At 44.3% G+C, this 57,671-nt stretch carries 47 protein-coding genes (1 of these 47 running past the window's edge); 25 read left to right on the top strand and 22 right to left on the bottom strand.

What is annotated here, in order from left to right; genetic code table 11:
- Positions 1-70: 70 nt before the first annotated feature.
- Both R7070_RS01900 and R7070_RS01895 read right to left on the bottom strand, forming a co-directional pair.
- Positions 71-1,018: a formyltransferase family protein gene (locus tag R7070_RS01900; RefSeq protein ID WP_224721233.1), complete on the bottom strand. Its 948-nt coding sequence runs from the start codon at positions 1,016-1,018 to the stop codon at positions 71-73.
- Between the two features lie 7 nt (positions 1,019-1,025).
- Positions 1,026-2,324 (bottom strand): hypothetical protein, encoded by a 1,299-nt coding sequence (locus R7070_RS01895; protein ID WP_318141078.1) that lies wholly within the window; start codon positions 2,322-2,324, stop codon positions 1,026-1,028.
- Between the two features lie 868 nt (positions 2,325-3,192).
- On the opposite strand from R7070_RS01895, the gene R7070_RS01890 reads away from it, so the two are divergent.
- Entirely contained in the window at positions 3,193-6,366 is a 3,174-nt protein-coding gene (locus tag R7070_RS01890) for an AAA family ATPase (RefSeq protein ID WP_017819913.1), read from the top strand.
- 134 nt (positions 6,367-6,500) lie between these two features.
- Here R7070_RS01890 and R7070_RS01885 read toward each other — a convergent pair whose 3' ends face one another.
- Positions 6,501-6,974 carry a DUF1842 domain-containing protein gene (locus R7070_RS01885; RefSeq protein WP_005373450.1) on the bottom strand — a complete coding sequence of 158 codons (474 nt, stop codon included), beginning with the start codon at positions 6,972-6,974 and terminating at the stop codon, positions 6,501-6,503.
- A 283-nt stretch (positions 6,975-7,257) separates the two neighbouring features.
- Between R7070_RS01885 and R7070_RS01880 the strand changes: the two genes are divergently transcribed.
- The 3 genes from R7070_RS01880 (at position 7,258) to R7070_RS01870 (ending at position 11,124) form a co-directional block, all read left to right on the top strand.
- The gene (locus tag R7070_RS01880) at positions 7,258-8,949 is read left to right on the top strand and encodes an FAD-binding oxidoreductase (RefSeq protein WP_005373452.1); all 1,692 of its coding nucleotides are present in this window, start codon (positions 7,258-7,260) and stop codon (positions 8,947-8,949) included.
- Positions 8,950-9,036: 87 nt separating this feature from the next.
- Entirely contained in the window at positions 9,037-9,363 is a 327-nt protein-coding gene (locus R7070_RS01875; protein ID WP_005373454.1) for a hypothetical protein, read from the top strand.
- A gap of 471 nt (positions 9,364-9,834) precedes the next feature.
- Complete coding sequence (locus tag R7070_RS01870) at positions 9,835-11,124, top strand: linear amide C-N hydrolase (protein ID WP_222712066.1); 1,290 nt, start codon at positions 9,835-9,837, stop codon at positions 11,122-11,124.
- 146 nt (positions 11,125-11,270) lie between these two features.
- Here the strand turns inward: R7070_RS01870 and R7070_RS01865 are convergent, their stop codons facing one another.
- The 5 genes from R7070_RS01865 to R7070_RS01845 form a co-directional block, all read right to left on the bottom strand.
- Positions 11,271-12,314 (bottom strand): GMP reductase, encoded by a 1,044-nt coding sequence (locus R7070_RS01865; RefSeq protein WP_005373458.1) that lies wholly within the window; start codon positions 12,312-12,314, stop codon positions 11,271-11,273.
- A 436-nt stretch (positions 12,315-12,750) separates the two neighbouring features.
- The gene (locus R7070_RS01860) at positions 12,751-14,292 is read right to left on the bottom strand and encodes a bifunctional ADP-dependent NAD(P)H-hydrate dehydratase/NAD(P)H-hydrate epimerase (RefSeq protein ID WP_017635213.1); all 1,542 of its coding nucleotides are present in this window, start codon (positions 14,290-14,292) and stop codon (positions 12,751-12,753) included.
- Between the two features lie 86 nt (positions 14,293-14,378).
- On the bottom strand, positions 14,379-14,816 hold the full coding sequence (locus tag R7070_RS01855) for a PAS domain-containing protein (protein ID WP_005373463.1): 438 nt from the start codon (positions 14,814-14,816) through the stop codon (positions 14,379-14,381).
- The gene (locus R7070_RS01850; RefSeq protein WP_005373466.1) at positions 14,816-15,820 is read right to left on the bottom strand and encodes a response regulator; all 1,005 of its coding nucleotides are present in this window, start codon (positions 15,818-15,820) and stop codon (positions 14,816-14,818) included. The genes R7070_RS01855 and R7070_RS01850 overlap by 1 nt, the downstream gene beginning before the upstream one ends.
- A 367-nt stretch (positions 15,821-16,187) precedes the next feature.
- Positions 16,188-17,096 carry an aldo/keto reductase family oxidoreductase gene (locus tag R7070_RS01845; RefSeq protein WP_151515713.1) on the bottom strand — a complete coding sequence of 303 codons (909 nt, stop codon included), beginning with the start codon at positions 17,094-17,096 and terminating at the stop codon, positions 16,188-16,190.
- A 95-nt stretch (positions 17,097-17,191) separates the two neighbouring features.
- Between R7070_RS01845 and R7070_RS01840 the strand changes: the two genes are divergently transcribed.
- Positions 17,192-17,605: a helix-turn-helix domain-containing protein gene (locus R7070_RS01840; protein ID WP_005387686.1), complete on the top strand. Its 414-nt coding sequence runs from the start codon at positions 17,192-17,194 to the stop codon at positions 17,603-17,605.
- Here R7070_RS01840 and R7070_RS01835 read toward each other — a convergent pair.
- On the bottom strand, positions 17,586-18,200 hold the full coding sequence (locus tag R7070_RS01835; protein ID WP_081886419.1) for a hypothetical protein: 615 nt from the start codon (positions 18,198-18,200) through the stop codon (positions 17,586-17,588). The genes R7070_RS01840 and R7070_RS01835 overlap by 20 nt on opposite strands.
- A 470-nt stretch (positions 18,201-18,670) precedes the next feature.
- Between R7070_RS01835 and clcA the strand changes: the two genes are divergently transcribed.
- Complete coding sequence (gene clcA / locus R7070_RS01830) at positions 18,671-20,074, top strand: H(+)/Cl(-) exchange transporter ClcA (RefSeq protein ID WP_005373473.1); 1,404 nt, start codon at positions 18,671-18,673, stop codon at positions 20,072-20,074.
- A 261-nt stretch (positions 20,075-20,335) separates the two neighbouring features.
- A complete protein-coding gene (locus R7070_RS01825; RefSeq protein ID WP_017819907.1) occupies positions 20,336-21,283 on the top strand; it encodes a TDT family transporter in 948 nt (315 codons plus the stop codon).
- Positions 21,284-21,328: 45 nt separating this feature from the next.
- Here the strand turns inward: R7070_RS01825 and folE are convergent, their stop codons facing one another.
- Positions 21,329-21,982 carry a GTP cyclohydrolase I FolE gene (folE, locus tag R7070_RS01820; RefSeq protein WP_005373478.1) on the bottom strand — a complete coding sequence of 218 codons (654 nt, stop codon included), beginning with the start codon at positions 21,980-21,982 and terminating at the stop codon, positions 21,329-21,331.
- Positions 21,983-22,269: 287 nt separating this feature from the next.
- On the opposite strand from folE, the gene moeA reads away from it, so the two are divergent.
- The 5 genes from moeA (at position 22,270) to R7070_RS01795 (ending at position 28,024) form a co-directional block, all read left to right on the top strand.
- Complete coding sequence (gene moeA / locus R7070_RS01815) at positions 22,270-23,505, top strand: molybdopterin molybdotransferase MoeA (RefSeq protein WP_005373480.1); 1,236 nt, start codon at positions 22,270-22,272, stop codon at positions 23,503-23,505.
- A gap of 9 nt (positions 23,506-23,514) precedes the next feature.
- The gene (moeB, locus tag R7070_RS01810) at positions 23,515-24,264 is read left to right on the top strand and encodes a molybdopterin-synthase adenylyltransferase MoeB (RefSeq protein ID WP_042522662.1); all 750 of its coding nucleotides are present in this window, start codon (positions 23,515-23,517) and stop codon (positions 24,262-24,264) included.
- A gap of 176 nt (positions 24,265-24,440) precedes the next feature.
- Positions 24,441-26,546, top strand: a complete 2,106-nt coding sequence (locus R7070_RS01805) for an LruC domain-containing protein (RefSeq protein WP_225491551.1) — start codon at positions 24,441-24,443, stop codon at positions 26,544-26,546.
- A gap of 12 nt (positions 26,547-26,558) precedes the next feature.
- Entirely contained in the window at positions 26,559-27,053 is a 495-nt protein-coding gene (locus R7070_RS01800) for a hypothetical protein (protein ID WP_256900105.1), read from the top strand.
- Positions 27,054-27,193: 140 nt separating this feature from the next.
- Positions 27,194-28,024: a sulfurtransferase gene (locus tag R7070_RS01795; RefSeq protein ID WP_206953445.1), complete on the top strand. Its 831-nt coding sequence runs from the start codon at positions 27,194-27,196 to the stop codon at positions 28,022-28,024.
- 165 nt (positions 28,025-28,189) lie between these two features.
- Here R7070_RS01795 and R7070_RS01790 read toward each other — a convergent pair whose 3' ends face one another.
- Positions 28,190-29,191, bottom strand: coding sequence for a sugar-binding transcriptional regulator (locus tag R7070_RS01790; protein ID WP_005387670.1), 1,002 nt, complete (start codon positions 29,189-29,191; stop codon positions 28,190-28,192).
- A gap of 466 nt (positions 29,192-29,657) precedes the next feature.
- Here R7070_RS01790 and tal point away from each other — a divergent pair, with 466 nt between their 5' ends.
- Both tal and tkt read left to right on the top strand, forming a co-directional pair.
- The gene (tal, locus tag R7070_RS01785) at positions 29,658-30,608 is read left to right on the top strand and encodes a transaldolase (RefSeq protein WP_256900106.1); all 951 of its coding nucleotides are present in this window, start codon (positions 29,658-29,660) and stop codon (positions 30,606-30,608) included.
- 125 nt (positions 30,609-30,733) lie between these two features.
- Positions 30,734-32,725, top strand: coding sequence for a transketolase (tkt, locus tag R7070_RS01780; RefSeq protein ID WP_318141077.1), 1,992 nt, complete (start codon positions 30,734-30,736; stop codon positions 32,723-32,725).
- Between the two features lie 141 nt (positions 32,726-32,866).
- Here tkt and R7070_RS01775 read toward each other — a convergent pair whose 3' ends face one another.
- The 3 genes from R7070_RS01775 to aroG all read right to left on the bottom strand — a co-directional run bounded on the left by R7070_RS01775 (position 32,867) and on the right by aroG (position 37,017).
- On the bottom strand, positions 32,867-34,429 hold the full coding sequence (locus R7070_RS01775; RefSeq protein WP_017819900.1) for a methyl-accepting chemotaxis protein: 1,563 nt from the start codon (positions 34,427-34,429) through the stop codon (positions 32,867-32,869).
- Positions 34,430-34,638: 209 nt separating this feature from the next.
- Complete coding sequence (locus R7070_RS01770) at positions 34,639-35,811, bottom strand: MFS transporter (RefSeq protein ID WP_025767923.1); 1,173 nt, start codon at positions 35,809-35,811, stop codon at positions 34,639-34,641.
- Between the two features lie 153 nt (positions 35,812-35,964).
- Positions 35,965-37,017 (bottom strand): 3-deoxy-7-phosphoheptulonate synthase AroG, encoded by a 1,053-nt coding sequence (aroG, locus tag R7070_RS01765; protein ID WP_256900108.1) that lies wholly within the window; start codon positions 37,015-37,017, stop codon positions 35,965-35,967.
- A gap of 459 nt (positions 37,018-37,476) precedes the next feature.
- Here aroG and R7070_RS01760 point away from each other — a divergent pair, with 459 nt between their 5' ends.
- Positions 37,477-38,469: an OmpA family protein gene (locus R7070_RS01760; RefSeq protein WP_017819897.1), complete on the top strand. Its 993-nt coding sequence runs from the start codon at positions 37,477-37,479 to the stop codon at positions 38,467-38,469.
- An 88-nt stretch (positions 38,470-38,557) separates the two neighbouring features.
- Here R7070_RS01760 and R7070_RS01755 read toward each other — a convergent pair whose 3' ends face one another.
- Entirely contained in the window at positions 38,558-39,160 is a 603-nt protein-coding gene (locus tag R7070_RS01755) for a beta-phosphoglucomutase family hydrolase (RefSeq protein WP_054574702.1), read from the bottom strand.
- Positions 39,161-39,236: 76 nt separating this feature from the next.
- Between R7070_RS01755 and arfB the strand changes: the two genes are divergently transcribed.
- Complete coding sequence (gene arfB, locus R7070_RS01750) at positions 39,237-39,650, top strand: alternative ribosome rescue aminoacyl-tRNA hydrolase ArfB (protein ID WP_017635196.1); 414 nt, start codon at positions 39,237-39,239, stop codon at positions 39,648-39,650.
- Between the two features lie 100 nt (positions 39,651-39,750).
- Positions 39,751-41,520, top strand: a complete 1,770-nt coding sequence (locus R7070_RS01745; RefSeq protein WP_318141076.1) for a methyl-accepting chemotaxis protein — start codon at positions 39,751-39,753, stop codon at positions 41,518-41,520.
- 89 nt (positions 41,521-41,609) lie between these two features.
- Here the strand turns inward: R7070_RS01745 and vmeZ are convergent, their stop codons facing one another.
- A complete protein-coding gene (vmeZ, locus tag R7070_RS01740; RefSeq protein ID WP_213869142.1) occupies positions 41,610-44,762 on the bottom strand; it encodes a multidrug efflux RND transporter permease subunit VmeZ in 3,153 nt (1,050 codons plus the stop codon).
- 8 nt (positions 44,763-44,770) lie between these two features.
- Complete coding sequence (gene vmeY, locus R7070_RS01735) at positions 44,771-45,898, bottom strand: multidrug efflux RND transporter periplasmic adaptor subunit VmeY (protein ID WP_054576115.1); 1,128 nt, start codon at positions 45,896-45,898, stop codon at positions 44,771-44,773.
- Positions 45,899-46,317: 419 nt separating this feature from the next.
- Here vmeY and R7070_RS01730 point away from each other — a divergent pair, with 419 nt between their 5' ends.
- Positions 46,318-46,782: a dCMP deaminase family protein gene (locus tag R7070_RS01730; protein ID WP_005373515.1), complete on the top strand. Its 465-nt coding sequence runs from the start codon at positions 46,318-46,320 to the stop codon at positions 46,780-46,782.
- An 82-nt stretch (positions 46,783-46,864) separates the two neighbouring features.
- Here R7070_RS01730 and pepT read toward each other — a convergent pair whose 3' ends face one another.
- Both pepT and R7070_RS01720 read right to left on the bottom strand, forming a co-directional pair.
- Entirely contained in the window at positions 46,865-48,094 is a 1,230-nt protein-coding gene (gene pepT, locus R7070_RS01725) for a peptidase T (RefSeq protein ID WP_256900109.1), read from the bottom strand.
- A gap of 170 nt (positions 48,095-48,264) precedes the next feature.
- A complete protein-coding gene (locus tag R7070_RS01720) occupies positions 48,265-49,128 on the bottom strand; it encodes a DUF6279 family lipoprotein (RefSeq protein ID WP_064354854.1) in 864 nt (287 codons plus the stop codon).
- A 261-nt stretch (positions 49,129-49,389) separates the two neighbouring features.
- Between R7070_RS01720 and R7070_RS01715 the strand changes: the two genes are divergently transcribed.
- Complete coding sequence (locus tag R7070_RS01715; RefSeq protein WP_005373524.1) at positions 49,390-49,563, top strand: hypothetical protein; 174 nt, start codon at positions 49,390-49,392, stop codon at positions 49,561-49,563.
- Positions 49,564-49,653: 90 nt separating this feature from the next.
- Here R7070_RS01715 and R7070_RS01710 read toward each other — a convergent pair whose 3' ends face one another.
- Together R7070_RS01710 and narQ are read right to left on the bottom strand one after the other, a co-directional pair.
- Positions 49,654-50,268 (bottom strand): response regulator, encoded by a 615-nt coding sequence (locus R7070_RS01710; protein ID WP_031777156.1) that lies wholly within the window; start codon positions 50,266-50,268, stop codon positions 49,654-49,656.
- 4 nt (positions 50,269-50,272) lie between these two features.
- Positions 50,273-52,009, bottom strand: a complete 1,737-nt coding sequence (gene narQ, locus R7070_RS01705; protein ID WP_025767926.1) for a nitrate/nitrite two-component system sensor histidine kinase NarQ — start codon at positions 52,007-52,009, stop codon at positions 50,273-50,275.
- 247 nt (positions 52,010-52,256) lie between these two features.
- On the opposite strand from narQ, the gene napF reads away from it, so the two are divergent.
- The 6 genes from napF (at position 52,257) to R7070_RS01675 (ending at position 56,871) form a co-directional block, all read left to right on the top strand.
- Positions 52,257-52,742, top strand: coding sequence for a ferredoxin-type protein NapF (napF, locus tag R7070_RS01700; RefSeq protein ID WP_082240183.1), 486 nt, complete (start codon positions 52,257-52,259; stop codon positions 52,740-52,742).
- A 47-nt stretch (positions 52,743-52,789) separates the two neighbouring features.
- Positions 52,790-53,098, top strand: a complete 309-nt coding sequence (locus R7070_RS01695; RefSeq protein ID WP_005373535.1) for a chaperone NapD — start codon at positions 52,790-52,792, stop codon at positions 53,096-53,098.
- Positions 53,095-55,584, top strand: a complete 2,490-nt coding sequence (gene napA / locus R7070_RS01690; RefSeq protein ID WP_005389060.1) for a periplasmic nitrate reductase subunit alpha — start codon at positions 53,095-53,097, stop codon at positions 55,582-55,584. The genes R7070_RS01695 and napA overlap by 4 nt, the downstream gene beginning before the upstream one ends.
- Before the next feature lie 78 nt (positions 55,585-55,662).
- Positions 55,663-56,118 carry a nitrate reductase cytochrome c-type subunit gene (locus R7070_RS01685; protein WP_005389061.1) on the top strand — a complete coding sequence of 152 codons (456 nt, stop codon included), beginning with the start codon at positions 55,663-55,665 and terminating at the stop codon, positions 56,116-56,118.
- Positions 56,119-56,146: 28 nt separating this feature from the next.
- Entirely contained in the window at positions 56,147-56,725 is a 579-nt protein-coding gene (locus tag R7070_RS01680; RefSeq protein ID WP_005373542.1) for a NapC/NirT family cytochrome c, read from the top strand.
- 11 nt (positions 56,726-56,736) lie between these two features.
- Positions 56,737-56,871: a TIGR02808 family protein gene (locus tag R7070_RS01675; protein WP_005373546.1), complete on the top strand. Its 135-nt coding sequence runs from the start codon at positions 56,737-56,739 to the stop codon at positions 56,869-56,871.
- A 170-nt stretch (positions 56,872-57,041) separates the two neighbouring features.
- On the opposite strand, the gene phaC is transcribed toward R7070_RS01675, so the two are convergent.
- Positions 57,042-57,671, bottom strand: the end of a protein-coding gene (gene phaC, locus R7070_RS01670) for a class I poly(R)-hydroxyalkanoic acid synthase (protein WP_205461078.1). 1,146 nt of this gene lie beyond the right edge of the window; only the last 630 of its 1,776 coding nucleotides appear in the window; the start codon falls outside the window, past its right edge; its stop codon occupies positions 57,042-57,044.

The following is a 57,671-nucleotide window of genomic DNA, read 5'->3' as shown; positions in this document are numbered from 1 at the left end:
CCAATCTCGCATTACTAAATACCGTTACGGGCTTCATCACTGCCGCAAAGAGCCGTATTGAGATATTTATTTACTCACAAGCAGAAGCGTGCTGGAGCAATGACATCCCAGCATCTAGCCCAGCCATTTGCGCATAGCGATAACCCGAAAACACGCCTTGCGGTGTAGCAATAACATCTATTGATATGGCGCTATCTAACGTTTTCACTTGTAACCCATGTTGTGGGCTGATCTCGAGAATTCTCCCCGCCTCTACACCGACTAAAGAAGTCTCCATTGCGCTTGCTTGCAAAACATTGGCGACACCACTTGGCAAGCTCAACATCGCACCACCGAAGTCATGATTGCCTGCTCGCACTAAGTTGACGATTTCGCGACTCGTTTGCACGTTCCAACGAAGGTGCAGATCATGTTGGTTTACTGCTCGTGCCACTTCGTTGGGGTTTGATACTTGTTCACGCCAAACCAGCCCTTGCTTTTGTTGCGCGATGAGGAAGTCATACATCAGCTTAGCCGTCATTTGTGACGCTTTTTGCTGAGCACTGGTTAAGGTCTCAAACGGGTGAAATGGTACCTCTAACTCCATTCCTATAGCGCCGGAATCAGCCGATGCCTCAAGACGATGCAGGGTGAGGCTAAAGGTGTCTAAACCCTCTCTTAATTGCCAATAGAGAGGCATCGGGCCTCGATACTCGGGCAGCTTTCCCGGATGAATGTTGTACAAGTTTCCGTTGAAAAACTGACACAGCGAGGAATGAACTATGTGCCTGAACAAATAGATAACGCCATCCGTGACTCGCCAAACATCGAGTTGCGCTATCAAAGCACTGCTGTCATTGGCGGTATACTGAGCAATATGAATCGATTGAGCGCTCAGATAGCTCTGTAGCTGCTGTAAGTCAGGATTTAGTTCTCCTTCCGGTACTACCACGCCCGCCAATTTATGCTGTTGTGCCAACAACTGAATGATGGGCAAGGCGTAACAACTTCCTGTAAAAACGACGTATTTTTGCTGCATATCGAAATCATCCATGGGTGGCGACAAAACCTGGCAATCCGGTTAACTGATAATAGAAACTGACCTTATCCCCTCCCTTCGCTTCAAAGTAATGGTGTTCAACAGCTTTGGGCTTGGCATCCACATAAAAAGTCATGTCGGGTTTAGGATGGGTAATACCAGAGTCGTATTGTCCGACCATCGCATCTCCGTAAGTATCGATATGGCTGTAAATGGCGAGGATACGTTTTGCCATATCTGGCACATCTTTCGGCAGCTCAATGGTGTTGCCTTGCAGCATTTTTATTCCACCATCTAGCTCAAAAATCTCGCTTCTGAGCAACATGGCTTTATTGACGTTAAGAATTTCTCCCAGATCAATTCGATCATCGATCGCTTCCGGCTGGCAATGGTTGGAATGTGCATACTCTGCTTTTTCCCATTGTTGATTAAATTCCGTCTCCCCGATGACCATCATGGCGCGCACAGATACCTGATTGGGGATCATTTCGCCTTGAATATGTAAATATTGAACCAAATGTTTCGCGATGCTGAGGAACCCTTCCCGACTAAAGCCATGCTGCATCGCTTCAAGTATCAGGAGATCAAACGTTTGAGTTGGCGAAAATTGGGTAGCATCTTCTTCCACTAAGGCTTCAATGTAGTCTGCGATATCGAGATCCGCGATCAATTGATTGAGTGCTTTAATGGCTCCGGGGTGAATATCTACTAGTGTCACCTGAAGCTGCTCTGCGCTAATTCGATCACTTTGTTTGTAGTGAGCAAGTAAAGGCAGCAGCAATGGTGCAAAGGGGCCGCAAGCTGGATAAAGCACTTTAACCTGTGACTTGTTGGCAAGCATATGTTGGATAGCTTTGTTTATACCACACGCAAAGCCTTTAATTCGGTACACATCTTTGATGGTGTGTTTACAGTTAAGTGGGGACATCACCAGCCCAGACGTGGAAATGTACTGTCGGGTCAGTTCCTCTTGAGTGAGTTTAGCCAGAGAAAAAGATTGGCAAGCGTTGCCATACATGCTCTGAAAGGCTTGCACCAGTGTTCGGTGCTCAACTTTCGTCTCCTTCAATACGAGCTCAACTGCCGCAGCGAAACTCTCTTTCAGTTGCCGTTGGCGTTCAGCCGTGCTGAGTTGGTTTGGGAGCATAGCCTCAAGTTGAGTCCGTAATGAGTACTTAAGCAGCTCATCCATTTCGGGTTCAGCAAAACCAAACTGTTGAGTTTGTTGCTGCACTTCTTCAACACCGACCGTCTCACGAGATTGAGGACGTTGCTGGTAGAATTCTATAGAGGAGCCTTTTTGCATAATTCATGAACCTCACTTGCCGCTGTAGCAGTAGTTAATGATGTAACACACCTGTACTTGAGAAAAACATATGCCAGAGGTCCGCGTTACAATATCTCAGCTCCCGGCTCTAACTTCATAAACCGTACTGACAAAATTGGGCAGAAAAATTGAGATAAAAACAGTTCTAATCCTGTAAATTCAGAGAGTAGTAAATAGTTAGGGTAATAGGCCTTTCGATGTGATTCTTCTAAAGCAAGCGCTTGCCAATCCCCTCGATGGCAAGATCGTTTGACATATGGCAGCCACGCAGTCTCCTTAATAGAGGTAAGCGCGGCACTCAAGTGTGGTGTAATATGAAAGCCTTTTAACAGGCAGAAAAAGCCAATATCCATAGTATAAAGCCAACTATTTATAATATTGAAATTAAAATAATTTTTTCGGCAGTTATTTTGAAATTGCCGATATTTGATTTATAGACTAGAAAAAATCAGTTAGCCAGAATAGAGATCAAAAAAAACACTAAAAATAAGATTGTCAATTTATATCTCTAAAATTAAAGAATTTAATTTTTAAAGTTTAATGAAGTCCAATATAAGTTTAAGGTGTGCAATCTTTTAAAAGATATAAGTTTAAAGATATTTCAAAAAACTTATTAAGAAAAACATGAACTCACAAAAATAAATATCAAAATTATTAATAAAAAAACACCACTAATATAACAATGAATTAAGGTGGTTTGAAGATTAAAATGCCCATTTCATTTTCGTATATAACATTTTAACTACTAGTATTATATATGTGGTGAAATAAGATAAATTTATTCACTCAACATATCCAATCGATTCAGGTTTACTGGGAAAAGCTATACGTTACAACGGAGTGAAATATGGCAAATAGGGATGGAAGAATTCCACTCAACGTATTACGACTCAAAGAACTGAGAAAGAAATTAGGACTGAGCCAAGAAAAACTGGCGGAAGAATGCTTTCAACAGGGTTTTGTCGTATCTATTGCTTCTATAAAGCGAGCAGAGTCTGGGGCGAATGTGCTGTATCGTACCGCATCCAATCTCGCGGAATACTTTTCTGTCCCCGTAGAGGACCTTTTAATAGATCGGGCCTCAGAACCATTATTTACAAATGTATCTTCATCACCACCATATTTTTTTATTTTTGCAATCGAAGCAAAGTGTGATTTGACCGCAAAGGCTCTGCAAACCTTACTTCTCAGCCAAAACACTACACCCATAATACAAAACCGAACGTTTGTTCTTACTTGGTCTTTACAGGAATCGGACGAATATATTTTTGAGCGAATTCGACAACTAGCCCTTCAATTAAAGGTTGCTCTTTCGGCTTCGATTCGGTCTTTTATCAATGTGAAATACATGCATCGAATCACTGAGCTATCGGAACATCCAAATGCGATAACCCCAATCAATGAAATCCTAGTTAAAATCCCTTGGGGAGAAATAGCTGCTTGTCCTTGCTTTATCTCGTCCAATTGTGCCAGACCAATAAAACCTTTTCTAACAGGAGAGCCAGACTTCAACAACTGGCATTTTGTATCCTTACACCAAAACCATACTGACTGTTTCGTAGGGCGTAAACTTGAACTAGAAACATTGAATAGCGGAATCAAGCGATGGCAAAAACAAGAAGCAGGCCAAACGTATTGTATTACTGGTACCGCAGGGATAGGAAAGACCAGCCTACTCAACCAGGTCATTTCGTCTTTGAGTCGTTCTTCGTGTTTAACCACAGAGATTCAAATCCTGAATCATGGCAGTGCTGATCTCTTGTCCCCTCAAAATATATTCACTCGGGCAATTTGTTCATTTACTCGTGAAGATACCGATGATTCTATTCGTCAGCAGACTGTCGAGTCATCAATTCCCTCTTCTTTCCATCTCTGCCTTTATTGGTTAATGGGGGTAACACTCAACGAATCAGAAAAACAGCTGCTGAACTTAATGGAGTTCCAAACGCTGAAACAAACGATAGAGCAATCTATCCCTTTCTTAATTCAACAACGGCAGACCAGCAAACCGCATTTGATTATTGTTGAAGATGTCCATTGGGCCGACGAGGTAATGTTGGCATTTCTTGAGACACTGCTACCTTATATTACAAACACCAATATTTTACTCTTTCTGACGTTTAGGCAGCAAAAACGACTTAGTTCCAAACAATCTTGGTTTGCCAACGTGAATCTAATCGAACTTAGGGAGTTATCATCTGAAGAGTCTTACGAGTTAGCTTGCTCAATCACATGCCAACAGAATAAACATATCAATGACTGTATAAAGCTTGCGAAAGGCCATCCTCTATACTTACGCCAAACACTACTTTGTTCTCAGTTTGATAAAGACGTTCCGGAGTCATTGGAACATTTAGTTTCGATACAATTAGCTCAACTTCCAGCCCAAGATCGCCAAGCACTCTGTACTGCATCTGTGTTGGGGCAGTACTTTCAACTGGAGCAACTGCGTGAAATCACTCGAATTCCCGGCTACGTACCAGATAAGTTAGTCGACGCTGGCTTAGTAAAACTCAATGGCGATCAATACCTTTTCCATCATGATTTGATTTGTAATGCTGTTTTCCGTCAAATAGACAAGTCACAGTGTTCAAAAATACACATGGCCTGCGCAAAATGGTATGAGAACCGAGATCGGTTCTTATATGCAGTCCATATCAATCATGCCAAGGGCGAAGGTGTATTTACTGTTCTTGACCAGACCGCCAAACATTACCTGAGCAATTATCAATTTGAAAAAGCACTGACTCTTATTGAATACGCTATTAAAGAGTCACCTAAAGCACAGATGGCGTATGCACTAAATATGAAAGGAAACTGCCTGTATTCGATGGGACGCATCAAAGAGAGTATTGAGGTTCTTGAGCAAGCGATTCATCACACAGAAAATGATTCTGAACGTGTTCAATACTATTTAGACCTCATTAACCCCTACCGTTTAACCGACAACTTTGTACAAGCGATGTCGATTTTAGACCAAGCCCAAGCCCTGTGCGAAAAGCTGACGTTAAATAAATCTTTGTGTGAAATTCACTCGATGAGAGGTAATATGCTGTTCCCCACTGGGCAGCTAGACGAATGTGAGAAAGAACATTTACTTGCATTAGATTACAGTCAACGAGCAAACTGTTTTCGCGCGAAAGCAAAATCGCTTGGCGGCCTCGGTGATTGTGCCTACGCACAAGGAAAAATGGCTCGCTCATACGAGCACTTAACCGAGTGTTTGCAACTGTGTGAAGAGCATCAGTTGCTTTCGATTGAAACTGCCAATCGCTACATGCTGGCAACAGTGATGATCTATCAACTGCAATCTGACGAAGCACTAAAACAGGCTCAGCATGCCTCGAATCTTGCCTATCTCACGGCAAACCGCCGAGCAGAAATTGTTTCTAGGCTTACGGCTGCATGGATCTTTCTCGACCGTAATGTCTTGGTGCAAGCTGAAAACGAAATCTCGACCGCTCTACAACTTTCAAAACAGCTTAATGCTCATCGATTTGTCGCTTTTCTTTTGGAGTCCAGTGCAAGATTGCACTGGTATCAGGGAAAAGAGGAGAAAGCCCTTTCGGACATCGACACGGCTCTAGATCTTGTTCATATCAATAAGCTACACAATTTTATTGGTCCTTGGCTCGTATCTACCAAGGCACTTATTTGTGGCGATGAATCAACGGCCCTCTCCGCTTTGCGCACTGGTGAGGCTTGGCTAGAATCTACCTGTGTTGGTCATAACTATTTACGCTTTTACCAACAAGGAATCCAAGTAGCGTGGCAGTATAAGCAGCCTACGCTACTTCGAAAATATCGCGATAAGCTGTCTAACTTCACCCAAGAAGATCCGCATCCATGGGGTGATTTTTATATTGAACAAGCGAATCTGATGCTTGCCTTACTCGACCAGTCCAGCTCCGTCTCTGAGTTGTTAAACTTCAATCAGGCCGCGCGTAAGCATCAACTGAATCAGGCTCAAATAAGTGTTGATGAGCTCGACCATTGGCTCTCCACATCTACTCAACCATGAAATATTCAATAAACGAAGAAAGTCGATTAATTGCACCGTCAAGTCATCGTGTTTACTCGATTTACCTCGTCAAACACAGATATTCGAAACCATCGAATATCTGTGTTTTGGCACAGTGTCATCGCTGATGAGATTTATGCTGGCGCAAGATCATTTTGCTCCACCTTAAAGTTCTCGATGCTAGGAACATGCTCAGGCAAAAGTAGAGTAACGCGTTGATTTGCTGCTTCAATCCATTTACCTGAACTATTTTTATATCGATAGAATGCCACGCCTGATTTCCAATCATCATTAAGTAGGAGGTTGAGCGTTACGTTATGAAGATCAGCTCCTAAAGGAGCAATGCCTAGATAAGGCTGGTAGCCCTGCAACGTCACCATGATATGACAATCACGCATCGTGCATTGATAGTTGAAACTACCATTGAGATCAGACACCACATTTAACGGTGGGTTAACGGCCTGAAAGATATGTCCTTTACCCACTATTGATTTGTCTTCGCTGGCCACGAGTAGATTAACATCGAAGCTCACTCCTCCAGGTAAGCCGTTACCAATTTGATAATGAGCAGTAAAAATTGCTTGTGATTCTTTTGAGTCCATTTTCATTGTGTTCTCCAACTGAATTTATTGTCGTTAGTGACCCATTCAATGTAGATAACACGTCATTCTGGTTCAGTATCAATTTAGGCTCAGATCTACTTGACTACATAAATTATCCACGGTCACGCAGATGCCGATCGTTCTTTTCATCAACCAGATATTGTTGCTCTCTCGCTGATGCTTTTGGCGATTTGTACAGAACAACTGATACCAAACTGATATGGTGAATGTATGCATTTGGTTTAATATTTGAGCAACTATTCAATACATAAGCCAAATGGAAAAAATAATGGAACATGAATGGATGCAGGGAACTAAAGAAAACCAAGTGGTAGAACAGCACCCTAACCCTCAAATACAACGCCTCGCTGTACTTAGCGCGTACTCAATCTCAGTCAATAATGCCAAACTGTTTATTCAGAAAATGGATAAGTGCGGTTTTCCTAAAGAACGATTACTGACACCTCTTGAAAACACGGTTTCACCGGTTCCCGGTTTGAACCAATATCAAGTCGAGTCACTCATCTTCAATACTCGCTATCAACACCAACCCTTTGTCATTGTCATGTGCGAAAGTACGCAAGAAGTTCAGCAAGCCTATCTAACAGCAACTCAATTCAATCTCCCGATTCGTGTTCGCTCAGGAGGGCATGATCACGCAGGTGAATGCAGTGGTGACAACGTCATTTTGATTGACGTGAGCAGAATTAAGACCTTCCAATTGTGTGACAATATTGCCACCATTGGTGCTGGCTATCGCTTCTATCAACTGACACCAAAACTTGCAGAGCATGATCGAATGATTGCACATGGAACCTGTGCCACAGTTGGGTTGACTGGCTATATTCAAGGCGGAGGATGGGGCCCTTGGACGCGAAAATACGGCATGTGTTGTGAGCACCTAGTGAGTGCAACCGTGGTATTGGGTGATGGTACGATCACAGAAGTCTCAGCAGAGTCCAACCCTCACCTATTTTGGGCACTAAGAGGCGGCGGAGGCATGAGCTATGGCATTGTTACCGAGCTACGCGTAAAAACATTCCCTTTACCCAAAGAGATCCACCGCTTCGAGCTTCAGTGGAACCTCTATCCAAAAATCAACGGTATGCTTCAGCCAATACCAACGCACCCTACCATAGATGTGCTAAAAAATTGGGAGCAGGCTATAAAAAGCCTCGATACGCCTAAACTTCTTGGCACCAACTTGCAAATTGATGCTCTGCCTGAATCATCTAACCACTGTGATATTGAAACCATCAGCCATCACTGCACCATGTATGGCTACTGGGAAGGAACAGAACAAGATCTTCACCAATTTATAGCCGTTCAATTTGGCGCTTGCTTCCCTGATTTAGTTCAAGTCTATGAAGCACATGGCACTGACTTTGACGGGAAGAAATACGATCACTCCCTGATGAGCACATGGGGGCGCGATTCTTTGTGTCAAAACGGTTCTCCTTTCCCTCCCGATTATGACGCCCCAGCACCTCACAAAATCACTTCGCGATTGGTGTCAGAGCGAGGTCTTAAACCAGAAGGCTATACTGCACTTTTGCAAAGCTTAACTTCACCTTTGATAAAGCCAGAAAACCGCGATCAAGGGCTATTTAGTTACGTAACCTTAGGGGCGATCACTGGCGGTTTTTATCATCACTCAGACGACCTTGAAGACATATCTTTCCCCTACCGCCAGTGTCAATATACAGTCCAATACCAAACCTGGTGGAATGAAGAGATAAAGCAAAAACTAGAACTACAAAATAACCCAGTACTTGTTGATGTAAACAGAGCCATGGACTGGATTGATAAAGCCAGAGAAGCTGATATACCGGGAACCTATGGTGCCTTCATCAGCTTTAAAGATCCGGCAATTCCGACAAGCGTTTATTTTGATCGAAGCTACCGCGACTTAATCGGTATAAAAGAAAAATACGCTAAGGATAAGTTTAATCACCTTAGAACTAATAAGACCATCATTTAACATCAATATGCATCTTAAAAAGCATATATTAACAGAACGTCATTTGGCCGTTCTATCACGTATAGAAATTAAAAAAGAGGAAAAATTATGACAACTAAGGGTTCATTTTACGTTAAAAATAACTCCAACGATAAAATCACCGGATATGTGAGATTTAAAGACTCTCCGGAAATGGAGGTTCATTTCGACTTGAATATTGGCGAACAATCTGAATCTGCTAGTTTTGAATCCGGTGCCGCTACCCATGACTCCTGGTATTACAGTTTCAAAAAGGCAGGTAAAACCTATACTGGGGACAAGTCCTGTGCATACTATGCAAAAGATGAAAATAAAGGCCCCGTCGTTGTAGAAATCTTTAATGATAATTTAAAAATATCTCCACCACTTAGCGGTTCTTGTGAGAAAACTTTATAGCTGCTCACCTGATTCATCACTTCGCCCGAGACAGTTGCACAACTTCTCGGGCAGTTTCATTTCTCGGTATTTGGATTGAAGACTCTCCCCATTTTCAATCACAATCTGAAATTGTTAACTTTATGTTCTCACTTTATATCACCACTGCAAGATAATCGAATAAATACAAATCACTTTTAAAATAAACTTTAAATCTAGAGTAACCAAGATTGAAAAAATAAATATATTATTAATTTCTAAGATCAAAGAGTTTTACTTAATACATCACTTTTTATTTTAACTCTATCAACTGATACTAAACTGCTACTGACGTTTTTTGATTGAATGCTTAACTTAATAGCATGCGCTTATCTCAATGGCTAAAACCATTACTAAAGCGCAATTCATCTATATCCACGTAATCTCTAAGCATTTGATTCAGAGGGTTTCTTGGATATTCATCATTCAAGATAAACAACGGAAAGCATGGCTATGTGTACAGATGTTAATATCAATTATGGTTGCAACAACCAAACCTTATCCGCTAGAACCATGGAGTTTGCAGTTAACCTTCAGACCGAGATTTGGTTTAGAGCCCAACAAACTTACCAAATTACGACCTTTACTTCCGACGGAAAAGCCGACCGTGTTTTCAATGGTCAGCCGCCAAAACGTCACAGTAAAGAATGTGAGTTTCGAGCAAATTGGCAGGGAGAGTTGAGCTTCATACACTGCAATGCCATTACCCGGTATAATAACCCTCTTTTAACAGCTGATGGCATTAATGAATCTGGCCTTTCTGTTGGGTCACTGTACTTGCCCATTCTCAATCAAAATGTATCGACCTCTCACATCCCTGATGATGCCTTTGCATTAGGCAGCGGCCTGTTTGGTACTTTTATCTTGTCTACGTTTAATACTGTGGACGAGATGGCGACCTACTTCACCACCCACCCCGTTTACGTGTTTAACTCGACTATTTCAACTGGTGAAACAGAGAGTGACAACATGGCTTTGGACCAGCATTTCGTGATTCACGATGCAAATAATGACAGTGCCGTCATTGAGTTTCTTAACGGTAATATGCATATCTATCGAGCATTCAAAGAAAGCGATATGTTCAGCAAAGAGGAAAATCAGCAAGCACGCTATCAATGTACCGAATACGACTTTGATGATTATAAAGTGGTTGTGGACCACTCCTACGTTGGAGTAATGACTAACTGCCCAAATTACCATTGGCATGTCAATCACCTCTCTTATTTTTCCAATTTGCGCAACTACAACCCAGAACCGAACAATGAAGCAACCATGCAACGTCATGTCCAAGTGCCTGGCCCACTTCAATCAATCAATGGCGCTGGCTTGATGGGTCTACCCGCCGACCCAACACCGCCGTCTCGATTTGTACAAACCTATGCAATTAAGCAGTTAAGCGAACAACCAACTAACTTCGACGAAGCCTTCTCACTCGGACAAAAGCTACTTAATCGCGTTGATATACCTTTGGGCATCATGGCGAATGAGTTTGAGACATCCGATAACCCTGAAGTCTTTTTTAGTGATATTACCCAATGGAGCGTTATTAGACATAACAGTCATCAATCACCCGCGTTCTATCTGCGTACTTACGGAGACATGACTTGGCGAGTCGCTAATGTCAAAGACTATATTGGGTTAAATAGAGACTGTCAGATTTCAAGCGTTTTACAGCTCATGCCAGTTACAACATCATTACCGTTTGAACAAGTCGAATCTCGACCAACTATTAAAATCGCTTAGAGTTAATTTTGAAGCGCAAACAAATGAGAAGCAAAAAGCCAGAGTAAGAAATCAATCTCACTCTGGCTCATAGCTGCATATAGTATAGTTTTATCTGCTATAGATATAACGTATGGTTGCTTTTACACTTGTTACATTCAGTCGATTTACTCTTTACCGAACACGTTGTTCTCTTGTTCTTGAACACGGATGAATGTAGTACGCTTGGTTAGCTCTTTAAGCTTTGCTGCACCCACGTATGTACAAGTTGAGCGAACGCCGCCAAGGATGTCTTGAATAGTGCCGTGAACGCTACCACGGTATGGCAATAATACGGTTTTACCTTCGGCCGCACGGTAGCCAGCGACACCACCTGAGTGCTTATCCATCGCGCTCTTCGACGACATGCCATAGAATTTCATGAACTTCTCGCCGTCTTTCTCGATCACTTCGCCGCCTGACTCTTCGTGACCCGCTAGCATCCCGCCTAGCATTACGAAATCCGCGCCACCACCGAATGCTTTCGCTACGTCACCCGCACAAGAACAACCACCGTCACCGACGATCATGCCACCAAGGCCGTGCGCTGCATCACCACACTCGATGATTGCAGAAAGCTGCGGGTAACCAACACCCGTTTTTACACGAGTTGTACATACAGAGCCTGGGCCGATACCCACTTTAACGATGTCTGCACCAGCTAGGATTAGCTCTTCACACATATCACCAGTAACCACGTTGCCTGCAGAAATGACCTTGTCTGGGAACTCAGCTCGCACGCGTTCAACATACTCGACCAAATGCTCTGAGTAACCATTAGCAATGTCGATACAAATGAAAATAAATTCATCTGAAAGCGCCATGATGTCTTTGGTTTTTTGGAAGTCTGCGTCAGATGTTCCCGTAGACACCATAACGTTATTCATGGTTACTTTATCTGCTGATTTAGCAAACTCAGCCCAATCTTCTACCGTGTAATGTTTGTGAACAGCGGTCATTACACCATGCTCAGCCAGCGCTTTAGCCATTGCAAAGCTACCAACCGAATCCATGTTTGCTGCGATTACTGGCACACCAGACCATTGACGACCACTATGCTTGAATGTAAAATCGCGGGTTAAATTTACTTGAGAACGGCTCTTAAGGGTAGAACGTTTCGGGCGAAACAGTACATCTTTAAAACCTAACTTAAGTTCTTGTTCGATACGCATTGTGTAATTCCTTGATTCATATGTATATGTGTCATTCCAGAGTGCGTAGTGATTTCGTTGGCAGACGAGTTCACTGTTCTTCGGACACAAAAAAACCGGAGCGTTGGCAGACGCTCCGGTTTTCAGCATTATAGGCTGTGATTTATTTCCTACAAGTCTGATATTTGAATTTTTTTTGTGATACCATCTTGAAAATCGCATATCAAAAACGCTCCCCAAGTCACCAAAACCTCTTATTATTTATAACTATCAACAACTTGAGAAAGCACTTGAGTTAACCTATTGCGCAAACCTTTGCGTCATATCTTAAAAATTAAAACGCATCACCTCTCAAACCTGCCTAAAACTCAATCACCTAATACTAAGATGCCCTGCTAATTCGTAAAACAGTACTCAAAAAAATCGACCAATTTTCTCAGCAATGCATGAAATCTAATTAATTTCGATAGAGCTCTTGGGTGATAGCGGTACGAAGAGTGCTAACGACATCACTTGCCAAAAGACCAATTTGACCATTCTGACTCACGTTTATATCAGCAGCATGACTGTGAAGTACCACACCTAAACGTGCGGCAACAGAAATTGGTAAACCTTTGGCTAGTAATGCACCAATGACTCCAGATAACACATCTCCCATTCCCCCCGTCGCCATTCCGGCGTTACCCGCTAGACAGACGTACATTCTCGTTCCATCGTAAATAAGTGTCCCCGCGCCTTTTAAAACCACTACACCGCCATAACGCTCTTGCAGTTGTCTTGCAGCAGAGTATCGGTCACTTTCTATTTGTTGAATGGTTACATTTAGTAGTCGAGCAGCCTCTCCAGGATGCGGCGTGATCACTCGATGGTTGTCGTACACCAGAGTGCCATCGCATCGCTGGCTCAGCATCGCTAGAATATTGAGGCCATCAGCATCAACAACTTTAGGTTTCTGCTCTTGAGCCAGATATTGATAGGCTTGATAAGCCCACTCATCATCTCCAAAGCCAGGACCAAACACGAATACGTCAGCCCAGCGAATGCGTTTAGTTAAGTCGTTCTCAGTATCCCTGAGTAAGTCAGCGGTGATGCTCTGGCTCATTACTTCTGGGCAACCAACCTGCAGTGGAATAAGGCTACTCGTGTGAGTAATTGCGGCAGTTAAACCCGCTCCGGCTCTAATCGCTGCGGAGGAACATAAACGAATCGCTCCAGACATCCCTTGATTGCCACCAACACAAAGCAACTTCCCGTTGTCACCTTTATGGACCGTTGGATTTGGCTTGGGCATTAATCTTGAAACAACCTGATGATCAATACCTAATGCACTTTCTACTTCGATAGTATCAAACTTAGTATTGACGCCTAAACCACAAAAGTAGAGCTCGCCAACTCGATCTCTCGCTTGTCCAGTGCATAAGCCTTGTTTAACCCCAATGAAGGTTACAGTATGCTCGGCACGAATAGCATCACCTAAAACTGCACCTGTATTAGCACACAGACCAGAAGGAACGTCGACTGCAATCACAGGGGTATGAATTTGATTAATTTGGTCAATATAGCGACGATACTCCGAACGAACCTCACCGCTTAAACCAGTGCCTAACATGGCATCGATGATCACATCTGCTTCTAGCAATGCGGTATTCCATTCATCCCAATCATTGTTAACACCGTCGATTGACTGCCAGTCTTGGTATGCGCGCAAAGCATCACCTTTTAGCACAGATACATCACCAATTTGGAAAACATGTACATTGAGTTGAGCTTGTTTCGCAAGAGATGCAAATACGTAACCATCGCCACCGTTATTCCCTTTACCGCAAATCACTAAGATATTTTTTGATTTAGGATACAGATGTAAAAAGCGCTCATACACGGCCATACCAGCGCGTTGCATTAAGCTATACATAGAAACACCAGCCATTTGCGCAGCCAGCGTTTCACCGTTTTTTACTTGCTCTGCGGTGTAGAGTTTTAGGGCGAGATTAAAGTCCATATTCACGTTCTACGCATTGGGAAACACAATTATAAGTATACAAAAAAGCCAAGGCGGACCTTGGCTTTTGAGAAAGTTTTTTATCGCTATTGATTCTGAGACATCAGAGCTTCAGCCGTCGCGTCTTGTATAGACAAAAACAACGAGTTGATTTTTCCAGTCGGTGTGCGCATTGGGTTCAACGTAACATTCTGGTACATAAACTCCGCTTGCTGCGTGACTGGTCGAACATTGCGACAGCAAAATAAGTAAGGTCGTTGTCGCCATGTGATGAAGCTGCGACAGCCTAGGTCATACACTGGTTTTGTTTTTAATTTAAACCACTCCTGTGGGATTTCAGGGAAGATATCAAATATAGAACGACCTATCGCATCATGAGACTGCAAACCACTGTGATGAGTCATAAACCCATTCCAGACCTGTACATTGTAATCTCGATCAATGACCACTAAGCCCATGTCAACGTTTTGTACCATATCCACCATCCAATGGAATTGTTCAAACTCTGCTGGCATATTCAACATTAGAACTCCTCCATTAGATAAGACAGTTTGTTATCAAGCAGCGGCAAGGATTCATCCACAAACATAAACAACAAGTCACAACGAATCGACGTTCCTTCAATGTTGTAGCTCACTTCGAATGTCATCGTGCGGCTGAATGCTCCAGTTGTAGATTCAATGATCGAGTCAATTGAGATATGCTGACCAAGGAGTACTGGTGGACTTTGGAAGAATCGGACTTCAGACTGCTCGCCTAAACCATTTAAGAACGACCCCACCAAAATATTAGAAATATCCATTAGCAGCTCAAGCTCTTCTAACTCTTCGCTGTCTGCTGGTACTTTCATCAACTTTTTGAGATCAGATACGCTTGAGTCACTCAAGATCACTAGCGCTTCGCCAGCAATACCTTCGCCACAAAATCCCTGACAAACACCCGATACGTTGTCATGCGACGCCAAGTCGCGTAGGGCCATGTGAAGTTCGCTCACTTCAAAGATATTGACGTTCGGCAGAGGTAATTGCACAAACACATCAAAGTGACGCGCCAACGCATCGGCTGCTCGACCAATTGAAACGTTAGCCACTTCCATGTAAATATCGCGACGACGTAAAATCGGTAACTCAATAGAGACAGGCGTGATAATTTGAGGACGAGGTTCTGGTTCGACCAACTCTTTAAGCGCCTTCTTGAGTTCATCTTTGGCGATCGGTTTTTGAATAAACGCTTTTGCACCCAGTGCGAACACGCGCTCTTTCGCTTTAGGTTGGATATCCCCCGACACAACAACCACCGGAGTTTTATCCCCCAACCGTTGCATGTGCTCTAGTGTTTCAAAGCCATCCATTTCTGGCATGGTCAAATCAAGAAACATCAATTTAAACTCGTTTTTTTCGAGTTCTTCTAGCGCGTTTTTTCCGTGGATAGCAAACGTAATATCGGCATTCAATGTGGCTGGTAGTGATCTCGCCATCTGTTTGCGTGCTAACGCTGAATCATCACAGATGAGTACGGGAAAAGACATTCAATCACCTTTTTATATTCCACAATCTGCGCCGGAGTCTAACAGATTGTTACAGCATGTAATACGAGAAAACTGACGAGTTTTTTATTTCTTTATTATTCGATAAGCATACGCAATATGAATGAATGAGTGAACAAAATGACTAAAAAGCAAGCATCACATTCGCTGTTTAGTGACATAAAACAAACATGGGTAAAACTCCTCCACCCAAAGTAAGCAAAAAGTTGCAGCTAACATCCAAAGCCCATTTTTGCTCGAATTTCATTCTTTCCATTTCCATAATGGGTAAACAGTAACGCGCTAAAACTAAAAAGGCACCCTGCTAGAGGATGCCTTTAATAATAATTTCATCGATAAGATATCAATTCTATGGCACACCATGGCCTTTAGAAGCCACCCATACGCGATACCATTGCTCTCGAGTAAGTTCGATGTTCAATGCATTAACTGCAGTTTGCACACGCTCGATTTTACCAGAGCCAATGATTGGAATAGGGTTAGATGGCAAACGACGTACCCAGGCATAAATTACTTGGTCAATACTCGCTGCGCCCACTTCTTCACGAATTGCTTCTAATTCGTTACGGACACGAACAGCTTGCTCACTGTCACCACTAAAAATTGAACCACCACCGAGGCAAGACCAAGCCATTGGTCGCGTGCGGAACATTTGCATTTGATCAAGCGTTCCATCGTGAGCAACCTCAAAGTTAAGTGGGTTGATTTCCACTTGGTTAGTAACCAACGGCTTACCTAAGCGAGATTGCAGCAGTTCAAACTGGCGTGGAGTGAAGTTAGACACGCCAAAGTGCTTCACTTTGCCGACTTTGTGAAGCTCAGAAAATGCTTCTGCAACCTCGTCTGCATCCATTAACACGTCAGGACGATGAATTAAAAGTACGTCGATTTCATCCACATTCAAACGTTCTAGCGAGTTATTCACCGATTGGTAGATATGTGCTGAGCTCGTGTCGTAGTGATTGATCTTACGCTCTGGCGTTTTATCGCCACACAAATTGATGTCGCATTTCGTCACGATCTGAATTTGCTCACGAACACTCTTGTCTAAAGCTAGCGCTTCACCAAACAACGCCTCACACTCGTAATTGCCGTAGATGTCGGCGTGATCGACCGTCGTAATGCCTAACTCAATGTGTTGCTTAAGAAATGACAAACGCTCTTGAGCCGTCATTCCCCACTCAACTGCACGCCAATATCCTTGAACCAGCTCTGAGAACTCTGGGCCTTTTGGTGCAGTTACTACTTTTGCAACCATGGGTTTTCTCCTTCAATTGATCTGCATTCATCGTAGTCTTGTTTTCGTACCGGCTCAACGGGTAAACTTTCGCAATTCGAACTGGAGTACGAAATATGTCTTTTGCCCAACGCCTAGCCACCCTGATCGGAGAAGAAAGCATCAGCGGGTTCGCTCGACGCGTCGATGTGTCTGAAGCTTTAATACGCAAATACCTTAAAGGCAGTGAACCTAGCCTAACTAAAGCAAATCAAATTGCAATGCGCGCCAATTGCTCTCTTGAATGGTTAGCAACGGGATGTGGTTATTTATATCGCCGTGCTGAAGTCGTGGATATGGATGCGTACAAACTTGCCTTTCAACACGTTATGAATCAGCCGTTGTCAGACGATGCAGAAGAGCTACACCGCAAGCTAATCGCTGGCTATCAATACCTGCGCGCTCACAAAAAATCGGATGGTTTTTTGGACGAATCTGCAATGGCGACCTTCCTATCTCTCCATAAAGAATCTAAAAACGAGTCACTTTGACCTCGATAATTTCGCCATCACTGCGCAAGTGCACATTTAAGGACGGTGATGGCGTCAGAAACTCGTCCGGTTTTACCCAAAGCAAACTTCGAATCGCTTCTTGCGGATAGCGGTTCATCAACAAAATAACTTCTTTATCGACAAGTTCGGAAGATTTCTTTTCCAGCGCTTCAACGACATCATAGTGTTCTTGTCCGATAGTAACTCTGCGTAAAACTAACCCATCCTTTCTTAAGTTGAGAAGTAAGTCATTCAGACGCTGCCACTCGTATTCAGTGAGAAACGAGAACTGAGCACTTTCTCTTCTCAAAATCACTTCACCATACAAGTGCTGCCGGTAGTACGAAAAATCATCCAAACAAAATGCGCTGATAAACGTTGAATTGTCTAGCAGCTGCACTTCGCAACTATACCAGCTCCCACTTTTTTCTATACGTTCTTTTAGATTGGAATATGGCATAGCTGACAACGTGTCTTGCCACCAGCTCGGCGTTGAAAGTGCCGGAAACGTTACCGAACAAAAACATAAAGAAAGTAAGAGTCGAAGATAAAAACGCATGCACTGCTCTAGTTGGTTGACATCGAACCAAGACATTACTAACTGCAAGAAAATGTTCAAGAGAAAAATAGTGGCAGGTGGCGATGAAAGTTATGATGATGAAAGTTATAACGCAGAAATTAAGAAGGCGCACATGTGCGTGCGCCTCTACCTCGTTACTCAATCGTGAGTGTGCGAATCGGCGATGTCTATTGATGCATCCCGAACATAAAACGAGGACTTACCGTAGGGTTTGAATCCATCCAAATTGTGTGTAAAACCTCACATCCCTCCTTCTGAAGCAGTCATGTTGCTTTACATTTAAAGCATGGTTCATTTTTTTCAAAAAACAAGTTTTTTATCCTAAATTATGAGAGCAATAGCACAATCTGAGTGAATGAATAATATCGTGACACTTCGAACACTCAATAGTGAAAAGCTAAATTGCATCTTTATTGATTAGGTCTAGACTCTGCGAAGCGTATACTTTCTTTCGTACCTTCCCCCAGCAACAGGAGAGCTTGTTAATGACCAAACGCGAGAGAATTGTGAAATCTGTGTTAGCGCACGTACCGAAAGATGCGATTAACCAGTTTGTCTCTCGAGGGTCAACACCATTTTCTGTTCTCATTATGGCCGCCATTGTGGGTACGTTGGCTGGTTTTGTCGGTACGTATTTCGAGCTTGCCGTTCATTTCGTTTCTGAAACACGAACAGAATGGTTAAGAAGCGAAATTGGTAATGTTCTACCATTGTGGCTGGCAGCGGTTCTCATTAGCGCACTTTTAGCTTTTATTGGCTATTTTCTTGTGCACCGCTTTGCGCCAGAAGCGGCAGGTTCTGGTATTCCTGAAATCGAAGGGGCAATGGATAATATTCGTCCAGTGCGCTGGTGGCGAGTTCTACCAGTAAAATTCTTCGGCGGCATGGGCGCACTTGGCTCAGGTATGGTGCTGGGTCGTGAAGGCCCAACCGTTCAAATGGGGGGCGCTGTTGGTCGAATGGTGACCGATATATTCCGGGTAAAGGATGACGATACCCGCCACTCCCTGCTCGCTTCTGGTGCTGCTGGCGGTTTGGCTGCGGCTTTTAATGCCCCACTCGCAGGCATTATGTTCGTTGTGGAGGAAATGCGACCTCAGTTTCGCTACTCTTTGATCTCAATTCGCGCAGTGATCATTTCTGCCATTATGGCGAACATAGTGTTTCGCGCCATCAACGGGCAAGACGCCGTTATCACTATGCCGCAATACCAGTCGCCAGAGCTTCAAACCCTATGGCTGTTTTTATTGCTTGGCGCATTGTTTGGCGTGTTTGGCGTGATCTTCAATAAACTGATTACCGTGGCACAAGACAGTTTTGTCGCAATTCACAAAAACGATCGTAAGCGCTACTTGATTGTGGGTTCGCTACTGGGAGGCGTGTTTGGTTTGCTTCTTTTGTACGTACCCCAACTAACTGGTGGTGGTATCGGCCTTATTCCTGACATTACTAACGGTAACTACTCGGTATCTATTTTAGTTTTGCTTTTCTTTGGTCGTGTAATTACAACCCTGCTCTGTTTTGGTTCTGGTGCGCCGGGAGGCATCTTTGCACCTATGCTTGCTCTGGGAACCTTATTTGGTTATGCGTTCGGAGCAAGTGCTGATGTCTTGCTCCCTGCGCTTGATATCGAGCCTGGTGTATTTGCGATTGCGGGCATGGGTGCCCTGTTTGCAGCAACGGTACGTGCACCGATTACAGGTATTCTGTTAGTGATTGAAATGACGAATAACTACTACTTAATCCTGCCATTGATCATTACTTGTTTGGGCGCTGTGATTATTGCTCAATTGTTGGGTGGACAACCTATTTACAGCCAGCTGCTGCATCGCACAATCAAAAACGAAAAGTTACGCCAACAGGATCTACCGGAGAATCAATCAACATAACATTCTCTTTGTTATCACTTCGCTCCAGACTATCGAAGGGTTTGGAGCGATAAACTCTGCATTTTTACATCTTTTCCCAAATATTCGATACCAAACTCACAAAATTATCATTCTCTGATATTTGCTCACCACCTTTCATGAGAAACCCCTCTCCATACTTGTTAGTATTCGCTACTTAAATAGAGCATTTCATCCAAATCGTCATGTTTCGTTTCATTCAGGCAAAAATCAAATGGAGTAGATTTGAACTGGAGAAGACTTGTGCAGTTTTATAGTGTCCCGCCGTCTCAAGCCGCGTTGGCACTAGGTATGATAGGTTTAGGGCAAGCTTGGGCACTCTATGTTCCTGAGATTGGTGAACCGATACGCCCATTTTTGGCGTCACTCGGCGCACTTTTACTCGCCCCTGTACTCATAAAATATGCCGCTAATCCACGATTATTCATGGTCGACATTCGTCACCCGCTGAGTGGTAGTTTAATGGCACCAATGAGTATGGCGTTACTGATCCTTGCAGATTATCTTGCCGCTGTAGCGCCTATCATCGCTTATCCACTTTGGTTTATGGCGCTTTTGCTGCATTTTACTATGATGGTGCTGTTTTTTAGCTTTCAGCTAATGAACTTCAAAATGTCCAATATCGTACCGAGTTGGTTTCTTTATCCGGTGGGGCTGATCAGTAGTTCACTAGCCGGTTCTCAACTAGGTCACAACTTATTCTCCGAAACGTTAGCGATGATGTGCATCGGCATTTATTTCTTCATGCTGCCACTCGTGTTGTATCGTTTGGTGTTTTTCGGCTCTCTACCAAGGCGAGCAAGACCGACCCTCGCGATTATGGCCGCGCCGGTAAACTTGTCATTAGCAGCATACTTGGTGAACTTTCCCTTACCTGATCCGATACTGACAGGCGCATTGGCCGGGATCGCCATCACTATGACGTTATTGATCTACTTATGTTACTTCCGCTTACTTCGCTTGAAGTTTCAACCTTCTATCGCGGCAGTAACCTTTCCTTCCGTGATCAGCGCCATCGCAATGCATCGCTTAACCTCTTTTTTTGCCGAATCGCACCCTCACTGGCACTGGCTACACGACTTTGGTTTTCTAGAGCTCAGTATCGCGACTGTATTGGTTGTTTGGGTATCGGCAGGTTACGTCAAAATGTATTGGCCAGAAATCATGAAGTCATTTTCTAAACAAGTATAAAAAAAGGATGGCGTTTGCCATCCTCTTAGAAACTTGCTTAGTTACCTAGCGTAAACCGTGCAGAAATTCGGCACGCGTTGCTGGGTTGCTCTTGAAGATGCCACCCAATGCAGTTGTTGTCGTTTCGCTAGTTGCATCCATCACACCGCGAGATTTCACGCAGTAGTGTGTTGCGTCAATCGTCACTGCCACATCATCGGACTCAAGCAGCGTTTGAAGTGCAACAAGAATCTGCTGAGTCATACGCTCTTGTACTTGTGGACGCTGAGCAAAGAAGCGAACGATACGGTTGATCTTTGACAGGCCAATGATCTTTCCACGTGGAATGTAAGCCACAGCGGCCTTGCCATCAATGGTCACAAGGTGGTGTTCACAAGTACTGGTTACGGTGATGTCCTTCACGCGAACCATCTCGCTCACGTTCATCTTGTTCTCAATCACTGTGATTTTAGGAAAGTTGGAGTAATCCAGACCAGAGAAGATTTCGTCAACGTACATCTTAGCAATGCGGTGAGGGGTTTCTTCTAGGCTATCGTCAGTGAGGTCAAGTTGAAGCAGACCTAAGATCTCACGCATGTGGTGTTCGATCTTCTCTTTCTTCTCTTCACGACTTACGTTGTTTGGACGCATTGGCGTTTCCAAACCGCGTTGCTCTAGCGCTTCTTTTACTAACTTCGCTGACTCGCTAAGACCTGACATTCCACTTCCTCTTTTGTTTTACTTCAGCCTTCGTACAAACCCAATCAAAATTGCATTCATACTTTTCGCTTTGAGTTGCTCAGTTCGTGTCTTTACACCAAGTCACATCAGATGAAGGTACTGAGCTGATTTTATTGAGCTCCGCAGGTTTTTTACCCCTTTTGGATGGCTGACAAGGATACTCGGATTTTTGAATAATTACACCCATATTTTATAGGTGGACATTCTTACTCAGTCCCCTTTTATGGTAAAGTTGCCACAAAACAAAAGAACACAGGATTTTCTCAATGGGCTGCTGCGACGCACCTGGCTTGATGCCAATTGAAGAAGCGATGGACAAAATGCTATCGCGAATCAAACCTATCCAAACAACGCTTTCTCTTCCACTTGCTGAAGCACTCGGTTTTGTACTGGCAGAAGATATCTTGTCTCCTATCCACGTACCGCCATTCGATAACTCAGCAATGGATGGCTACGCTATTCGCATTCAAGATCTTGAGTCATCGTCTGTATTGCCTCTGGCAGGTAAATCATTTGCAGGACAACCTTTTGAAGGTGAATGGCCTCAAGGTACCTGTGTTCGCATCATGACTGGCGCAAAAATCCCACAGGGTTGTGATACCGTTATCATGCAAGAAAACACAGAAGTGACGGATGCTGGCATTCAGTTCAATCAAACTGACGTGAAGCCGCAAAACAACATCCGCCCAACAGGTGACGACATCAAGCAAGGCGACATCGTATTGGCAAAAGGTGCACGTTTGACACCTCGCGATATTCCGATGATTGCGTCGCTTGGTGTTAGCCATGTGACAGTAGTACGTAAGCCAAAAGTTGCTTTCTTCTCTACTGGTGATGAACTTAAACCACTGAGCGAACCGCTAGACGAAGGTCAGATCTACGACAGCAACCGTTACGGTATTAAACCGCTTATCGAGAACTTCGGTTGTGAAGCCGTTGATCTCGGAATCATTCCAGATTGCCCAGAGACTCTAAAAGCAACCTTTGAACAAGCGCAGACATTGGCAGATGTGGTTGTGACCTCAGGCGGTGTCAGTGTAGGCGAAGCGGATTACACCAAAGACATCCTTGAGGAACTTGGTGAAATCGGTTTCTGGAAGCTAGCAATCAAGCCGGGTAAACCTTTCGCATTTGGTAAGCTAAGTACAGCTTGGTTCTGTGGTCTGCCAGGTAACCCGGTTTCTGCAGTCCTTACTATGTACGTGCTTGTTCAACCAATGCTGGCAAAACTTGCAGGCCACACCGAATGGAAAGCCCCCGAGTCTATTCCGGCAACAACCAAAACCGCCTTTAAGAAAGCGCCAGGCCGTACCGATTACCAACGTGGTATCTATACATTGGAAGATGGCAAGTTTGTCGTTGAAACAACCGGTAACCAAAGCTCTGGTGCATTCCGCTCAATGAGCCTAGCGAACTGTTTTGTTGTATTGGAACGTGAACGCGGCCGAGTTGAAGTGGGCGAAACGGTTCAGATTCAACTATTCAACTCAACCCTTTACTAGGAAGACGTTGTGGATATTCTTTCCGATCAGGAAATGCTGCGTTACAACCGCCAAATCATTCTTCGTCAGTTTGACTTTGAAGGACAAGAAGCACTCAAACAAGCATCAGTATTGATGCTTGGTGCTGGCGGTTTAGGCTGTGCATCAAGCCAATATTTGGCCACTGCTGGTGTCGGTAAAGTTACGCTGATTGATGATGATATCGTCGAGTTGTCTAATCTTCAGCGCCAAGTTCTGCACCACGATGCGGATATTGGTCGTAAGAAGGTCGAATCGGCTGCTGATGCACTACGCGAACTTAACCCGTACATTATCGTAGATACCATCGAAAAACGTCTTGATGATACAGAGCTAAAAAGCTTGATCGAAAAGCACACAATTGTTGTCGATGCATCAGATAACGTCGATACGCGTAATCAACTTAACCGCCTATGTTTTGCAACCAAAACACCGCTAATTTCAGGCGCGGCTATTCGTATGGAAGGCCAAGTGAGCGTGTTTACTTATGATGACCCAGCGCAACCATGTTACCAGTGCTTAAGTGCCCTCTTCGGCAGCGGTGCGTTAAGTTGTGTCGAAGCCGGAGTCATGGCTCCTGTTGTGGGTATTGTTGGCGCAGTACAAGCGATGGAGACGATTAAAGTGATTGCTGATTACGGCCAACCAAAGAAAGGCAAAATTCTGATTTTGGACGCGCTCAGCATGTCTTGGCGAGAAATGAATCTGATGAAAATGCCAACCTGTCCGGTTTGTAGTTAGTTCTAAACCTCTAATCATTCCCAAAAAGCCCAACTCGATGTTGGGCTTTTTTCTCATTTTGACAATCAGATTTAAAACCCTTCTTCTTACAAATTTTAACTTCATAAAATTCAACAATTTAAAAGTTGGCACATTCCTTTCATTGCATATATCACGAACCAATGAGAGGGCGAATTATGAAAAGGACATCACTACTACTTGGGTCTCTAATAGTGAGCGCTTATGCACAAGCGGCGCCATTTGATACGTGCCCAAGCCAAGCATACCTATTCCAATCAACCCCGGTTCAAATCTATGGCGTCAATTTGGTTACAGGCTCTACGACTCTTTTAGAGGACGACACAGGTTTGGCTTCGGGCATCAACGGTGTAGGCTTTAACTTCACTGACCGTTATATCTACGGCTACGACACCACAAACAAAAAGATTGTTCGTCTTGGTAAAGACTTCCAAGCAGAGACGCTTGATGTTTCGGGCCTTCCTACCGACCACACGTTTTACGTAGGTGACGTTTACAACCACGTCTACTACTTGTACCGCAAAGGCAAAGGACTTTTCTCCATTGACCTTTCTCCGCTCGATTCTGATCCAAATGCGACATTGAGCATCGTGAAAATTAGCTCAACAGCGACAGTGAACCTAACCGACTTTGCATTCCATCCAGGTGATGGCTCCCTTTACGGCATCGACAACAACTCTGGTGTGCTATATCAGTTCAACCCATCAAACGGTAGCGCAACTGCGATAGGTGACACAGGTGAGAAAGGCACATTTGGTGCTGGCTACTTCGATGTAAACGGCAACTACTACGTGTCACGTAACCAAGATGGCAAAATCTATCGCGTTGACCTTTCGGAAGGTAACGCAGCCAATATCGCAGCAGGTATCGTTCCTGCGGTTGAGTTTGTATCCAACGGTCCAAGCTCAAGCCAAAATGACGGTGCACGTTGTGCAAATGCTCCGGTGATTAACGAAGACGAGCCAATTGATTTCGGTGATGCTCCAGACAGCTACCACACAACACTTGCGTCAAACGGTCCTCGTCACGAAGTGGACGGTGTAACTTGGCTTGGTTCCGTCGCTCCAGATGGTGATGCCGACGGACAGGCAAACGATAACTCTGTGGGCACAGCCGATGAAGATGGTGTTGGTTTTGTATCCGCACTTGATCCAGGCTTAAGCTCAATTGTGAATGTGACAGCTTCTACTTCTGGCTACCTATCAGCATGGTTTGACTGGAACCGCGATGGTGACTTTGATGATGAAGGTGAGCAAGTCTTTACCGACCAATTACTGTCTGCGGGTAATAATCCCCTACCGTTTGTAGTTTCAACCGCTGCAACGGAAGGTTCAAGCTGGAGTCGATTCCGCTTTAGCCAACAAACCGGATTAAACTACGATGGTGGTTCGACGTCTGGTGAGGTGGAAGATTACCCAATTACCATCACTGGTAATGGTTACTCAGTGGAGTATTTCCCGAGTGCAGAAGATTACGCCACCGTGGCTTACGAAGATAACTGGCCATACACCGCAGACTACGACATGAACGATGTGGTCGTGAAATTCCGCATCACTGAAACCAGTCTTGCTGGTCATGTTGAGAATATCCAGATTACAGGTGACCTAGCGGCCTACGGCGCAAGTTACAAAAATGGCTTCGCAATCCGACTACCGGGTGTATTGAGAAGCTCGATTGAAAACGGATTAACAACGCTATCCTTCAATGGTGTAGAACAAGCATCTAATGGTTTGGAAAGTATTTCTGATGAAGCAATTTTCATCATCAGTGAAGACTTAAGCACACACGCGGCGAGCAGCTGTAGCTACTTCCGTACCGAGTCTGGCTGTGATGATAACGTTTCACTCACCTTTACCTTGAATGTGTACTTCACCGAAGGCTCTGACCGTTCAGCCATTCAAGCCATGCCATACGACCCGTTCATCTTCGCAACGCCGGGGACTTACCATGGCGACGGGATTACCTTCCAACCAGGTCGTAAATGGGAAGTTCACTTAGCAGACCAAGCACCAACAGAACAGTTTGATGACCAAAACCTCTTCGGTGTCGGCGTCGATGCAAGTGACCCTGCACAAGGAGTGTACTTCAAAACAGCAAACAACTTACCTTGGGCACTGCTGATAGTAGAAGATTGGGATTGGCCGCTAGAGCGTGTAGACATGGTCGATGCATACCCTCAATTCCAAACTTGGGCTGAGTCTGGTGGCGAACTAAGCACAGATTGGCACACCTCTCCAACACCTAACAAATGCTACATTCCATAGGGAGATAACATTATGAAAGCACTTATCACAATCATCATGGGATTAGCACTAATGGCTTGTGGCGGAGGCGGCGGTGGTGGTAACAGTACACCACCTCCACCAACCCAAACCACGGTGCCAGAGGAAGATACTACCCAGCAGGAAGAAACTACTGAAGAAGAGACAACGGTAACAGTGGAAGATGCAACCATGCATGATCTAGTAGTACCAGATGGCTTTAGCTACAACCCAGTGACGGAAGGTACGCTCAATGTAGACATCAGTGGTTTCTCTTCACAACGAGCACACCTAAGCGTGTACAAAGATTTTGTCGAGAACAGTTCAGGTAACTACGATGCAAAATACCCAAGCAAAGTCGCATCGGTTCCACTCAACAATGGTACAGCAAATGTCGACTTTAATGTTTCTGATAGCCAAGGTAGCCTACTTGTTGAAATTTGGTTCTATGACGGTAGTGACCCAATTCAGAAAGTGATTACTTCTGGAGACAACACTTGGACCATGTAACTAGATAGATTGAAGGCATCGCGAAAGCGCCCCTTCATCATAAATCTTCAATCTCAAGCTTAAAAATCGCATCGTTCTTTTGAACATGCGATTTTTTTGTTGTAAAACAGTAAGATTATCCACCTAACAAACTAAAGACAATGCAAGCACTGATTAGTACTGATGAACTCAATAGCCTTCTCGGCCAACCTAACGTCAAGCTCCTCGACGCTAGTATTGCGTTTCAAATCCCTTCTGAAGGCAAAAAGATTCAAGATAAGTGGATTCCAAATACTTTACGCTTTGATTACGACAATGACTTTTGCTTACCCGGCTCCTCCCTACCGCATATGATGCCAACAGAAGAAGGCTTCAACCAAAGTGCGCAACAACTCGGTTTGAACAACGAAGACTTGATTGTGGTTTATGACAACTCAGGCACTTTAGCGGCACCAAGAGCTTGGTGGATGTTCAAAGCCATGGGGCATGACAATGTTCGAGTCTTAAATGGCGGTCTTCCAGCTTGGATTGAAGCAGGACTCCCTGCCGAAAGTGCCCTATCGCAACCAAGCGAAGAAGGCAACTTTACGGGTAAGCTCAACCAAAATGCCTTTTTGAGTGCACAAGATGTTCTTGCTCATTCAACCAATAAAAGTGCCAATATCATCGATGCCAGAGCCAAAGCTCGCTTCCTTGGTGAAGTGCCTGAGCCACGAGAAGGTCTACGTAGTGGGCACATTCCAAATTCGGTTTGCTTACCGTTTCAAGAACTCTTGACCAACGGTCACATTAAACCAAATTCAGAGTTGCAACAGATATTTAGCGCACTAACGATAGATAGTGACAATTCGATTATTTTTAGTTGCGGTTCCGGTGTAACCGCATGCATTTTATTACTCGCGGCGTATCAAATTGGTCTGGACAACCTGTCGGTGTACGACGGTTCTTGGACCGAATGGGGTGCAGACCACTCTCTACCTATCGAGTGTTAAGACAAGTGTCTGTTTAACAAAGTATCTTACGTTTATCTAAAGATGATGTGTTCCAATAAACTAAACGCAGCTTCTAAACCAAACTTGTCATTTCGAAATAGAAACTGGCTATGAGTGATTTGTCCCTCCTCATAGCCTGACTACATCAAAAGCCGACTATTTCCGTTAGCGTTCAGATGTCGCGTTACCGTGCATTTGCTCATCTAAGTTGAGCACGGTTAATGCGTTGCTAACGCTCGTGGCGATCACGTCTATCGCTCCAGTTCTTAATGCTCCGAGTAGAGCGAGTGGCTTGCTGTTCTCAGCTGCGATCGCAATAACTTCCGAGATCGGCCGAAACTCTTCAATACCAAGTCCAATTACTCGGTCACTCATTACCGTGTTCGCTACATTACCGTGAATATCAAAGAAGTCATAACCTGCAAAATCCCCTACCACACCTTGTTGAAGTCTCGACTGAACCACTTCATCAGGCGTAAACCAACCTAAGTCGACCATGTAACTGTTTTCGCTCATGTCACCAATACCAACCAAAGCGACATCGGCTTTACGCGCTAGGTCGAGCGTTTGTTTCACGGTTGCATTTTGCATGAAGGCCAACTTCTGTTCTCTATTTTCTGCGTATGCCGGCGCATAAAGGGTTTCAGAGGTTCCCCCATACTTCTTCGCCAACTGACGACAAATATGGTCGGCGTTATACATACCGCCACGCGGGTGAATACCACCAATGCCACACACAAATTTACAGTCACGCGGCGTAATAACACCTATATGGTGAGCGACGGACGATACGTTGCGCCCTTGTCCGACCGTCACCACCATGCCGTTTTTGAGCGTGCTAGTGAGATAATTGGACACCAATCCCGATACCTGTAGTCGTTGCGCTTCTTCATTCGGTTGATCAAGAGCAACAAGCGCGCGCTTAACGCCGAATCGCTCGATCAAACGTTGTTCGATCTTGGCGCTGAACACCGGATGGTATTTAACGGTAATTTCAACAATGCCTTCATCACGCGCCTGCTTGAGCATTCGCCCGACCTTTGCGCGTGATATGGCAAATTTTCTCGATATCTCTTCCTGAGTCGCACCGTCTTGATAATACGCGACGGAAATCTCTGTCAACAAATCCGTGTTTTCAATGGAAATATCTTGATTAGAACTGCTCATGGTTTCTCTCGCCCTTTAAGAGGATCGATATTGTATGCAATAAGTGAACATATGCTCATTGACTTAGCATATGTTCTTTATCAATTTAAACGCTACATTTGCTCATCGCAATAACATTTTCTCACTACAATTTTTTACCCTCTTGGACAACGCTCAAGCTTTGAACAATAAGGGCAAACGTTTATTTGGGTTAACCACTAAACACACAGTAAAAAAACGTTGATGAAGTTCACTATAAGTCCATTTCAGCGATTGACTTTCAGCATAGATAGGATAAATATGGACACATCATTTACTCAGCTATCGATCAAATGTTCATAGCATTTGTTCGGTAACGAAATTTTCCGTAGTTGGCTGAGCAGATGTCTCATTAAATGCGATGAGACGGTTAGCTAACTCGCTTGCAAATGCACAAGCTGTGATAACAAAAATCACGCTTAAGCCCATTTAAATAGGATGATCGATTATGAGCAACAAGTTAGAGCAACTTCGTAAACTAACGACTGTAGTAGCAGACACTGGCGAGATTGATGCAATTAAAAAGTATCAGCCAGAAGACGCAACAACTAACCCTTCTCTTATCCTTAAAGCCGCTCAAATCGCAGAGTACGCACCTCTAATCGATGCTTCAATCGAATACGCTAAAGCACAGAGCAACGACAAAGCTCAACAAGTTCAAGATACTTGTGACATGCTTGCAGTAAACATCGGTAAAGAAATCCTAAAAACTATCCCAGGTCGTATCTCTACAGAAGTAGACGCTCGTCTATCTTACGATATGGAAGGCAGCGTAGCGAAAGCTCGTCAACTAGTGAAAATGTACAACGATGCTGGCATCACTAACGACCGTATCCTTATCAAACTGGCTTCAACTTGGGAAGGCATTCGCGCAGCTGAGATCCTAGAAAAAGAAGGCATCAACTGTAACCTAACGCTTCTATTCTCGTTCGCTCAAGCACGTGCTTGTGCAGAAGCGGGTGTATTCCTAATCTCGCCATTCGTTGGTCGTATCATGGACTGGTACAAAGCGAAAGAAGGCCGTGACTTCGAAGCTCAAGAAGATCCAGGCGTACTGTCTGTAACTAAGATCTACAACTACTACAAAGAATACGGCTACAAAACTGTAGTTATGGGCGCAAGCTTCCGTAACATCGGTGAGATCTTAGAACTAGCTGGTTGTGACCGTCTAACTATCGCTCCTGCTCTACTTGCAGAACTAGAAGCAGCTGAAGGTGAAGTAATTGAGAAACTAGTTGATTCTAAAGGCGCAGCTGAGCGTCCAGCACCAATGACTCACGCTGAGTTCCTATGGGAACATAACCAAGACCCAATGGCTGTTGAGAAGCTGGCTGAAGGTATCCGCAACTTCGCCGTTGACCAAGGCAAACTAGAAGCGATGATCGACGCTAAGCTTTAATTGCTTACCAAAAGCGAGTAGCCCGTCTACTCGCTTTTACCATCAGCGCTATTTTCAAAAAATTCTATTTGAACTTGTTTCGACGAGTTCCCTCTATTTAAATCAAATATCGAGAAGTAATCACTATGGATCGTAAACATCTAGCAAATGCAATCCGTGCGCTAAGCATGGATGGTGTTCAACAAGCTAACTCTGGTCACCCAGGTGCACCTATGGGTATGGCTGACATCGCTGAAGTTCTTTGGCGCTCTCATCTAAACCACAACCCATCAAACCCTGAGTGGGCAGACCGCGACCGTTTCGTACTGTCTAACGGCCACGGCTCAATGCTGATTTACTCTCTACTGCACCTTGCAGGTTACGAGTTGTCTATCGACGATCTGAAAAACTTCCGTCAGCTTCACTCTAAAACTCCTGGTCACCCAGAGTATGGTTACGCGCCAGGTATCGAGACCACAACGGGTCCGCTAGGTCAAGGCATCACTAACGCGGTTGGTATGGCTCTAGCTGAAAAAGCGCTAGCAGCGCAATTCAACAAAGAAGGCCACGACATCGTTGACCACTTCACTTACGTGTTCATGGGCGACGGCTGTCTGATGGAAGGTATTTCGCACGAGGCATGTTCTCTTGCAGGTACTCTTGGTCTAGGCAAGCTGATCGCATTCTGGGATGACAACGGCATCTCTATCGACGGTCACGTTGAAGGTTGGTTCTCTGACGACACACCTAAGCGTTTCGAAGCTTACGGTTGGCACGTAATCCCTGCAGTCGATGGTCACGATGCTGACGCAATCAACGCAGCAATTGAAGCGGCGAAAGCGGATCCACGTCCTACACTTATCTGTACTAAGACTATCATCGGTTTTGGTTCACCAAACAAATCTGGTTCACACGATTGTCACGGTGCGCCACTAGGTGCTGAAGAAATTGCAGCAACACGCAAAGAACTAGGTTGGGAGCACGGTCCTTTTGAAATTCCGCAAGAAGTCTACGCAGAATGGTCAGCGAAAGAAACAGGCGCAGCTAAGGAAGCAGCGTGGAACGAGAAATTTGCAGCTTATGAAGCAGCGTACCCTGAGCTGGCAGCTGAATTTAAACGCCGCGTAAACGGTGAGCTTCCTGCACAGTGGGAAGAGAAAGCAAGCCAAATCATTGCTGATCTTCAAGCTAACCCAGCAAACATTGCATCACGTAAAGCGTCTCAAAATGCTCTAGAAGCATTTGGTGCTCTACTACCAGAGTTCATGGGTGGCTCTGCTGACCTAGCACCTTCTAACCTAACCATGTGGTCTGGTTCTAAGTCTCTAGAAGCAAGCGACTTCTCTGGTAACTACATCCACTACGGCGTACGTGAATTCGGTATGACAGCGATCATGAACGGTATCGCGCTACACGGTGGTTTCGTTCCTTACGGCGCAACATTCCTAATGTTCATGGAGTACGCACGTAACGCAATGCGTATGGCTGCGCTGATGAAAATTCAGAACATCCAAGTGTACACGCATGACTCTATCGGTCTTGGCGAAGATGGTCCAACTCACCAACCAGTTGAGCAAATGGCATCGCTACGCCTAACACCAAACATGAGCACATGGCGTCCATGTGACCAAGTTGAGTCCGCTGTAGCTTGGAAACTAGCGATTGAACGTAAAGATGCACCGACAGCACTTATCTTCTCTCGTCAAAACCTTGCGCAACAAGAGCGCACAGCAGAACAAGTAGCAGACATCGCGAAAGGTGCTTACATTCTGAAAGATTGCGAAGGCAAGCCAGAGCTAATCCTTATCGCAACAGGTTCTGAAGTTGAACTAGCAGTAGAAGCAGCAGCACAGCTAACTGCTGAAGGTAAGAAAGTACGCGTTGTTTCAATGCCATCAACAGACGCATTCGACAAACAAGACGCCGCTTACCGTGAAGCTGTACTGCCATCAGACGTAACAGCACGTATCGCAATTGAAGCAGGTATTGCTGACTTCTGGTACAAGTACGTAGGCTTCGACGGTCGCATCATCGGTATGACTTCATTCGGTGAATCTGCACCAGCTGGCGAACTATTCAAAATGTTTGGTTTCACGACTGAAAACGTAGTGAACACAGTAAAAGAGCTACTCGCGTAATTGCAGTAAAAAGATAGTCAGTTTTCTCTATTGCGAATGTGAAAACTGAAAAGCCCCACCAGCAATGGCGGGGCTTTCTTTTATCTGGCTCCTATTCGCATAAACGCAGCCAGGACATAAACATCACAACTTTCGTTACGACTATTTGTCTTCAAATCGAAGTGCGAGCTGATAGAAATCTTGTACTTGGTCTTTCAACTGTCGGCTATTTTGCTCAACTGAATGTGTTGCTGCCAAGTTTTGTTCTGCGGTCGAAGCAATAGAATGAATGTGCTGGTTTACATCACTAGATAGCTTTAACTGGTTATTCGCCGCTTCTGCTACATCAACCATCAGCCCACTCATGGTTTGCATCATCTGTTCAACTTCAGACAAACGCAACGCGCTTTGTTCTGCTACTTGAGAACAGGCATCGGTTTGCTCTTTGTTTGCCAGAATATCTTTCTGCCAACTTTGAATCGTTGCCAACATAGTGGAGATAGAGGCTTGGATTTGTTCAGTTGCATTGGATGTTCGCCCAGAAAGCGCGCGGACCTCATCAGCTACAACAGCAAAACCACGACCTTGCTCCCCTGCTCTTGCCGCTTCAATCGCCGCGTTGAGTGCCAGTAAATTGGTTTGCTCTGCGATCCCACCAATCTCTTCCATCAAATGGTTCACCTTCTGCGCCTGATCACTCAGTTGATACGTCGTTTCCGTCGCTTTTTCAGCTTGAAGGCTTAACTTCGCTAGATTGGTGTGCGTTTGATCAATGGTCTCCTTCGCCATCAAGCATGACTTCAATGTATCATCAATCAACATATGGGCATCATTGGTACTCGAAGAAACCGAATTTGCCGACGACTCCACCTCTTGGGTAGCATCTCGCACACGATGAATATCGGTATTTTGCTGATTTAATGCAGCCGAGACTTCTGCCGTTGTTTGACTGAGCTCTTCGGCGCAATGCTGCAAAGGCAATGCGGAGTCAGTCATTCTTCCTAACACGGTTCGAATTCTTGCGGATAGCATTTTGATATGGAAATCGGCAATCGAAAATGCCGTGTTACCGGAATAGATCAAGCGACTTACGCTGTCATATTGCTTTTGTAACTTTTTAAGTTGCTGAGGTGTATCAATTAACTCTTGGCGGAATAACAGAGCTAGAACACTTGCAGGTAACGCACTTGCAAGCCAAGCCAACGGCCCTTCAACAGACAACGCATATGCGGTTGCAGGTGCGGTTAGTGCACCAAGTAGAATCGCATAGCGAATGGTTTCATTGATTTTCAACGACCAAGTTCGGCCAGACTTCTCTGCAGCACGCATGCTTTTGTAGGCTTTTGTCGCAATATCAACCCACTCTCGCTTTGGTTTCACGCGCACTGATTGATACCCAACAACATGGTTGTCTTCGTAGATAGGGGTGACATAAGCATCAACCCAATAGTAACCGCCAGACTTAGTGGCATTCTTAACCATTCCACGCCAGGCTTTACCTTGTTTAAGGCGTGCCCACATGTCACCGAAAGCGGCTTTAGGCATATCATTATGACGAACTATATTGTGGTTCTGACCGACAAGTTCTTCGTGAGTGTATTCAGCAACGCGGCAAAAGGCTTCATTACAATATGTAATAACACCTTGTAAGTTCGTTGTTGAGACGAGTTCCTCAGACTCCCTCACGAGAGTTTCTTGAGCTTTATGAGAAATATTGGCTGACATAGACGAAACTTCTTTAGTTTTTATTGATTTTCGGCAAGATATATACAGGATTTTTATTTTTATTACAAAAAGTTAGATAAAAAGTCATATCAAATCGACATTTTTATTGTGGGAATTCACATTATCGATAAAAAGATAAAGAAGAGATTGTTGATTTGAGCTAATAAACAAACCCGACACGATCGGCCGGGTTATATATTAAGCCTTAATTAAGCGGTTTGTGATTCTGGCTTTTTATTCGTTTTTAACGCAAACATCGCGATAACGAGTAACACAAATGGAAGAACATACAAATTAAGATTCTGCCAACCTACGGTAGACTCAAGCCAACCAGATAGTAATGCGGTGATGGTGACACAACTGAACACGAAGAATTCATTAAACGCTTGAGCCTTGCTTCTGTTTTTCGCTTCATAGCTTTGACTAAACAGCCCGGTTGCTGCGATAAACATAAAGTTCCACCCTATTCCTAACAGGATTAAAGCAAGGCTAAAATGCCAGATAGACACTCCATGTATGTTAATTCCAATACAAGCAACAAATAGCAATCCACCCGCTAAAATCATATTCTTAGCGCCAAACCGCTCTATCAGACGGCCCGTGACAAACGCAGGTGCAAACATACCCAACACGTGCCATTCGATCACTCCCGCCGCTTTATCAAAATCAAAGCCACAACCAATCATCGCTAAAGGAGTTGCTGTCATTAAAATGTTCATCACCGCGTACGCAACCATTGCCGCGATAACTGCCAGCATGAAATTAGGTCGACGAATAATCAGTCTCAGCTTATCCGCCTTAGCGTGTAGCGCCTGCGTGTGTGCAGGTGGAAAACGAATGGTTTGTAGCACAACCAACGCGGTTATATAAAGCACGACAAGCACAGCAAATGCACTAATGTATAAGCCATCACCTGACCACTGCTGCGAGTACACGGCCAGATTAGGCCCAAGGATCGCCGCTAACACCCCACCCGCCATAGATATCGAAATCGCCCTATGTCTTGCCGACTCTTCACACACTTCAATGGCAGCAAACCTGTATAGAGTACCGAAACCTATACCAACACCAAGCAAAAACGTAGACATGCAGAACAGATAGAAGTTTTGTTGACTTAATGCATACGTCGCTAGACTAGCACCCAAAATGCCAATGACATTACCAAGGCTAAAACCAAGGCGACGCCCTAACTTGCCCATAATTAGCGACGCGGGAATTGTCGCGGCCATCAGTCCCAAAAACTGCAGTGCAACTGGTAATGTGATAAAACTTGATGACGGCGCAAGTGTTTTGCCAATAAGGGCAATAACAGATATGAGTAAAATATTCCCTGTCATTAATAAGGCTTGGCAGAGGGATAGAAGCCATACATTACGATTCAATTCCAAATTCCTTTTGGTTACAACGTATACAGATAACATATAGGAAAGCAGAAGCAATAGAAAGATATGAGAGTAATTCTCAACAAAAAGAGCCAGAGGCATAGTACCTCTGGCTCTTCACTATTCGCTTTTAAAAAAGTTTTTCTGTTGAGCTTACTTGTTGCGGCGCGCTTTTACTGCATCAGAAAGCTGACGAAGTACCGTTTCCGTGTCTTCCCAGCCAATACATGCATCAGTGATCGACTGACCATAAGTGGCTGCTTTGCCATCCACTAAGTCTTGGCGACCTTCAACTAAATGAGACTCGATCATCACTCCAAAAATGGCTTCTTCGCCACCAGAGATTTGCTCGGATACATCATCAGACACCAGCATTTGACGCTTGAACTGCTTCGAGCTGTTAGCATGGCTAAAATCAATCATCACTTTTTTCGGCAGACCTGCGGTGTCCAGCTCATCTTTAATTTGAGCTACATGTGCTGCACTGTAGTTTGGTTCTTTACCGCCACGTAGAATAATATGGCAGTCTGGATTACCAGCGGTTTCTACGATCGCGGAATGACCGTATTTTGTTACTGAAAGGAAGTGATGGGAAGCGCTTGCAGAACGAATCGCGTCGCTCGCTATTTTAATATTCCCATCTGTACCGTTTTTGAAACCTACAGGACAAGAAAGACCAGAAGCAAGCTCGCGGTGAACCTGAGATTCTGTCGTACGAGCACCGATAGCTCCCCAACTGATCAAATCCGCCACGTACTGAGGTGTAATCATATCTAAGAATTCACTTGCCGTCGGCAAGCCGATATCGGTTAGATCAAGAAGAAGTTTACGTCCGATACGTAGACCATCATTTAGCTTATAGGTGTCATTTAAGTAAGGGTCATTGATAAGGCCTTTCCAACCAACGGTCGTACGCGGCTTTTCAAAATAAACTCGCATAACAACCTCAAGCTGCTCGCCCAGTTCATCACGTAATACTTTTAGCTTTTTACCGTACTCAACCGCGGCAGCCGTATCGTGAATAGAACACGGGCCAACGATCACGAGTAATCGATCGTCTTTTCCTTCAAGAATATTGTGAATGGCGTTACGGCAATCAAAAGTGGTCGAAGAAGCGGTTTCAGTCGCTGGGAACTTCTCTAATACTGCAACAGGTGGCAGTAACTCTTTTACTCTATTTATTCTTACATCATCAGTTTGAAACATTACTTCTACTTCCTGGTTTTATTTCCGACCCCATTTTTACCAACTGAACTCATTGCAACATTGTTCACAAAGCGAGCAGCATCAAGGGCTGTGGTCATTTTCTGTCTAGCGTTTAAGTAACTTATCGGCTTAGGCGTAGACTTGCAATCAGTTTTTGCAAATAAATGCAAATAAAAACCACCTGTTAACCACCGCGCACAATGTAAAGTAAAGTTTACGAAAAAAAGTTCAAAATAATCATCAATTTTCTTATGCACCAAAAAATCTTTACTACAATGTAAGAAATATCAGAAGTTTGTGAGGTATTTTTGGGTAGTAAATGTTGATCAAGTTCAAATATATTGTTGCTTGATATGAAATGATTAGAATATTAAACTAATTTCTTATAAACGCTGGTTTTTTCTAATTTTTTGATAAAACGAAGTAGAAGTTAATATGCAATCAATACAAGGAAACATTATGAACAAAGTAGCAATTGCAGTAGCAGCAGTGGTAGCTGGTAGTAGCGCGCTTTTAAACTCTGCTCAAGCTGAAATGTACATCGGGGGCAAAGTGGGCATGACTACACTTGACGACGCTTGCTATCTAAATAGCCCTTGTGATGATGAAGCGTTCGGTGCAGGACTACATATCGGTTATGACTTTACCGATATCATTGGGCTAGAGTACGGCGTAGACTTCTTAGGCGACTACAAAGCTAACTCGATGTCAGGGGCTAACACGGTTAATACGATTGACGGCAATCTAACGGCTTTAACACTTGCACCTAAATTCAACTGGCACTTAAACGACTCTTGGAATCTGTTTGCTAAGATCGGTGGTGCTTACATGATGTCTGATGACGAAACAGACTTTGTCCCAACAGGTTCTTTGGGGGCTGAATACTCGATCGATAGAAACTGGAGTGTTCGCGCTGAATACCAACGCTACCAAGACATGTCTGACGACGTGTGGGACGACATGGATGCTAACTTCTTTGGTATCGGTGTTAACTACAAATTCGCAGCAGCTCCAGTTGTTGCAGCAGTTGTAACGGAAGAAGTGATCGAGCCAGATCCAGAACCAGTGATGATGAGCAAGGTGCACAAAGAAGAGTACGGTACAGGTACGTTTGAATTCGATAGTGCTAAGTTAACAGAGTCCGTTTCTGAACGTCTGGACAACTTTGTTTCATTCTTGAACGAATATCCTCAAGCTCAAGTAGAGATTACTGGTTACACAGATAGCTCAGGCCCTGCGGCATACAACCAAAAACTGTCTGAGCGTCGTGCTCAATCTGTTGCTGATTACCTAACCGCAGCTGGCATTGGTTCAGATCGTTTGACAGTTAAAGGTATGGGTGAAGAAAACCCAGTTGCTGACAACAGCACTCGCGAAGGTCGTGAGAAAAACCGTCGCGTAGAAGTTGTGGTACCTTCATTTGAATACCAAGAGCTAGTTCAACCAGAATAAGCATCTATGATTCATGATCGATGATGTGGTAAAAATTAATGGGGTGCATTTGCACCCCATTTTGATCTCATATTAAGGGATATTGCCACTATGGTTTTGGGAAAAAGATCAACTCATTATCTTGCACCATAACGCAATCCATACCAGCTGCATGCGCCGCTCGCTTCCCCAGCTCAGTATCCTCGAACACAAGACACTGTGACGCCTCCAAGTCGAGTTGTTTCGCGGCCATCAAAAAGGTATCTGGAAAGGGTTTATGGTTCTCTACATCACTTGCGGTTACTACAACATCCAACTTGTCTAATAAACCTGCATGACTTAATAAGCGCATGGCACTTTCTCGTTGGCTGCCAGTACCGACTGCAATTTTCTTATGGCCTAAATATTCCTCTAACACGATGTTCGTGCAAGGAATAACGTCACCATGAAGCTCCATAGCAGCGAATGTTTCCATTTTAAATGTCGCGACAGTTTTAGGATCTAATAAAAGCTCATGCACACGATTTAGTTCCTCAACAATTTTAAAGCTCGGCATCCCTCCCAAACTGTGAAACCATTCCTGGCAAAACGGAAAATCAAAACGCTCAGCAGTTGCTTGCCAAGCTGCCAAGTGGGCTGGCATGGTATCGATTAGAGTACCATCCATATCAAATATGAATCCCTCATAGGGTCTAAAATCAATCGTGCTCATGTCTTTTCTTCTATTTGTGCATCTGTAATGTTAATTTATCAGCTCTTTCAATCGTCCTTACCGGCATTTACTTATCATGCTCAAAATTTCGAACTCCGTCACAATTCAAGAGTGGGAAATTCAATTATCCCCAATTAGAGCTCAAGGAAATGGTGGCCAGAACGTTAACAAGGTAGCGTCCGCTATACACCTGCGCTTTGATATCCGGCATTCCAGCTTACCTGACTTTTACAAAGAGCGATTACTTGCACTTTCTGATAGTCGTATAAGTAAAGATGGCGTGATCATCATCAAAGCGCAACAATTTCGGACACAAGAACAAAATAAGGAAGACGCCCTAAATCGGCTTCAAGCATTGATAAAAGCTGCCGCTTTACAGGAGAAGAAGCGTATTAAAACGAAACCAACCCGCGCTTCTCAACGCCGACGACTTGATACAAAAAACAAGCACGGAGCGAAAAAACAGCAACGTAAAAAAGTGCTGTATTAGTGAATGTCGTTTTCTCGACATGTTAGTTGAACAACGTTTGCTAGCCCTTGGAAATCTCATTGGATTTCTCTTTTTAGTTACTTATTCAGGAAACAACAATATGACTATTAGGCAAAAACTCTACTTCCTCGGAGTTATCGCCATTTTAGGCATCGTGGCCCTTTTGGGTACGTCATCCCATTTTGAAAATAAGAGCAATGATCTAAATCACGCCATCAAACTCGTTGGTGATCTAGAAATACGCTTACTCAACTTACGCAGAAATGAAAAAGATTTCCTACTACGTAGTAATGACAAATATCTAAATAAGTTTGACGCCAATGTTGACAAGTTTATAGACACAGAAAAAGAGCTTGCGAACATACTCAAGAGTAATGAATTACCTTCCAGTCAACAATTTAAGCAAGACTTGCTCGCATACCAAAGGGGCTTTCAGAATCTGGTCAGCGCTTACCAACTATACGGGCTTGATTCAAAGAGTGGGCTTCTCGCTGGTTACGAACAAGCACTATTAGAAGCAAAACAACGTTCAGACCACCAGCAGTTATTGGCATTAGTCCGTTTTGACTCTGCGGTAAAAGCAGGACTATTCAATAGTGACTTGCTTGAGGGGCAATATGCTCCAGAGCTTATCAAAACAGGTAAGCAATTGGCGGCCCAAAAGCAGGTTGTTGGGGTTGCTTATGACAAAGGCCTACTCGGTGAAACTCGCGCATTATCCCATGCCGTAGAAGAGCAATTTGAAACCTTTTCCACAGCCCTTAGCTCTGCTGCCGCACAACGTGATGAACAAATGTCGACCATCAAGCAGGTCATTACAGCTCTGATCTTAGTCGTTATTTTCGCATTGATTTGGCAAATTTCACGTTCAATCAATACGCGAGTGAATAGCTTACTTGGCACCATTCGAAGTATCAGCGAAACGAACAACATGGGACTTCGATCTGATTTGAAAGGTCAAGACGAGCTATTTGATATCAGTCATCACCTCAATGACCTATTGGATAAGCTTGAGCATCTAATTAGTAGTACCCAAGAAAAATCGGCGCAACTCACTGCAAGTACCGATAATATGCATCGTGAGTTAGAAGGCGTTATGGAGCAATTCCACACTCAAACTGACCACACTGCATCAATGGCGACGGCAGTTCAGCAAATGGTTGCCACAATAGGTGAAATCTCTGAAAGCACATCAGTTGCGGTAGAAGGCGTACATCAGGCAGCGAATAATGCCGAACAAGGTCGAGGAGTTGTTGAGGCGACGGTAACCAACATCGGTCAACTAACCACGATTTTATCAAACAGCCAGCAGTCGATTGGCTCGCTGAATCAGCATGTAGATAAAATTGGTGGTGCCGTGAACATCATCCAAGAAATTGCAGAGCAAACCAACCTACTAGCTCTCAACGCAGCAATTGAAGCCGCGCGAGCAGGCGAACAAGGCCGCGGGTTTGCAGTTGTCGCCGATGAAGTACGCGCCCTAGCTAGCCGAACTCATCAATCCACTGAGGAAATCACGCGGGTCGTTGCAGATATTCAAACTCAAATGTCTACAGTTGTTGCTGATATTGATCAATGTAACGATCAAGGGCAACAAACACTTAATGCTTCTGAAAAACTGGATTCTAGCCTACAGCAGATCATCACTGACATGCATTCAATTCAAGGTAATTCGGAGCGCATAGCTTCAGCAGTTGAAGAACAAGGTATCGTTATGAACCAAGTTAGCGGTTCAATCACCGAGCTAAACGCAATATCTGAGAATAACATGCAATCCGCTCAGGAATGCTTGCATGAAGTGAACTCTGTCTCTGCTCAAGCTCATGATATGGATGAAGCCGTTGCACAATTCAAAACTGCGCTAAAATAACCCTTTTTCAAAATAGAAAGCCCGAGGCAATCATTGCTTCGGGCTTTTTTCAATTGTCACTTCGTGCTTACTGCGCACTTCGGATGTGATTATTCATCATCAAGAGGAACCAGCTTGGTGTTGCCACCATGAACTTTCTCACGCTGTCTTTGCACCAGAGCGTAGAAGCCTGGGATCAAGAATGTACCTGCTAGAAGCACACACAATAGACCACCAATCAGCGACACGCCGAGTGAGTTTTGACTCACGTGCCCCGCGCCAGCGGCAAAGATAAGCGGGAAGATACCCAGAATAAATGACCAAGATGTCATATTCACAGCGCGGAAACGTAAAGTGCCTCCTTTAACCGCTGCACTATCGATATCAGCATCTTTTTCTTCTCGCTCTTGCTTGGCGAACTCCACAATCAAAATTGCGTTTTTCGCCGCCAAGGCTATGAGCAAGACAAGACCAATTTGGGCATACAAGTTAAGCGGCGTGCCAGTTAGATTCAACGCAAGGAAGGAACCTAACGTTGCTACTGGGACCACCAAAATAATAGCCAGTGGAATACTCCAACTCTCATACTGAGCCACCATAAACAAGTAAATGAAGATCAAAGCCAGCGCAAACGCATAAATGGCTTGGTTACCCGCTAGCACTTCCTGATAAGCCATACCTGTCCATTCATACGTGTACCCTTGCGGAAGAACTTCAGCAGCAACGCGTTCCATTGCTGCAATCGCATCACCACTAGAGTAACCCGGAGCTGGTTGGCCTTGAATGATAGCACTGCGGTACATGTTGTAACGCCACGCCACATCAGGCTCAAACACTTGCTCGTAGCTCACTAGCGTACTTAACGGGACCATATCACCGTTCGAAGAACGAACATGGAAACGCTCTAGATCTTCCATGCTGCTACGGTGCTGGCTATCAGCTTGCATGGTTACGCGGAAGTTCTTACCAAACATGGTGAAGTCATTCACATAAAGCGAACCTAAGTTGCCTTGCAAGGTTTGGAAAATAGACGACAGCGAAATACCTAATTGCTGCGCTTTCTCACGATCGATATCAACGTAGTAGTGCGGAACATTCGCGCGGAACGTGCTAAACGTGTAGGCAATTTCAGGCGCTTGGTTAGCCGCTTGGATCATTTCTCCCATGACCATCGACAAGTCGGTACGACTTCGCCCTAGCGTGTCTTCAAGCACAAACTCAAAACCAGACGCAGCGCCCATACCTGGAACCGCCGGTGGTCCCATCGCAAAAACAACCGCTTGAGGTAACTCTGTCGCCGCTCGCCCGTTAATACGTGCCGCGATAGCATTAGCAGAGTGCTCTCCTTGCAGCGAGTTACGAGTATCCCAATCATGCAATTTGATAAATACAGAAGCACCGTTTGATGCTGCTGCGCCTGTCATAAACGAGTAACCGTTCGCAACCGTCACACCATCCACACCAGGTTCTTCACCGATCATTTTCATTAAATCATTGGTGACTTCTTCAGTGCGTGATAAAGAGGCTGAATCTGGTAGCTGTACGTTAACCAGCAAAATGCCTTTATCTTCTTGAGGAACAAACGCTGTAGAGGTGGTTTTCGCAAAGAAAGTGACCGCTGCGATAGCAACTATAAAGAACGTCACGAGCAGTAAAGACTTCTTCACCAAGAAACCAGCGATCTGGCCATAACGCGTAGTGATGCGCTCTAAGCCTCGGTTGAAAGCCTGGAACCAGTTAGCGGTATTGCCCCCACCCTGCTTCAATACCAGAGAACAAAGTGCTGGAGACAGCGTCAATGCATTGATGGATGAAATCACAACCGAAATACAGATGGTCAAAGCGAACTGGCGATACATGATACCGGTGATACCTGGCAGCATGGCGACGGGTATGAATACCGCAAGTAGAACCAAGGTCGACGTGATGATTGGTCCCGTTACTTCTTTCATCGCTAGCAACGTCGCTTTGCGCGGTGAAATGGTTGGGTCTTTCGTCATGGTAGTATCGACGTTTTCGATAACCAGAATCGCATCGTCCACCACGATACCAATCGCAAGGATCAAGCCAAACAAAGTAACCGTATTAATGGTGAAGCCCGTTGCCTGCATGATGGCAAACGTACCAATCAGAGAAACGGGGATCGCGACAACAGGAATCAACGTTGCACGCGCACTACCCAAGAACAAGTAAGTTACAGCAATCACCAATAGAATCGCTTCAATCAGTGTTTTTACTACCCCTTTGATCGATTCAGATACGAACACGGTTGTATCGTAGCTGGTCTCGTATTCCATTCCCTCTGGGAAGTTTTTGCTCAAGCCTTCAAGGAGCTCCATGACGGCCTGACCACTTTCTAACGCATTCGCATCCGATTGAAGAGACAACGCAACGATTGACGCGTCCTGGCCACGGAACTTACCGTTACCATCGTAGAACTTTTTGCCTAGTTCAACGCGAGCAACATCTTTCAGATAAACCGTAGAGCCATTGGGATTAGCTCGAAGGACTACGTTCTCAAACTCACTCACGCTTTCCAAGCGACCTTTGGTCACAAGGTTAAACTGAACTTCTTGCGGATTGTTGTATGGTGCTGCACCTACACGCCCTGCCGCAACTTGAACGTTCTGTTCAGCCAAAGCGGCGTATACGTCTGACGTGGTTAGCTTAAGGTTGGCCATTTTTTCAGGATCTAACCAAACACGCATTGCATATTCGCCACCACCAATCACGTTAACTTCACTGATACCTTTCGCACGAGCCAACTGATCTTTTACATTCAAGTTAATGTAGTTAATCAAGAACTGATCATCGTATTTGCCATCAGGTGAATAGAAGTTAAGTACCATCAGCAAGTCAGGTGAACGCTTTTTCACCGTCACACCAACCATGCGAACTTCTTGAGGCAATTTTGACTCAATCTGTGACACGCGGTTTTGCACGTTAACTTGCGCCATATCTGGGTCGGTGCCGACATCGAACGTGACGTTTAGGCTGTAAGAGCCATCGTTCGCGCTCTTTGAAGACATGTATATCATATCCTCAACGCCGTTGACTGAGGTCTCTATGGGGTCCGCAATGGCCTGCTCGACAACTTCCGCACTCGCGCCGGTGTAGTAAGCCGAAACGCTTACTGATGGCGGGCTTATCTGTGGATACTCAGCCACTGGCAAAATCGCCAGTGAGATCGCGCCGGCTAGCGTTAATATGATCGAAATAACCAGCGCGAATTTAGGTCTCTGAATAAAGAAACGACTTAACATAGTGCCCCCTACTGCTTATCTTCAGCAGGTGTTTGAAGGCGCACTTCTACACCATTACGCACACGCTGTAGGCCTTGTGTAATAACCGTATCTTCCTGATCGAGCCCTTCTCGAATGATAATGCCTTGTTCAACCTGAGGTCCAAGCTCGACGTTACGACGCTCTGCCACACTTCCCTCAGCCATCACCATCACAAAGTCACCTTCTAAGTCAGTCTGTACGGCACGTCGTGGGATAACAATAACGTCTTTCGTGTTCTTGTCTCTCAAGTTCACTTTGATGTGCTGACCCGGAAGTAACTTCTGCTCTGGGTTTGGAACGAGCGCACGCATAGCAATCGTACCCGTTTTGGTGTCAATACGATTACCTAAGAAATCAAGCTTACCGAGATGCTCAAAAAACTGTCCATTTTCCAGTTCAAGCTGAACTTCAACGCGGTTTGATTCAGCCGAGCCATCACCTTTTACTTGATCCATACCCATAGCTAAACGCTCACGCTCACTCACACTAAATGAGGTATGAACTGGATCTAAACTCACCAGAGTTGTCAGCACGCCAGATGATGGAGAAACCAGATCACCCGTACTCACTTTGGTATCACTAATACGTCCGCTAAAAGGTGCTCGGATTTGAGTATAGGAAAGGTTAACTTCAGCAAGTTTAAGTTGAGCATTTGCCGCTTCTAGCTCTGCTCTCGCACCAAGAAGTGCCGCAGTTAAAGCATCAAACTCAGATTGAGAGATACTACCGCGAGGCAACAAGTTTTTACCTCGAGTATGATCTAATTCGGCTTTTTTTAGCGCCGCTTTAGCTTGTGCAAGTGCGGCTTTAGCACTCGCGACTTGAGCTTCAAAAGAAGATGGCTCGATAGAGTAAAGGAGCTGCCCTTTTTCTACCATTTGCCCCTCTTCAAAGTGACGAGCTTTTAAGTAGCCAGAAATCTGCGCGGTAATATTGGTATCTTCTACTGCTTCAATGCGACCGATATAAGACTTGCTCGGTTGGTAGTCGATAACCGTGACATCCTGAGTCACTACGAGAGGCGCTTGACCTTTCGTTTGGGCATTATTAGCTTCCCCGCATCCAGCGAGGATTGCTGTAGCCGCCATTAGTGCGACAAGTGGTTTCTTTTGCATGTATTTACCGTCTTTATAGAACAGGATATTGTTGAATTCCTATCAACCTTACTCCTTGCTGCCACTGAAAACTTCACTGAAAAGCGCCCAAGGTGTTTCTAAATGTAAACATGAGAAACAAAAGGAAAATAAAGTAATTTAGTTAACAGTGGTATTCAATGAGCAATATACATACAACTCAATCATAACTATTTAATATACGCCTTAGGAGATCGCGAATTTTAGCGTGTGCTTGGAAACACTAACGGGAGTATTGTATTCGGGCGTAAAGTGAGATTCAGTGCTCAAGATAAGAACGTTTTGTGGCTAAAAAGGTAAAAAGTGACGCCTTCATACTCAAGACCCCGATTTTGACTATTTTTTTAATATAAATGGGTTATCATTCAATTAATTCAACGCCTTCGACAGAGAGGATGACTATGATTTCTAAATGGGCGAAACGCTTTTACCAGATGGCAGAACTAGTGGCGTCTTGGAGTAAGGACCCATCAACACAAGTCGGTGCAGTTATTACTAAACAGAATCGCATTGTATCTGTTGGATTTAATGGCTATCCGCATGGTGTTTCTGACAGTGTCGACACCGATGAGCGCGAGTTGAAATACCTTAAAACACTGCACGCGGAAGAGAACGCAATTTTGTTCTCAAAACGTGACTTAGACGGATGTGATATTTGGGTAACGCATTTTCCTTGCCCTAACTGCGCGGCAAAGATCATTCAAACAGGGATCTCACACGTACACTGCCCTGAGCAGTCTGAAGACTTTTTATCTCGCTGGGGAGATAAAATCCAAGTCAGTCAAGATATGTTCGATCAAGCGGGTGTGAAAGTCGACTGGTTACCACTAGAAGACATTGAAATTGAAGACAAAGACGTGCGCTAGTATTCCATCTTAATATTTAACTAGCCCAGAGAGATCTGGGCTATTTTGTTATTAAATCTGCAAGAGGTCTCGACGTAGTCTTTTAACTGTGTTTTTTCGCTGTGAGCTCAGCAATTTTGACAATAACGAGTACTGATTTTTCCATCATTTCAACAGAAATAAACTCATGAATTCCGTGGAAGTTAAAACCACCGGTGAAGATATTCGGGCACGGCAAACCCATAAAAGATAAACGAGCGCCATCTGTACCACCACGAATAGGTTTTATAATCGGTTCCACATCACACGCTTCCATCGCTTGCTTCGCCAGCTCAATGATATGAGGGTAAGGCTCAACCATTTCTCTCATATTGTAATAGCTGTCTGTTATTTTCAGTTCTACAGAACCATGGCGTAAACCCGTGTTCATTTCATCGACGAGTTTCTGCATAAAGGCTTTTCGATCCTCAAGTCTTTGACGGTCAAAGTCTCTAATAATGTAACCTAGCTCGCTTCGTGCAACGCCCATTTCTGCCGATTTTAGATGGAAGAACCCTTCGTAACCTTCGGTTGTTTCCGGAGTTTGATCTTGGGGCATTTGAACTTGAAATTTCGCAGCCAAGTTCATCGCATTGACCATTTTGCCTTTTGCAGTACCTGGATGAACGCTAACACCATGAAAAATTACATCAGCGTTTGCTGCATTAAAATTTTCGTATTCCAACTCACCTTGCGGGCCACCATCTATAGTGTATGCCCATTTCGCGCCAAATTTTTTAACATTAAACAAATCTGCACCACGACCGATTTCTTCATCCGGAGTAAAACCGATACAAATATCGCCGTGTGGAATGTCTGGGTTTTCCAGTAGCAGAGCTACCGCGGAAAGAATCTCTGCGATACCGGCTTTGTTATCCGCGCCAAGTAATGTAGTGCCATCGGTAGTAATAAGATTGTGGCCATGTAGGTGATGTAAATCGGGGTATTGCACGGGAGATAACACTTCATCCCCCAACCCTAATGCAATATCGCCACCTTGGTAATCTTCGATGAATTGCGGCTTTACGTTTTTGCCAGATGCATCCGGCGCGGTATCCATATGGGCAATGAAGCCGATAGGAGGAACCTCATAGTCAATATTGGCTGGCAGTTTAGCCATCAAATAGCCATTTTTATCCAAAGTCACGTCACTTAAACCAAGCTCGATCATCTCTTTTTTAAGTAACTCAGCAAACACAAGCTGACCAGGTGAACTTGGGCAAAGCGTCACATGTGGATTGGATTGGGTATCAAACGTGACGTATCGAAGAAATCTTTCAACTAAATGTTTCATATTTATTCTCATTGTTTTGTACGATGAGGCCTTATCACGCATTGATAAGCTGACGTTGCCTCATCAAACCTCACGCTATGTTACGCTCTTAGTTCAATAAGAATTTGCTTTGAATCATTTTTTGATAAGAAAGGCTTTTGCGCTTTGCTTCCGCTCATTGAAGCATGAATTTAATCTAAAAGTTCCTCTGCCAGTACTCGCCACTCTTTAACCTTTTCACGAAAATGACGCCATTGCTTATCGGTCATCGAACGAGAAACATCTAATGTCAGTTGATCAACCAATGCAAAGTTAGAGTCAATATTCAGAGAAAGCTGCTCACTATAATAACTCTCTGGCTCGAACAAGAGTCGCATAAATATATCTTGATAAGTCACAACATTAGATTTGTTGTCGAACAAGTATTCGAGCTCTTGATATACCGTGGCTCGATAATCTCTCCATAAAGGGCTGTTTAAAATAACTTGCTGAGAAAATGTTTGAGCTAATTGACGCTGATTTCCTGATAGATTCCCCAGCCATTCTTCCATCCACTCTTCAGTGTTATCCAGAATAATTTCACGCACTTCGTCTTCTGTCTTATCGGCATATTTTGCGTTTCGCTCTTGATAATGTTCTTGTACATTACTCAAAAACTCGCGTTCTTGCTCTTTCGTTAATTGCAAACTTAACGCAAAAAGATCTGGTGCTGCTTTGCTGACCACTCTATCATAATGCGCTCGCATTCTATCTCGATTTTGTTGTAAGTAATTTAAGGTGATATCGCTCGCTTTTAATCTCTCAAGGTCTTTTAAATGTTCGATATATAATGGTAACTCCTCTTTCTTGTGCCAGTCTGCCAACAGTAATAAGCGCTCTTCCACTAGGACTTCTTGTTCCCCTTGCAACGAGACATAGTCCTCTAAGTAATCGAGCACGAACCAATCGATATTGCTGTATAAAAACTTTTTCGCACAACCGGCAAGCAGAAATACGAAACAAAATAGAAGGCCATAACGAAGCGCCTTATTAGATACATCCTTTAATTTAGTCACTTATTCGTATTCCCTTTTCTGTTGATTAAGTTCTATACTCAACCTGTATCACTTAGTATTGCGGCAAACTTACACCAGTGTGACAAATATTGATTGCCACCTTAATAATATATAGAGTTTGAAATTAACTTTTTGATCACAGCTATCCGCAAAAAAGTGAGTTAGAGCGCAATTATCGGCTAAAAAACGTACCGAACGACGCTCCCTATAACGGCATATAATTTGCATGGATGTTTTTTGGATGGTTTATGGAGGCGAAGTATGGCAGCCGCTGAGCAACTTGATACCAGTGTAGAATATGAGATTCGATATTTTGAACAGGGGAAAATGCACTGCATGAGAGTCATTGCTGAAAGCAAAAAAGTGGCTTATCAGTACTATTTGGAGTGTGGTAAGCACAACAGTGACTTGTACTCTATTCGCCCAGACAAGTAAAAAAACCGCCTGTTAGGCGGTTTTTTTACTTGTCAGAATCAATATAACTATTTGATTTTATTTATCATTACAGATTCAAATCCAACAATGTTATTTGATGTCGCCAAAGCGCTCAAGATAAAGGACGGTTGCTGCAGTACGAGAAGGAACTTGAAGCTTTTTAAGTAAACTCTTCATATGTACTTTAACCGTAGACTCAGAGATAAAAAGACGATCGGCAATTTGCTTGTTGCGGAAACCTCTTGCCACCTCTCTTAAGATCTGAGATTCACGATCGGTCAGTGTATCAAACACGTCCTCTTGCTCTGAGCGTTCACTCAAATACTTAGAAACTTCTTGGCTGTATGCCTTGTCCCCTTGATGCGCTTGTTTTAGCAACTCAACCAACTCATCAGGCTCAGTGTCTTTCAATAAATAGCCATCGGCACCACTTCGAACTATTGCTTCTATATCTGCTGGGCTATCTGAAACGGTTAGAATGACAATTCTGGCTTCACAGCCATCTGCACGCAGTGCTTGCAAAGTATCAAGGCCAGACATGCCTTTCATATTAAGATCAAGAAGTACAAGATCCAGTTCCAGCTCATGCGCTTTCGCTACTGCATCCGCGCCATTACTTGCTTCTGCAATAACCTCAAACTCAGGCTCAAAGCTTAAAAGCTGGTGGATACCTCTTCGCATGAGTGGATGATCATCCACCAGCATTACTTTACACACTGTCACTGTTTACTTCCTTACTATGTTGGAATTCTAATTTTACGGTACAACCTTTGTTTATCGATGCTTCGATGTGAAGATCGGCATGCAGTCTAGCGGCCCGCTCTTGCATGATACTCATACCGTAATGATTTAATTTTTCGTCTTGATGTTCAAAGCCTATTCCATCGTCGCTAACGGTTACTGTGACTTTTCCATCATTATCGAGACATTGAATGTGAATATTATCTGCTTGCGCATGTTTGATAGCATTAATTGCCGCTTCTCTTATCAACTGTAGTAAATGAACCTGCTGATGTGCGTCCAGTTCAGTTGATGAAAGTCTATTTTTTAGCGTAATGTCCGCAGCAGTTTGTTCACTGAGCGTTTCAACCATGTCTTGCAATGCTTGGCCAAAACTGCCCTCTTTAATCGTAAGACGAAACGTCGTCAGTAATTCGCGTAACTGCGTATAAGCCGCAGATAAGCCCGTATCTAGCTCGGCAATAACTTGATTAGCCTGCGCGATCGCCTTTTCGTCAGGCAAGTTCTTTACGCTTCTCTTCAACAAAGCGACCTGAATTTTTAAGTAAGAGAGTGCTTGAGCCAATGAATCATGCAACTCCCGAGCAATAGTGGCTCGCTCTTCCATCAGCAGAATTTGTTCTGCTTGGCGCTGCGCCCGATTGTAATACACAGCGCGTGATAAAATCTGCACGAAGTTGTCAATAAGAGCCTCGTTCGGACAAGGTAACCCTGCTTTCCAATATAAATAGCCCAAGTGCTCACCATCTAGCATCAGGGCTTTACCGTGGCAATCTTCATCACAATCTTGGCAGCATTCTTCTCCTTCCATCAATATCCAGCTCGGTTCTCCCAGCTGCTCGATTTCAAGTTTGACCGCTTTAATGCCCTCAAGACTGACGATATGCTGCAAAATCGCCTGGAAATTGTCTTGATTAATACGCGACGCCGTGAGTTCTTTTGACGAGTCATACAGCACTTCTAAAGACTGGTTGGCATGCTGCAATTTACGTGTTTTCTCATCAACCGCTTGCTCTAATCCTCGGTACAACTTACCAAGGTCTGTCGCCATCCGGTTAAAGGTTCGAGTCAGTATTCCCATTTCATTATCGCTAGATACATTGAGCGATATATTGAATGAGCGATTTTTAATTTGCTCGCTAGCAAAAACTAAGGCACGCAGAGGTCGAACAACTTCGAGGCGCACAAAATGAACGACAAACATACTGACACAAAGGATGCCACCCAACCCTAACCCGCCGATCCAGGCTAAGTTAATCAGTTTTTGCTCCGAAAAGCTTTGCAGCTTAAATACAAACTCATCGATTTGTTCAACAAAACCGGCCACTAGGAGTTGATATTCTGCCGGGTTGTCTCCTCTAAGCACCGCCTTGAGTTCATGCCATCTGATAATAAGACGGTAGTAATCGTGAGTGATGTCTTCAGGCACAGACCAATGCTGAAGCGCTTTCATTGAAGGTGAATATATCGAATGTTCAAATGCGTCAATATGTGAAGAATAGTCAACAGATTTAACCTGAATATCATTCGCCAGACGGTAGCTTTGCATTCGCATCGAGCCAGCAACATTGACGGCTTCAGCATCGTTCAAACTGGACGCTAACGTAAAAATCGCAAAACCAGTCGTAGCGACTGAGAGCAGCAAAATAAGAAGCATCGCGGACGCAATCGTGCGCGTCACTGACTTTTTCACATTTTTAAACAATCTGAGTTCCTCGCCCATTAACAATCCTATTTGTACGTGCAATGAACCCATTACCTTTCAACTTTATCAATATGTGATCACCTGCGACGGAATTTATTGATCCAAAACAATATTGCATACCATTTACCCCCTAAGAGGTATTTATACAAATATGTCAAAAACTACAATTTCGTTAGTTTAAATGACAGTTTATTAATGAAAATTGTGGACTATGCTTAGTTTGGGTTCCAAGTTTCGAGGTGACTAAGTGGTAGACCTTTCCAGAAGAAGACTCTTTGCAAGAAAAGCGCACCCCGACAACGCCGTACGTTTGCCTTGGTTAACTAAACCGCAACAGTTTACGGACGATTGCACTCGCTGCGGTAAATGCATTGAGGCCTGTGAAACAAAGATTATAACCAAAAGTGATGGCGGATTCCCCTCGGTCGATTTTTCCATCGATGAATGCACATTTTGCTATCAATGTGCAAACGCCTGTCCTGAGCCCCTTTTCTTGCCAAAAACAGAACAACCTTGGCAAGCAAAAGCAAGTATCAACGATAACTGCTTAGCAAAACAAAATGTCGAATGCCGAAGCTGTGGGGATATGTGCGACCCGATGGCAATTCAGTTCAAATTAGAACTGGGGAAAGTAGCACAACCCAATTTAGACCTTGATGAGTGTAACGGCTGCGGCGCCTGTGTTTCAGTGTGCCCGACTTCATCCATCAATGTGAGCAATATAACAGCCTAAGCCGAATGTCGTCGGCCAAAGGCAATAAAAATAAATGAGAGAGCTATATGTCACTAAATGAAGTGCATATTTCAAGTTTGGTAGTACATGTGCTGCCGGAACATTTGGACGAAATCAAACAAAAGATAGAAGCACACGAAAATGCGGAAATCTATGGTGACAGTCCTGAAGGCAAGATTATCGTCGTACTTGAAACTGAGAACCAAGGTTTCATCACAGACACTATCGATGCCATTAACAATTTACCGAACGTCTTAAGCACGGTATTGGTTTATCACCAAATCGAAACTGGGCTTGAAGAAACGGATGAAGAAGACACTGGAACACAACATTCCCAAATCGAGGGTGAAGTATGAAAATGACAAGACGTGCGTTTGTGAAAGCAAACGCGGCTGCATCAGCTGCTGCTGTCGCAGGTGTGACACTACCAGCATCTGCAGCCAACCTGATAGCAAGCTCTGATCAAACCAAAATCACATGGGACAAAGCACCTTGTCGTTTCTGTGGTACAGGCTGTTCTGTTCTTGTTGGCACTCAAAACGGCAAAGTGGTAGCAACACAGGGTGACCCAGAAGCACCAGTAAACAAAGGTCTGAACTGTATCAAAGGTTACTTCCTTTCTAAGATCATGTACGGTCAAGACCGTCTAACTCAACCGATGCTACGAATGAAAGATGGCAAATTCCACAAAGATGGTGAATTTACACCTATCTCTTGGGATGACGCTTTCGACATCATGGCTGAGAAATGGAAAGCTTCCCTCGAGAAAAAAGGCCCAACAAGCGTAGGTATGTTTGGCTCAGGCCAATGGACAGTAATGGAAGGCTACGCTGCATCAAAGTTAATGAAAGCAGGCTTCCGATCAAACAACATTGATCCAAACGCTCGTCACTGTATGGCTTCTGCCGTTGTAGGTTTCATGCGCGCATTCGGTATCGATGAGCCAATGGGTTGTTACGATGACTTCGAGAACGCAGACGCTTTCGTTCTTTGGGGCTCAAACATGGCAGAGATGCACCCGGTTCTATGGACTCGCATTACTGACCGCCGCCTAAGCCACCCTCACGTTAAAGTGAACGTGCTTTCTACTTACTACCATCGTTCATTTGAGTTGGCAGACCACGGCTACATTTTCAATCCTCAGTCTGACCTTGCAATTGCTAACTTCATCGCAAACTACATCATCGAAAACGATGCAGTAAACTGGGACTTCGTGAACAAACACACGAACTTCACTCAAGCAGACACTGACATCGGCTACGGTCTACGTGACGATGATCCGCTACAAAAAGCAGCGAAGAACCCGAACTCTGGCAAACTCACTTCTATCTCATTCGAAGAGTACAAGAAATCAGTAGCGCCATACACAGTAGAGAAAGCATCTGAAATCTCTGGTGTTGAGAAAGAGAAGCTTATCGAGCTTGCGAAGCAATACGCGGATCCAAACACGAAAGTGATGTCTCTATGGACAATGGGCATGAACCAGCATACTCGTGGTGTATGGATGAATAACTTGGTTTACAACATCCACCTACTAACCGGTAAGATCTCGACTCCGGGGAACAGCCCATTCTCACTAACGGGCCAACCATCAGCATGTGGTACCGCTCGTGAGGTTGGTACGTTTGCTCACCGCCTACCAGCGGACATGGTGGTTGCTAACCCTAAACACCGTAAGATTGCAGAAGACATCTGGAAACTGCCAGAAGGTACGATTCCACCAAAACCTGGCTTCCACGCCGTATTGCAAGACCGTATGCTGAATGACGGCGTTCTGAACTGTTACTGGGTTCAATGTAACAACAATATGCAAGCCGGTCCAAACATCAACACAGAACGTCTTCCAGGTTACCGCAACCCAGAAAACTTCATCGTTGTGTCTGACCCATACCCGACAGCAACAGCACAAGCAGCAGACCTTATTCTTCCTACCGCAATGTGGATTGAAAAAGAAGGTGCTTACGGTAACGCAGAGCGTCGTACCCAAGCTTGGTACCAACAAGTGGGCACAGTCGGTCAAGCAAAATCGGACCTTTGGCAACTAATGGAGTTCTCGAAACGCTTCAAAATGGAAGAAGTGTGGCCTGAAGAGCTTCTAGCGAAAGCGCCTCAATACCGTGGTAAAACAATGTACGACGTACTTTACCGCAATGGTAACGTCGACAAATTCCCTATCGAAGAAGCTCGTGAACTGAATGACGATGCTCACCACTTCGGTTTCTATGTTCAAAAAGGTCTGTTTGAGGAATACGCAACATTTGGTCGTGGTCACGGTCATGATTTGGCTCCATACGACCGCTACCACCAAGTACGTGGTCTACGTTGGCCTGTTGTTGATGGTAAGGAAACACAGTGGCGCTTTAAAGAAGGTTCAGACCCATACGCGAAAGAAGGTTCTGGTTGGGACTTCTACGGCAATGCTGATGGCAAAGCGAAGATCATTTCCGCGCCATACGAAGCGCCACCAGAAGTACCGAACGATGAATTTGATATGTGGTTATGTACTGGTCGTGTTCTTGAGCATTGGCACACAGGCACCATGACTCGTCGTGTACCTGAATTATACAAAGCAGTACCAGACGCAGTGTGTTACATGCACCCAGAAGACGCAAAAGCACGCAATGTTCGTCGTGGTGAAGAAGTACTCATGGCAAACAAACGCGGTGAAGTACGCGTTCGTGTTGAAACTCGCGGTCGTAACCGTCCGCCAAAAGGCTTGGTATTCGTACCGTTCTTTGATGCACGTATTTTGATTAACAAGCTTATCCTAGATGCGACTGATCCACTGTCTAAACAGACAGACTTTAAGAAGTGCCCAGTCAAAATCACTAAGATTGCTTAACCTTCAGATACTGAATGCTACGGCCGTCATTATGGCGGCCTAATAAAGAATTTAAGCCATAAAGGCGGAGATGAAATGATGAAAAAATTACTTGTCGCAGTTTTATCTGTAGGTGCGTTAGTGACAGGCATTGCGCAAGCTGAGTTGGATAATCCAGGTGGTATTGGTGGTCTAGAATCTTTACGTGGAATGTCTCAATTGGAAGATACGCGTCCAGCAGACGAGTTCAAAGACTTCCCTAAAGATCAAATTGTTGAAGACAGCTATGTTTATCAACCACCGTTGATCCCACACAGCATTCGTCACTACGAAATTTCGTTAAATGCTAACAAGTGTCTTGCATGCCATAGCTGGAAAAATGCAAAAGAGTCAGGTGCGACTAAAATTAGCGTAACGCACTATGTAAACAGAGAAGATGCGGTACTGGCAGATATGTCTCCTCGTCGTTACTTCTGTTTGCAATGTCACGTTCCACAAACGGATGCAAAACCACTAGTGGAAAACGAGTTTAAGGCAGTCGATTCGCTTCAGTAATTGAAACGCGAGTACTAAGAGGTTACTTATGAAAATACTTAAAGCGTTTTGGAAGAGACTGTCGAGCCCGAGTAAAGCTGCCGCTGGTGTGGTTTTATTTCTAGGCTTCGCTGGTGGCCTTCTATTTTGGGGCGCATTCAACACAGGTATGGAAGCAACCAACACAGAAGAATTCTGTTCTGGCTGTCACGCGCCGATCGTTGCTGAAATTCAAGAAACAATTCACTACTCCAACCGATCTGGTGTTCGTGCGATTTGTTCAGACTGTCACGTTCCTCATGAATGGACGGATAAGATCGTTCGTAAAGTACAGGCATCTAAAGAGCTATTTGCACACTTCGTAACGAAGACGATCGATACGCCAGAGAAGTTCCAAGAGCGTCGTGGACACCTCGCAGAACGAGAGTGGGCACGTATGAAAAAGAATGACTCTCTTGAATGTCGTAACTGTCATGAGTTTGATTTCATGGATTACTCTCAGCAAGGATCACGTGCGGCAGAACAGCACTCCACCGCTCTAGCTTCAGGCGAGAAAACATGTGTAGACTGTCACAAAGGTATTGCGCACAAACTACCAGACATGAGCGGCGTTGAAGGCTGGCACTAAGGAGACTTACCATGAGTACATTAGAATCTGTAATTTGGCATATCCTTGGCTACAGTGCTATGCCAGTGATTATTCTTTCCGGCTTTGTGGCGGTAGCAGCAATCTCTCTCTGGCTGCTGTCATTTGGTAAGGATAAAGAGGTGTAACGTAACGCATCTCTACTCCTCAACTAGCCTATTTGTTGACACTGAGCGCCGAGCAAATGCTCGGCGCTTTTTATTTATTAATCAATGGTACTTGCCAACAATAAACAAGCAATCATACATAAAAAAAGCGACCATAAAGGCCGCTAAGATTTACTGTTATAGGGAGTCGTTTAAGATTCTTTTACTGGCAGAACCTGTTTGACGTATTGTCCTGGCGCCTCATCAATAACCGGATGGTTTTCTGAGCCAATAGGGAAAGGCTCAACTTGCTCTTTAGGGTTGAATTGGAGTAACCACTCGTTCCAGTGTGTCCACCACGATCCCTCTTTGTGTTCCGCGTTATTCAACCACTCATCAGCAGAGTCATCCAAATTATCGTTCAACCAATAACCATACTTATTTTTAGCTGGAGGGTTCACGATGCCCGCAATATGACCAGACTCACCGAGGACAAACGTTTTGTTACCACCCGTGTTCAGCGCACCACGGTAAGTTCCCTGCCATAACGCAATGTGGTCTTCTTTCGTTGACACAAAATAGCTAGGAATTTTGATCTTATTTAGATCAATCCATACTCCACCAATTTTGACGCCTTTATCTTGCACTAGCTTGTTCTCTAAATAGAGCTCGCGAAGCAAGAAATTGTGAGATGCAGCGCTGACGTTGGTGCTATCGCTATTCCAGTACAACAAGTCGAAATCAACCGGACTGTTACCCTTCAAGTAATTGTCGACGTAGTAGTTCCAGTACAAGCTGTTTTCACGCAGTAAACTAAACGTCACGCTTAAGGAACGGCCGTC

The sequence above is a fragment of the Vibrio sp. 1557 genome (genome assembly GCF_033340175.1).
GTDB classification, from domain to species: Bacteria; Pseudomonadota; Gammaproteobacteria; order Enterobacterales; family Vibrionaceae; genus Vibrio; species Vibrio alginolyticus.
This window is presented reverse-complemented; position numbering and strand designations above follow the sequence as displayed.

Coding starts and splice junctions, on each gene's coding strand:
- R7070_RS01730 (WP_005373515.1), top strand. CDS start 46,318: ATGATTTCTAAATGGGCGAAACGCTTTTACCAGATGGCAGAACTAGTG.
- R7070_RS01680 (WP_005373542.1), top strand. CDS start 56,147: ATGAAAATACTTAAAGCGTTTTGGAAGAGACTGTCGAGCCCGAGTAAA.
- R7070_RS01835 (WP_081886419.1), bottom strand. CDS start 18,200: ATGTCTTGGTTCGATGTCAACCAACTAGAGCAGTGCATGCGTTTTTAT.
- tkt (WP_318141077.1), top strand. CDS start 30,734: ATGGATCGTAAACATCTAGCAAATGCAATCCGTGCGCTAAGCATGGAT.
- clcA (WP_005373473.1), top strand. CDS start 18,671: ATGACCAAACGCGAGAGAATTGTGAAATCTGTGTTAGCGCACGTACCG.
- R7070_RS01775 (WP_017819900.1), bottom strand. CDS start 34,429: ATGTCAGCCAATATTTCTCATAAAGCTCAAGAAACTCTCGTGAGGGAG.
- moeA (WP_005373480.1), top strand. CDS start 22,270: ATGGGCTGCTGCGACGCACCTGGCTTGATGCCAATTGAAGAAGCGATG.
- R7070_RS01755 (WP_054574702.1), bottom strand. CDS start 39,160: ATGAGCACGATTGATTTTAGACCCTATGAGGGATTCATATTTGATATG.
- R7070_RS01685 (WP_005389061.1), top strand. CDS start 55,663: ATGAAAAAATTACTTGTCGCAGTTTTATCTGTAGGTGCGTTAGTGACA.
- R7070_RS01855 (WP_005373463.1), bottom strand. CDS start 14,816: ATGTTGAATATGCCAGCAGAGTTTGAACAATTCCATTGGATGGTGGAT.
- R7070_RS01710 (WP_031777156.1), bottom strand. CDS start 50,268: ATGCTGGTGGATGATCATCCACTCATGCGAAGAGGTATCCACCAGCTT.
- R7070_RS01860 (WP_017635213.1), bottom strand. CDS start 14,292: ATGGACTTTAATCTCGCCCTAAAACTCTACACCGCAGAGCAAGTAAAA.
- R7070_RS01805 (WP_225491551.1), top strand. CDS start 24,441: ATGAAAAGGACATCACTACTACTTGGGTCTCTAATAGTGAGCGCTTAT.
- folE (WP_005373478.1), bottom strand. CDS start 21,982: ATGTCAGGTCTTAGCGAGTCAGCGAAGTTAGTAAAAGAAGCGCTAGAG.
- napA (WP_005389060.1), top strand. CDS start 53,095: ATGAAAATGACAAGACGTGCGTTTGTGAAAGCAAACGCGGCTGCATCA.
- R7070_RS01695 (WP_005373535.1), top strand. CDS start 52,790: ATGTCACTAAATGAAGTGCATATTTCAAGTTTGGTAGTACATGTGCTG.
- R7070_RS01845 (WP_151515713.1), bottom strand. CDS start 17,096: ATGGTTGCAAAAGTAGTAACTGCACCAAAAGGCCCAGAGTTCTCAGAG.
- R7070_RS01675 (WP_005373546.1), top strand. CDS start 56,737: ATGAGTACATTAGAATCTGTAATTTGGCATATCCTTGGCTACAGTGCT.
- R7070_RS01870 (WP_222712066.1), top strand. CDS start 9,835: ATGTGTACAGATGTTAATATCAATTATGGTTGCAACAACCAAACCTTA.
- R7070_RS01880 (WP_005373452.1), top strand. CDS start 7,258: ATGGAACATGAATGGATGCAGGGAACTAAAGAAAACCAAGTGGTAGAA.
- R7070_RS01795 (WP_206953445.1), top strand. CDS start 27,194: ATGCAAGCACTGATTAGTACTGATGAACTCAATAGCCTTCTCGGCCAA.
- R7070_RS01900 (WP_224721233.1), bottom strand. CDS start 1,018: ATGCAGCAAAAATACGTCGTTTTTACAGGAAGTTGTTACGCCTTGCCC.
- aroG (WP_256900108.1), bottom strand. CDS start 37,017: ATGTTTCAAACTGATGATGTAAGAATAAATAGAGTAAAAGAGTTACTG.
- R7070_RS01890 (WP_017819913.1), top strand. CDS start 3,193: ATGGCAAATAGGGATGGAAGAATTCCACTCAACGTATTACGACTCAAA.
- R7070_RS01850 (WP_005373466.1), bottom strand. CDS start 15,820: ATGTCTTTTCCCGTACTCATCTGTGATGATTCAGCGTTAGCACGCAAA.
- R7070_RS01790 (WP_005387670.1), bottom strand. CDS start 29,191: ATGAGCAGTTCTAATCAAGATATTTCCATTGAAAACACGGATTTGTTG.
- vmeY (WP_054576115.1), bottom strand. CDS start 45,898: ATGCAAAAGAAACCACTTGTCGCACTAATGGCGGCTACAGCAATCCTC.
- R7070_RS01840 (WP_005387686.1), top strand. CDS start 17,192: ATGTCTTTTGCCCAACGCCTAGCCACCCTGATCGGAGAAGAAAGCATC.
- arfB (WP_017635196.1), top strand. CDS start 39,237: ATGCTCAAAATTTCGAACTCCGTCACAATTCAAGAGTGGGAAATTCAA.
- tal (WP_256900106.1), top strand. CDS start 29,658: ATGAGCAACAAGTTAGAGCAACTTCGTAAACTAACGACTGTAGTAGCA.
- R7070_RS01865 (WP_005373458.1), bottom strand. CDS start 12,314: ATGCGTATCGAACAAGAACTTAAGTTAGGTTTTAAAGATGTACTGTTT.
- R7070_RS01800 (WP_256900105.1), top strand. CDS start 26,559: ATGAAAGCACTTATCACAATCATCATGGGATTAGCACTAATGGCTTGT.
- R7070_RS01715 (WP_005373524.1), top strand. CDS start 49,390: ATGGCAGCCGCTGAGCAACTTGATACCAGTGTAGAATATGAGATTCGA.
- vmeZ (WP_213869142.1), bottom strand. CDS start 44,762: ATGTTAAGTCGTTTCTTTATTCAGAGACCTAAATTCGCGCTGGTTATT.
- R7070_RS01760 (WP_017819897.1), top strand. CDS start 37,477: ATGAACAAAGTAGCAATTGCAGTAGCAGCAGTGGTAGCTGGTAGTAGC.
- R7070_RS01745 (WP_318141076.1), top strand. CDS start 39,751: ATGACTATTAGGCAAAAACTCTACTTCCTCGGAGTTATCGCCATTTTA.
- R7070_RS01895 (WP_318141078.1), bottom strand. CDS start 2,324: ATGCAAAAAGGCTCCTCTATAGAATTCTACCAGCAACGTCCTCAATCT.
- pepT (WP_256900109.1), bottom strand. CDS start 48,094: ATGAAACATTTAGTTGAAAGATTTCTTCGATACGTCACGTTTGATACC.
- R7070_RS01885 (WP_005373450.1), bottom strand. CDS start 6,974: ATGAAAATGGACTCAAAAGAATCACAAGCAATTTTTACTGCTCATTAT.
- R7070_RS01875 (WP_005373454.1), top strand. CDS start 9,037: ATGACAACTAAGGGTTCATTTTACGTTAAAAATAACTCCAACGATAAA.